Here is a 57,134-nt window from a genome sequence, read left to right on the forward strand (position 1 = left end):
AGGTGACGTCCACGTCCATCCGGGGCTGCAACCGTGACATGGACCGGCTCAGGAACTGCGCCGCGTCCGCGTTCCCGGTGGGCAGCTCGCGCGGTGGGAACCTGGCGCCGGTCGGGAAGGGCTCGCTGACCCGGTCGACCCGGAACGTACGCCAGTCGTCGCGCTCCAGGTCGTACGCCACGAGATACCAGCGACTGCCGGTCGAGACGAGGCGGTACGGCTCGACCTGCCGCCTCGTCTCCGTACCGTCGCCGGAGCGGTAGCCGAAGCGCAGCCGCTCCGTGCCCGCGACGGCGCCGGCCATGACCGTGAGGGTGTGGGGATCGATGGTCGCGCCGTCCCCGCGGGTGAGCGGCGTCGTCGCCGTCTGGAGGGTGGAGACGCGGTGCCTGAGCCGGGACGGCAGCACCTGCTCCAGCTTGGCCAGGGCGCGTACGGACGCCTCGTCGATGCCCTCGACGGCGTGGCCCGCCCCGGCCCGCAGCCCGACGGCGATGGCCACGGCCTCCTCGTCGTCCAGGAGCAGCGGGGGCATGGCCGTACCGGCGACCAGCCGGTAGCCCCCGATCGCCCCCATCGTGGCCTCCACGGGGTATCCGAGGGCGCGCAGCCGGTCGATGTCGCGGCGGATGGTGCGCGCGCTGACGTCGAGCCGCTGGGCCAGCTCACTGCCCGGCCACTCGCGCGGGGTCTGGAGGAGGGAGAGCAGCCTCAGGAGCCGTGCCGGGGTGTCGGTCATGCGTCCATGGTGCGCGGCATCTAGGACATGGGCGGACCTAGATGCTCCCTAGCTTGTGCCCCATGAGCTCACCCACCACCTCTTCGGCAGCCCCGTCCCCGGCCACTGCCCCAGGCGTCCCCGGTGTCCCCGGTGTCCCTGGTGTCCCCGAAACGTCCTCGGGGCGGGGCCCGGAGGACGGCGACCGCCGCCGCTGGCTGGCCCTGGCCGTGGTCATGACGGCCGCCTTCATGGACCTGGTCGATGTCACCATCGTCAACATCGCGATCCCGAGCATCGAACGGGACCTCGGCGCCACCTTCGGGGCCATCCAGTGGATCACCGCCGGATACGCGCTCGCCTTCGCGGCCGGACTGATCACCGGCGGCCGTCTCGGTGACATATACGGCCGCAAGCGGCTCTTCCTGATCGGTATCAGCGGCTTCACGGTCGCCTCCGCGCTCTGCGGCTTCGCCACCGGCCCCGAGATGCTGGTCGGTTCGCGGCTGCTCCAGGGCGCGATGGCCGCGATGATGGTGCCCCAGGTGCTGTCGATCATCCATGTCACCTTCCCCGCCCACGAACGCGGCAAGGTCTTCGGACTGTTCGGCGCGATCGTCGGCCTCGGAGCCGTGTCGGGCCCGCTGCTCGGCGCGCTGCTCACCCAGTGGAACCTCTTCGGCCTCGAATGGCGCCCGATCTTCCTCATCAACCTGCCGGTCGGCGTGGCGGGGGTGCTGCTCGGCCGCAGGTTCATCGTCGAGTCCAAGGCGCCCAAGGCGCTCCGGCTCGACCTGGTGGGTGTGGTGCTGGTGACGGGAGCGCTGCTGATGCTGGTCTACCCCCTCACCCGCGGGCGCGAACTGGGCTGGCCGCTGTGGGGCCACATCTGCATGGCCGGCAGCCTCGTCGTCCTGGCGGTGCTGGTGGCGTACGAGCGGAGGAAGGCGCGCAAGGACGGCTCACCGCTGATCGAGCTGTCGCTGTTCCGGGTCAAGAGTTTCGCCGCGGGCGTCGCCCTCCAGCTCACCTTCGGTGTCGCGATGGGCATCTTCTTCCTGGTCTGGACGCTGTACATGCAGATCGGCCTCGGCTGGAGCCCGTTGCGCGCGGGGCTCACGGGGGTGCCGTTCTCGCTCGCCGTATCGGTCGCGGCCGGCCTCTCCGTACAGAAACTGGTCCCGCGCTTCGGCCGCAAGGTCCTCCAGACGGGCGCGCTGACGATGATCGCCGGGCTGCTGCTCTACATCGGCGCGGCCGGGCGGTACGGCCTGGAGATCACCTCCTGGCAGATGGCGCCGCCCCTGCTGGTCATGGGCGCGGGCATGGGCCTGATCGTGGCCCCGCTGACGGACGCGGTGCTCTCGGGCGTCCCCCGCGAACACTCGGGCTCGGCGTCGGGCCTGATCAACACCACGCAGCAGATGGGCAACGCGCTGGGGCTCGGACTGGTGTCGGTGGTCTTCTTCGGAGTGGTCGACGACCGGCCGGCGAACGCGATGCGCGTGGCCTTCGCCGACGGCTTCCAGCACGCCCTGTGGTGGGTTGCGGCCGTGCTCGCGGCCATCTTCACCATGATGTTCGCGCTCCCGGCCAAGGCGAGGGCCGAAGAGGGATGACTGAAGTGGATGACCGATCGTGTCCGCAGTTCGCCCGAATCTGTTTACTTTCTGGAAATGCGGGCGTAGCGTGTCGCCGAAACCACAGGTTCGGGCACGGAACGGACGTAAACCCACATGTACGCACCGGAGCGTCAGCAGGAGATCCTGCGCCTGGCCCGTGAGGGCGGACGTGTCGATGTGCTGTCGCTCGCCGAGCAGTTCCAGGTCACCGCGGAGACCGTACGGCGTGATCTGAAGGCCCTCGACCGGGCCGGCCTCGTCCGCCGCGTGCACGGCGGGGCCATACCGGCCGGGCGGATGGACTTCGAGCCCGACCTGGCCGAGCGTGAGTCCACCGCCGCCGACGAGAAGGACCGCATCGCGCACGCGGCGCTCGCGGAGCTGCCGCGGGACGGCAGCGTGATCCTGGACGCCGGTTCGACCGTCGCGCGGCTCGTGGCGGAGCTGCCGCTGGAGTGCGGGCTCACCGTCGTGACCCACTCCCTGCCCGTCGCCGCCCGCCTCGCCGACCACCCGGGGATCGACCTCCACCTGGTCGGCGGGCGGGTCCGCAACCGTACGCGTGCCGCCGTCGACGCCTGGGCGCTGCGGGCGTACGGGGAGATCCGCGCCGATGTCGTCTTCCTCGGCACCAACGGTTTCTCCCCCGAAGGCGGGCTCACCACCCCCGACCTCGCCGAAGCCGCGGTGAAGCGCGCTCTCGTCGGCGCGGCGCGGCGCGTGGTGCTGCTCGCCGACTCGGCGAAGCACGGCCAGGAGCACTTCGCGCGCTTCGGCACGCTCGCCGATGTCGATCTGCTCATCACCGACAGCGGGCTCAGCCCTTCGGATGTCGCGGCGGTCGAGGCCGCGGGCACCGAAGTGCTGTGTGTTTAGGAGCGCCGCATGATTCTCACCGTCACCCCCAACCCGAGCCTGGACCGTACGTACGAGGTCCCGTCCCTCGACCGAGGCGAGGTGCTGCGGGCCACGGCCGAACGCATGGACCCCGGCGGCAAGGGCGTCAACGTCTCCCGCGCCGTCGCTGCGGCCGGCCGCCGCACGGTCGCCGTGCTGCCTCTCGGGGGCGCCCCGGGGGCGCTGGTCGCCGAGCTGCTGGCCGGGCAGGGGATAGAGGTCGCGCCGGTGCCGGTCGCGGGGGCGACCCGGTCCAACATCGCGCTCGCGGAGCCAGACGGCACCCTGACCAAGATCAACGCGCCGGGCCCGGAGCTGACCGCGGCCGAGTCGGAGTCGCTGCTCGCCGTGGTGCGCACACAGATCCGCACCCACTCCGCCTCCTCCGCCTGGATCGCCTGCTGCGGCAGCCTCCCGCGCGGACTGGCCCCCGAGTGGTACGCCGAACTCGTCGCCGGCGCCCACCACGCCGGGGCGAGGATCGCCCTCGACACCTCGGGCCCCTCGCTGCTGGCCGCCCTGCGCGAGCGGCCGGACGTCGTCAAGCCGAACGCCGAGGAACTGGCCCAGGCCGTCGGCCGCCCCCTCACGACCGTCGGAGACGCCGTCAAGGCGGCGGAGGAGCTGCGCACGTACGGTGCGGCCTCCGTCCTCGCCAGCCTCGGCGCGGACGGCCAGCTCCTGGTCGCGGAGACGGGGACGTACTTCGGCTCCGCCACGGTCACCACGGTCCGCAGTAACGTCGGTGCGGGCGACGCCTCGCTCGCCGGGTTCCTGGCGGCGGGCGGCGAGGGCCCGGAGGCGCTCGCGTCGGCCGTCGCGCACGGCGCGGCGGCGGTGCAGCTCCCGGGCAGCGTGATGCCGGCGCCCGGGGACCTGGACCCGGCGGCGGTCACGGTGACCGCCGACATCCCGCTGGACCGCCTGCTCAGGGAGCCCGCCTCATGACCTCCTTGTTCTTCCCCGTCCTCCTTCCCGTTCCCCTTCCTCTTCTGGACCCGAACCGCGCGATAAGCGAGCAAAGGAGCCCGCGATGAGCGACATGATCACCGCGGACCTGGTCGACCTCGACCTGGCCGCCGAGACAAAGGAAGCAGCGGCCCGCTCGCTGGCCGAGCGAATGGTGGCCCTGGGCCGGGTCACCGACCTGGACGGCTTCCTGGCCGACGTGGCCGCGCGCGAGGCGCAGATGCCGACCGGGCTCGACGGCGGCATCGGCATCCCGCACTGCCGCAGCGCGCACGTCGGTGAACCGACCCTGGCCTTCGGCCGCTCGGCGCGGGGCATCGACTTCGGCGCCCCCGACGGGCCCGCCGACCTGATCTTCCTGATCGCGGCCCCGGCCGGCGCCGACGACGCGCACCTCACGATCCTCTCCGCCCTGGCCCGCCGCCTGATGAACGAGGACTTCACCACGGCGCTCCGCTCGGCCACGGACGCCTCGGCGACGGCCGCCCTGATCCGCGGCGAGGAGCCCACGACGACGGAACCCACGACGACCGCCCCGGCGGCGGCCGAACCGTCCAAGACCCCGGACGAGCCCGCGGGGAACGCCCAGGAGAAGGCGCCGGCCGAGGTACCGACGGCGAAGGCTCCGAAGGCAGAGACTCCGGCGGCAGTGACTCCGACGGCAGTGACTCCGACGGCGAAGGTTCCGACGGCGGAGGCACCGGCCGCCGGCGCCGCCGAGGATCAGGTCTTCCGGATCGTCGCAGTCACCTCCTGCCCCACCGGCATCGCGCACACCTACATGGCCGCCGAGGCTCTGGAGCAGGCCGGACAGCACGCCGGTGTCGAGCTCGTCGTCGAACCGCAGGGCTCCTCCGGCTTCAGTCGGCTCGACCCGGCCGTCATCGCCGCCGCCGACGGCGTGATCTTCGCGCACGACGTGCCCGTACGGGAGAAGGAACGCTTCGCCGGGAAGCCCACGGTCGACGTCGCCGTGAAGGCCGGCATCAACCGTCCCGCCGAACTGATCGCCGAGGTGCGCGGCAAGGCCGAGCGCGGCGAGGTCACCGGCGCGGGCGCCCACAGCTCGCCCGTGGACGACGCGGGGGAGCCGGGCGAGGGTTACGGCACCAAACTGCGCAAGTGGCTGATGTCCGGCGTCAGCTACATGGTCCCGTTCGTCGCGGCGGGCGGACTCCTCATCGCCCTCGGCTTCGCCATCGGTGGCTACACCGTCGACAAGGCTCCTTCCGTCGCCGAACACTTCGTCTGGACGGAGAGCATGAGCTGGGCCGCTCTGCTCTTCCAGATCGGCGGCCTGGCCTTCGGCTTCCTGGTGCCCGTCCTCGCGGGCTACATCGCGTACGGGATGGCCGACCGCCCCGGTCTCGTACCCGGCTTCGTGGGCGGCTCCATCGCCCTCACCATCAACGCAGGCTTCCTCGGCGGCCTCGCCGCCGGTCTGATCGCCGGTGGCGTGGTGATGGCGATCCAGCGGGTCAAGGTGCCCGCCGCGCTGCGCGGCATCATGCCGGTCGTCGTGATCCCCCTGGTCGCCTCCGCGGTCGTCGGATTCCTGATGTTCCTGGTGGTCGGCAAACCGATCGCCTCGCTCCAGGAGGCCCTGTCCGACTGGCTGTCCGGCCTCTCCGGGGCCAACGCGGTCATCCTGGGCGTCATCCTCGGTCTGATGATGTGCTTCGACCTCGGCGGCCCGCTGAACAAGGTCGCCTACGCCTTCGCCGTCGGCGGTCTCGCCAACCCCAACGAGGGCAGCCTGAAGGTCATGGCCGCCGTGATGGCGGCGGGCATGGTCCCGCCGCTGGCCATGGCGCTCGCCACGACCGTACGAGGCAAGCTGTTCACCCGTACCGAACGCGAGAACGGCAAGGCCGCCTGGGTGCTCGGCGCCTCCTTCATCACCGAGGGCGCGATCCCGTTCGCCGCGGCCGACCCGCTGCGGGTGATCCCGTCCGCGATGGCGGGCGGCGCGGTGACCGGCGCGCTCTCGATGCTCTTCGAGTGCACGCTGCGGGCCCCGCACGGCGGCATCTTCGTGATCCCGCTGATCGGCAACCCGTTCCTCTACCTGATCGCGATCGCGGCGGGTACGGCCGTCACCGCCGGACTGGTCATCCTGCTCAAGGGAGCCAGGAAGACCAGCCGCCCGGACCAGGCCGCCGACGCCGGAGCCACCGGCGCGGGCGGAGCGGACGGAGCCGGAGCGGAAGCCAAGGTGCCGGCGAGCGTCTGAGCCCCGCGCCGACCCACCCCGGTGCCCTCCCGGCAGGTCGTACGGTCCGTCCCACCCCTGGCGGGCCGTACGCCCCTTCCTCCCGGTCCGGTTCCCCTCAGCCCCGGCCGGCCCTCACAGGACCCGCGCGCGAAGCTCCATGGCTTCGCGCGCCGTCTGTTCGGCCTCGTACACCTCACACATGTGCCGACCGTCCGGCGTCGCCGTGTGCTCCACCTCCCACAGGCTCGTCTCGGTGCCGTCGATCAGCAGGAACGCGTGCTCGTAGAGCATGAACCCCGCGTCCTTGCCCTCGACCTGGCACTGCCGGCCGAAGACCTGCGTGATGTGATGCGCGAACGCCGTCTTCAGCAGCAGCTTGGTCTCCTCACCCGGGCAGTCCGCGTTCTCCGCCCGGCGCAGCACCCTGCGGGCGTGGTCCGGGGAGTTGTCGGGCGAGTAGAGCCGGTGCCGCGGCGTGGGCGCCGGAGCGGGCAGCGCACGCAAACCGCGGATCAACGCGAGATGAGCGTCGATCTCGGCCGTGCGCTCCGACTCCAGCTCCGCGAGCAGATCGGTCGCGAGATCGTCCAGGGCCGTCTCGCGATGTCGAGGGTCCTCCTCACGGAGATCGTCGTCCAGGCATCCTCGTTCTTCCCAGTACGCCTCGCCGTCCTGCCGGTCCGGATCGGCCGATGAAAGCCGCGGCGCCTCCGGGCTGCCCGGACGGCACAGGCGTGCCGCCGCGAGCTGGGCCTCGGATTCGTCCCCGTACAGCTCGTGCAGCCGCGCGCCGTCCCGGCCGGTGTTGTGCACCAGCTCCCACAGGCTGAACGCGCTGCCGTCGTTGAGCAGATAGGTGTGCCGGTACGTCTCGCGATGCAGCCCCGCACTGTGGTGCGCGGAACACAGCGAGCTGGCGTGCGCCAGCGCACGGTCGAGTCGATCGACCAGTGCGTCAGGCAGGTCGAAGGAGTTGAGTGCCCGACCCAGGAGTCGCTCGAGGTGCGTCTCGGTTGTCTCGTAGGGATCGTTCAAGATGGGTCTCCAGGCCGTCGCCACATGTCACTTGGTGATTGCATAACGTAGTGCCTAGGGCTGACATCGCGTCCTAAGTTTGGGAAAACGAAGGGGGCGTACGTGAAGTTCCCGCGCGCCTCTTGCCAACTCGTCGGACACTCCCCTCAGTCGAGCCCGTACAGCTCACGGTACGAAGGGAACGTCCCGCCAGGGCTGTCGACCCCCTCCGCCGCACGTACGGCCGAGACGATCGCCCTGGTCACCACATCAGCACCCGCTCCCAGTATCGCGTTGAGAGCGAGCAAATTCCCCTCGGCCAACGGCTGAACTCCCGTCGCCAGCGCGAAAACTGTGTCCCCGTCGTTGAGCAGATGCACGGGGCGGACGGCGCGCGCGATGCCGTCGTGCGCCGTCCCCGCGAGCTTCTGCGCCTGGGCACGGGACAGTTCGGCGTCGGTGGCGACGACCGCCAGGGTGGTGTTGAGCGGAGCGGGGCCGTTCCGCTCGCTCAACTCGGCCAGTCGCCGTTGCGCCGCCTGGTGTACCTCAGACGACGGGTACTCCGTACGACCGCTGAAGTAACGCCCGTACAGCACGCCGGTCAGCGGATCGACCACGGAGCCCGCCGCGTTGGCCACGACCAGCGCGGCGACGGTGATTCCGGAGTCCAGCACGGTACTCGCCGTCCCCACGCCGCCCTTGAGCTGTCCGGCGAGGGCGCCGACCCCCGCGCCCACACAGCCCTCCGCGACCGGCGCCCCGCCCTCCGACGCTGCCGCCGCCTCCACCGCCGCACGCCCCGTCGCCGCGTCGGGCCGGATCCGCCAGTCGCCGCCGCGTCCCAGGTCGAAGATGCCCGCCGCCGGGACGACGGGAACCACCTGACCCGGGTCGGGGCCGACCCGTATGCCGCGCCCGCGCTCCTCCAGCCAGGCCATCACGCCGGACGCCGAGTCGAGCCCGTACGCGCTGCCGCCCGTCAGCACGACGGCCTCCGTGCGCTGGACGATATTGCGTGGGTCGAGTGCGTCGGTCTCCTTCGTGGCCGGCCCGCCGCCCCGTATGTCCACGGCGGTGACCACCCCGCCCTCCGGGGCGAGTACGACGGTGGTGCCGGTGAGCGCGCGATCCCCGGCCACCTGGGCGTGCCCTACCCGGAGGCCCGCCACGTCGGTGAGTGCGTCATTCGATGCCATGAACCCAATGCGTACCACGTGCCTCGGGCAGTGAGGCGCTGGACGCCGGAGAACCGGCGGAGGAGGGCGGAGCGTGGGGCGGCGGAGGCGACGGTGGGGCGGGAGGCGGGCCGCGCGCGCGTCGGCCGATCCCGGGCGCGGGCGCCGTCCACCGTTCGTCCACGCACGTCCCGGCTCCGTACGCGCCCCCGTACCCTGGGGGTATGAGCACCGCCCCCACCCCCGAGCCGGCCCCCGCGGAGCAGCCCTCGGAGCCCCGGCGGCCGACCGGGCCCCCGCGCCCGCCCACCGCGCTGGTCTTCGACGATCCGCTGGACCAGCAGTCCTCGGACGACACCGACGACGGCTGGGGGGAACGCGCCGCCGGAAGCGGCGGCAGCGCCGCCGATCTCGCCCGTTTCCTCGACGAGAAGCCGCCCCACCACATCTGAGCCGAGCGCCCCGGGCGGGGCGCCGCTCCAGCACGGCCCGCCGCTAAGGCGTGCTCTGTCCCGGGCCGTTCTGCCCCGAGCCGCGCTGCGCGACCAGGGTGTCCCTGATCTCCTTGAGCACCTCCAGCTCGCTGACCTCCATGACCTCCTGGACCTCTTCCTTGGCGGCCTGCTGCCTGGCGCGCCGGGCGAGGTACTTGGCCATCGGCAGCACCATCAGGAAGTACACGACGGCTGCCGTGATCAGGAACGTGAGAACCGCGCTCAGCACCGTTCCCCACATGATCGGAATGCCCTTGACGACCTCGCCGGCGTCGTTCGTCTCGCACGGCGACTTGAGGCACGAGCTGTACTTGTTCAGATCCTGCGTGCCGAACGCGCCGACCACCGGGTTGATGACGCCCTTGACGACCGCGGTCACCACGTTGGTGAACGCTGCCCCGATAACCACCGCCACCGCGAGGTCGATCACGTTGCCGCGCATCAGGAAGGCTTTGAAGCCTTCGAGAACGCTCTCCTTCTTCTCGCTCACGAGTGAGCCTTTCTTCACATGTGCTGTAGGGGTGACAATCTGTCCCGCAACCTACGGCAGCGCGTGCCCGCGCTGTCCAATCCGCACACGCGATCAGGCGACGTAGCAGCTCGCCAGTACGAGTCCGCGCAGCGCGGACCAGCTCCGCCCCGGCCCGGAGCAGCCGCCCCGCAACCGGCCGCACCCGCGTCGCGACGCCCCGCACCACCCGACTCCGCACTACCCGACTCCACACCGCACGGATCAGCACAGCGTCACCGCCAGCTGTGAGGTGGCGCTCGCGCCGACCAGCGCCGTGGCGGTGGCGCGCGGCACGGACAGCACGATCAGCGCCCCGCCGTCCGAGGAGATCTCCGGAGCCTTGGGGACATCGGAGACCCGGGCGCCCACAGCCACCACACGCGCCTCGGGCCCGCCCTCCCCGATCCCCGCCGACCCCGGTGGCGGTGCCGCGGACGCGATCACATCGACGCGGTCTCCCCGGCGCAGCAGCCGGACCGTAGCCGCGTCGGCGATACGCACGGGCGCGGACACCATCCTCACCGGCCGAGGCGCCCGTTGCCGCCGGGGCGGCGGCGAGGACGCCAGGGCGCCCGCGGCGGCCTCCGCACGGGCATCGGCGCCCGCGGTCCCGCCGGCCGCGCCACCCGCTCCGGCGGCGGCCAGCGCGGCGGCCGTCACGGCCAGACCGGCCGCCGTCGCCCGCCGCCGTTTCATCAGAGCCCTGCGCAGCCGCTGCCGCGATCCACCCACGCGCAGCGGGGCGAAGGGTGGCACCTCGCGCGGCTCGGGCGCGGCACCGGACGGAAGAAAAGGGGGAAGCGGGGAGAACGACGAGAGCGGGGACGGGGGAGGCGCGGGCGCGCGGGAGGGATCATGCGCGAACGAACGGGACATGGCGAACACCGCCTGACGTGAGAAGTTCTGCGATCGCTCCTCACGATGCACCGCCCGGCGAGATCCTGCTGCGGCCTGTGGATCAGTTCCCGATTGTGGATAACTCCCTCACCCGCAAGGGTGGTTCAGGGCTCCGCCCGGCGAATTTCCCCGCGTCCGCGCATGGTCCGAGCGGGAGCAGGGCAATCCAAGATCAAGGCTCGGCGGGAATCAAGGCACAGCGGGATCAGGGCAGTTGAATCCCGGTGTCCATCCCGTCCAGCGCGTGCGCACACAGACAGTCACGTGTCTCGTTCGACGGCAGTCCGGCCACGGCGTCGAAAAGCACGGTGCGCAGCCGGTCCACATTGGAGGCGAAGACCTTGAGGACCTCTTCGTGGGAGACCCCCTCACCGGCCTCGGCCCCCGCGTCCAGGTCCGTCACGAGCGTCATGGAGGTGTAGCAGAGACCCAGTTCACGAGCGAGTACGGCCTCGGGGTGACCGGTCATCCCGACGACCGACCAACCCATCGCCGCATGCCAGCGCGACTCCGCCCGGGTGGAGAAGCGCGGGCCTTCGATGACGACGAGCGTTCCGCCGTCCACCGGCTCCCAGTCGCGCCCCCGCGCCGCCGCCAGGGTTGTCCTGCGCCCTTCGGGACAGTACGGATCGGCGAGCGAGACATGGACGACTTTGGAGGCGCTGCCGTCCGGCAGCGGCAGCCCGTCGTAGTACGTCTGGGCACGGGCCTTCGTACGGTCCACCAGTTGATCGGGTACGAGCAGTGTGCCCGGGCCGAACTCCGGCCGCAGTCCGCCCACCGCGCACGGCCCCAGGACCTGCCTCACGCCGACGGAGCGCAGGGCCCACAGATTGGCGCGGTAGTTGATGCGGTGAGGAGGGAGGTCGTGCGAGCGCCCGTGCCGGGGCAGGAACGCGACCTTCCGGCCGGCGATCTCGCCGAGGAAGAGAGAGTCGCTGGGCGGTCCGTACGGGGTCTCCACCTGGACTTCGGTCACGTCCTCCAGAAAGGAGTAGAAGCCGGAGCCACCGATCACGCCGATCTCTGCATTCGCCATCCGATCACACTAGCCGGACTCGCCGACCCGCACCTGGTACGGGCCCGTCGGGACCACGGAGGCAGGTCCCGTACGTGCACGGAGGCGGATCCGTACGTGCACGGAGGCGGATCCGTACGCGAAGGACCCCGACCGTACGGAACGGCGGGGCCCTGGCGGTGAAAGGAGGAAAATCAGGCGGCCGACGAGCCGCTGGAACTGCTCGACGAGCCGGAGCTCGAAGAACTGGACCCACCCGAGGAGGATCCGGAGCTCGAAGACGAGGACGAGGCGGACGCCGCGGCCTTGGTGGAGTCCGAGGACGGCTTCGCACCCGAAGCGCCGGACCCGGAGGACCCCGAGGAACTCGCCGCCGCGGGCGCGCTGCTCGACGACGAGCCACGGCTGTCGTTGCGGTAGAACCCGGAGCCCTTGAAGACGATGCCGACCGCGGAGAAGACCTTCTTCAGGCGTCCTTCGCAACTCGGGCACACCGTGAGGGCGTCATCGGTGAACTTCTGCACCGCCTCGAGGCCCTCGCCACACTGGGTGCACTGGTACTGGTAGGTCGGCACTTGCTCCTCCTGGCACTCTCACTCAATGAGTGCTAACGACGCTCCATAGTGACGTATTCCGAGCGATCAGTCCACTGTCACCGGCGTGCGGTGACTCATCCCACGCGCGCTGACCCGTCCCGAGGCCTTCGGGGCGAGCCGCGAACGCAGCGCCACGAGGGTGGCCAGGGCCAGCGCCGTGCCCACGAGCGGGACCAGGAATCCGGCGCTCGCGCCATGGGCGTCGGCCAGTTGTCCGGCGGCGGTGACCGCTGCCGCCTGCCCGAGCGCGACCGCGCCGGTCAGCCAGGTGAAGGCCTCGGTGCGCGCCGAGGCGGGCACCAGCGACTCGACCAGCGTGTAGCTCGTGATCAGCGCGGGTGCGATGCAGAGGCCGACCAGCAGCCCGAGGCCGGCGAGCAGAGGTACCGAGTGCGCCGTCCAGAGCACGGAGGCGGCCAGGGCCAGTGCCGCGTACCCGACCAGCAGCCTGCGCCGCGGCCCTGTCTTCCAGGCCACGGCGCCGCAGACGAGGCCGGCGAGCATGTTGCCCGCCGCGAAGATCCCGTAGAGGAGGCCGTTCACACCGGGGTCGCCGATCTCCTCGGCGAACGCGGTGAGAGAGACCTGCATACCGCCGAAGACCGAACCGATCCCGAGGAGGGCCACAGCCAGTACGCGTACGCCGGGCACGGAGAGCGCGGATACGCGCGGCCCGGGGGAGCCGTCCGCCCCGCCGTGCTGGGCCGACCGGGGTTCCGTGGCGCGCTGGGCCGCGAAGAGCAGCCCGCCCACCAGCGTGAGGGTGGCCTCGGCGATCAGTCCGGCGGCCGGATGGATTCCGGCGCAGAGCGCGGTCGCCAGCACAGGGCCGATGACAAAGGTGAATTCGTCCGTCACGGACTCGAAGGCGGCAGCCGTCGGCAGCAGGGACGAAGAGTCCCGGGCACCCGGGCCCGGGCCTGCGTCCGAACCCGAGCCCGGGCCGGGACCGGGGGCCGGGGCGGAGGGGCCCAGCAGCGCTGCCCAGCGTGCGCGGACCATGGGGCCGATCTGCGGGACGGAGGCGCCGGTCGGGAGGGCCGCGGCGAACAGCGCCCAGAGCGGAGCGCCCCCCAGCGTGAGCGCGACCAGCGCCGCCACGGACGCCGCGTGGATCATCACGCCCGGTACCAGGACGGCACGCTGCCCGTACCGGTCCGCGAGCTTGCCGCTCTGCGGGGCGAAGAGTGCCATGGACACACCGGTGACCGCCGCGACGGCACCAGCAGTGCCGTACGAGCCGGTGGTGTGCTGGACAAGAAGGACGATGCCGATCGTCAGCATCGCGAAGGGCTGTCGTGCGGCGAAGCCGGGGATCAGGAATGTCCAGGCACCGGGGGTGCGCAGCAGCCGTCCGTAGCCCGGGCGGGGCGTCGCGCCCTCCGCCTCGACAGCGCCGGTGTCTGCGCCGGTGTCGACCGTGTTGCGGGACACGGCCCATGCCTTTCTGCCACCTGGTAGCGCGCCCCTGTACGGCCTCCGTCGGTCACGGGGGCGGGCGCAGCCGAGAGCTGTCCTCTTGCGCGGAACTGCGGTAGATACCAGGGCCCACTGAGGGGACAGCCACGGCCGCCATACGGTCGCGCCAGCACTGCGTCAGGCAGAGTTGGTCGATCAGTAGATGCAGATGTTGGATGCAGACGTTCAGATGTAGATGTCAGATGCAGGTGTGCAGTGTCAGATGTCGCAACAGTTGATCACCTGCGCCTTCATCGTACAGGCACCTGTTCCTGTGTGCCTGAGAAAGCCCGATCACAGCGAGTGCAGGCCTGTGATTGCCCAGCGCTCATCGTGCACCCTGCGCCCCGCGCCCGTCTCACGCCCACCGGGCGGTCACGGGAGCTTGCCGCCCGCGCCCGCTCCCGTACCCACACCGTTGCCGGCGCCGTTGCCCGTGCCCAGCCAGCCGGCCAGCTTTCCGCCCTGTCCGACTGCCCGAAGTCGCCGCTCCGCCGCGTCCCGTACCGGATCGGTCGCCACCACGAGCAGTTCGTCGCCGCGGCGCAGCACGGTCGCGGGGAGCGGTACGAAGCTCTTCTCGTCCCGTACGACCAGGGTCACCGCGGACCCCGGTGGCAGTCGCAGTTCCGCCACCTCCACGCCGTGCATCTTCGACCCCGCGGGGATCGCCACGGAGAGGAGGTGGCCGCGCAGCCGTTCCAGCGGTGCCGACTCGATGCCCAGGTCGGAAGCCTCGGAGGAGCGCCCGAGCCGCAGTGCCTTCGCCAGCCACGGCAGCGTCGGCCCCTGCACCAGCGTGTACACGACGACCAGGATGAAGACGATGTTGAAGATCCGCAGACTGCCCTGCACCTGCGAGACCATCGGGATGGTCGCCAGGATGATGGGCACCGCGCCGCGCAGTCCCGCCCACGACATCAGGGCCTGCTCCTGCCAGGGGATCCGGAAGGGCAGCAGGCTGATCAGGACGGACAGCGGCCGGGCCACCACCGTCAGGACCAGGCCGACGATCAGGGCGGGCAGGAAGTCGTCGCCCAGTTCGTGCGGTGTCACCAGCAGGCCGAGCAGGACGAACATGCCGATCTGCGCGATCCAGCCCAGCCCCTCCGCGAAGCCGCGGTTCGCCGGGGCGTGCGGCAGTTTGGAGTTTCCGAGGATCATGGAGGCGATGTAGACGGCGAGGAAGCCGCTGCCGTGCGCCGTGGCGCCGACCGCGTACGCCGACACCGCGATGGCCATCACAGCGATCGGGTAGAGCCCGGAGGCGGGCAGTGCCACGCGCTTCAGCCCGAAGGCGCCCGCCCAGCCGACCGCGAGCCCGATGACCGCGCCGATCGCCAGTTCCAGGACGATCTCGCCGACGAGGAGGTACCAGTGCTCGACCGGCCCCGCCGCCGAGAGCGCGACCACCATGATCACCACGGGGGCGTCGTTGAACCCGGACTCGGCCTCCAGCACCCCGGTGACCCGGGACGGCAGCGGCACCCTGCGCAGCACGGAGAAGACCGCCGCCGCGTCCGTCGAGGAGACGACGGCCCCGATGATCAGCGCCTGCCGCCAGTCCAGGCCGATCAGATAGTGGGCGGCGGACGCGGTGACGCCGACGCTCACCGCGACCCCCACCGTCGACAGGGCGGCGGCGACGGGCAGCGCCGGTTTCACTTCCTTCCACTTGGTGCCCAGGCCCCCCTCGGCCAGGATCACCACCAGTGCGGCGTAGCCGATCACCTGGGTCAGTTCGACGTTGTCGAACTTCACGTGGAAGAGGCCGTCCTGCCCTATGACGACACCGATCCCCAGGTACAGCAGCAGGCTGGGGAGGCCGCTCCGGGACGAGATCCGGACGGCGGCGACCGCGATCAGCAGCACGAGCGAGCTGATGAGCAGCAGTTCATTGAGATGGTGAACAGACAGCGGCCGATCCTTCCCCTCGCGCACGCCGGATCGTTCCTCCGGGAGCCGGTACTTCGTTACCTTACCTAATCTTTAACGTTTTCTTGACGCTTTCGATCGCCAGTACGAGCGTTGATGTGATTTCCATCGCGGTCGAGGGGTGCGCCAGGCGTACGGGGCGGTACGACAGGGGCGAAGCGTGGTGAATTCGTCGAGGAATCCATGTGTCAATCTCTGTGTGATCATTTTGTGATCGTCGGATCAGTCGCACTACATGACACCGCGTCGGGGGCGCGGAACCCCTGCGCCTATGGTTGCTCCAGCATTCCAGGACCACCCTGCCCCTCGAAGGACAGCGATGCCCGCCAACACAGCCCCCCCTTCCGTCAAAAAGAAGGGGCGACGCGCCCGTCTGATCGTGATCGTCCTGGTGCTGGCGCTTGTCGCGGGTGTCGGTTACGGCGCGTTCTGGGGCGTCAGTACGGTCCGAGCCTCATTCCCCCAGACCGCGGGGACCGTCACGCTCAAGGGCCTGTCAGGCCCCGTGGACGTCCGGCGCGACAGTTACGGCGTCCCCCAGATCTACGCGAACAGCGACACCGACCTGTTCCGCGCGCAGGGATACGTCCAGGCGCAGGACCGCTTCTGGGAGATGGACGTACGGCGGCACATGACCGCCGGCCGGCTCTCCGAGATGTTCGGGAAGGGGCAGGTCAAGACCGATACCTTCCTGCGCACCCTGGACTGGCGCGGAGTCGCGCAGCGCGAGTACGACACCGAGCTGTCGGCGGAGACCAAGAAGAACCTCCAGGCGTACGCGGACGGGGTCAACGAGTACCTCAAGGGCCGCGACGGCAAGGACATCTCGGTCGAGTACGCGGCCCTGAGCTTCACCAACGACTACACGCCGCAGAAGTGGACCCCGGTCGACTCGGTGGCCTGGCTCAAGGCGATGGCCTGGGACCTGCGCGGCAACATGCAGGACGAGATCGACCGTTCGCTGCTGACCAGCCGCCTGAGCGAGCAGCAGATCAAGGACCTGTACCCGTCGTACCCGTACGACCGGAACAAGCCCATCGTCAGCGAGGGCGGGATCGACCCGGTGACGGGCACGTACGACCCCGAGGCCGAGCCCACCGGCGACAGCACCGGCACCGGCGCCGGTACGGGCACAGGACTCGGCAGCGGTACCGGTACCGGCACCGGCTCGACCATCGACGGCACAGGCACAGGCACAGGCACAGGCACAGGCACAGGAACGGCCACGGGCTCCAACGTCTCCCTGCGGTCCTCCAGCGCCGCCGGCGCCGCGCAGGGCCTCGAAGCGCAGCTCGGCGCCCTCTCCAGCACCCTGGACGAGATCCCCGCCCTGCTCGGCCCGAACGGCAGCGGCATCGGCTCCAACTCCTGGGTCGTCTCGGGCGAGTACACGACGACTGGCAAGCCGCTCCTCGCCAACGACCCGCACCTCGCGCCGCAGCTCCCCTCGCTCTGGTACCAGATGGGACTGCACTGCCGCAGCGTCTCGCCGACCTGCAAGTACGACGTCGCCGGCTACACCTTCGCGGGGGTGCCCGGAGCGATCATCGGCCACAACCAGAACATCGCCTGGGGCTTCACCAACCTCGGTGCGGACGTGACCGACCTGTACCTGGAGAAGGTCAGCGGCGACACGTACCAGTACGGGTCGCAGAAGAAGAAGTTCAAGACCCGTCAGGAGACCATCAAGGTCGCCGGTGGCACGAGCAGGAAGATCACGGTCCGTTCGACGGACCACGGTCCTGTGGTCTCCGACCGCGACGGCGAGCTGGAGAAGGTCGGTGAGAAGGCCCCGGTCGGCGATGTCGCCCCGGACCGCGGCACCGGCTACGCGGTCTCCCTGGAGTGGACCGCGCTCCAGCCCGGCAAGTCCATGGACGCCGTTTTCGAGCTCAACAGGGCCGAGGACTTCACCGGCTTCCGCAAGGCTGCCGAGCACTTCGAGGTTCCCTCGCAGAACCTCATCTACGCGGACACCAAGGGCAACATCGGCTACCAGGCACCCGGCCGGATCCCGATACGCGCCGAGGGCGACGGCACGATGCCGGCGCCGGGCTGGGACCCGAAGTACAAGTGGAAGGGGTACATCCCCTTCGACGAGCTGCCGTACGAGTACAACCCCGAGCGCGGCTACATCGTCACCGCCAACCAGGCCGTCGTGAACGCGGAGAAGTACCCGTACCTGCTCACCGAGGACTGGGGCTACGGCGCCCGCAGCCAGCGGATCAACGACCTGATCGAGTCGAAGACCAAGGACGGCGGGAAGATCTCGACCGACGACATGCAGACCATGCAGATGGACAACAGCAGCGAGATCGCCAAGGTGCTGATGCCCTACCTGCTCAAGATCGATGTCTCGGACCCGTCCATCCGCGAGGCGCAGAAGCTCCTCGAAGGCTGGGACTACACCCAGGAGCCCGACTCGGGTGCCGCCGCCTACTTCAACGCGGTCTGGCGCAACGTCCTCAAGCTGGCCTTCGGGAACAAGCTTCCCAAGGAGGTGCGCGTCAAGGACGAGTGCCTCAACGTGCGCCCCGCCGACTCGACCGGCCCGGCGGACGGCCTCGACCAGCTCGTACGGGAGTGCGGCCGGCGCGACCCCGACCAGGCGCAGCCGGACGGCGGCGACCGCTGGTACGAGGTGGTGCGCAGCATCGTCAAGGACGAGGACAACGAGTGGTGGAGCTCTCCGAAGAGCCGCAAGGACACCGCCACGACGACGCGTGACGGGCTCCTGGAGCGCGCTATGAAGGACGCGCGCTGGGAGTTGACGGCCAAGCTCGGCAAGGACGTCTCCAGTTGGAGCTGGGGCCGTCTGCACCAGCTCCAGTTGGAGAACCAGACCCTCGGCACCCAAGGGCCCGGTTTCCTCAAGGAGATACTCAACCGCGGCCCGTGGAATCTCGGCGGCGGCGAGGCGTCGGTCAACGCCACCGGCTGGAACGCGGCGGGCGGCTACGAGGTCGTCTGGGTGCCGTCCATGCGGATGGTCGTCAACGTCGGTGACTGGGACAAGTCCCGCTGGATCAACCTGACGGGCGCCTCGGGGCACGCGTACAGCGCGCACTACACCGACCAGACGGAGAAGTGGGCCAAGGGCGAACTGCTGGACTGGTCCTTCACCCCCAACGCGGTGCAGAGCAGCACGAAGGACACGCTGACGCTGGAGCCGTAGCGGGGCAGGCGCCTCCGGCCCGCCTCACGAGCCGGTCCGGCCGGCGGCGGTGCCGAAGCGTCTGACGCCCTCCGGTGTCACCACGGCCTGTACGGGGTGGTCGTGCGGTTCCTCCGGGACCCGCGCGACCACCTCGTTCGCGTACAGGAGCACCACCAGCGCCGGCGCGGCGCCCGCCCGCGCCAGCCGGCTCAGGACCCGGTCGTACGAGCCGCCGCCCCGGCCCAGCCGCATCCCGCGCCCGTCCACCGCGAGACCGGGCAGCAGGACCGTCTCCGCCGCCAGGACGGCCTCCGGGCCCTGTCGGGTCCCGTCGGGCTCCAGCAGTCCCCGTCCGGCCCGTACAAGCCGTTCTGCGCCCTCGTAGGGGGCCCAGTCGAGATCGTTGTCGGCCATCAGCACCGGCAGCAGGACCCGGACGCCCCGTGCGCGCAGCGCGTCGAGCAACGCGCGCGTGCCCGGCTCGCGTCCGACCGACACGTAGGCGGCGACGGTGCGGGCGCGGGTGAGTTCCGGCAGATCCAGTGCCCTCCGTGAGAGAACCTGCGCGGCCTTTCGTACGTCTTCACTGGAGAGAAGGCGGCGCGCGGCGAGGAGTTCACTTCGCAGAACGCTCTTTCCCGGCGTGTCGGGCAGGTCGGCGCTCACGGGGCATCACAAACCTCTCGTACCTCGCCTATGGGCTTGTATGAGGCGAAAGTTAACCGGAGCATCATCTTCCGCCCATAAGCACCGGATAGGCTCCCGGCATGACTCATTCGCCCTCCAGGATCACCAAGGCTGTCATCCCCGCCGCAGGCCTCGGCACCCGGTTCCTCCCCGCCACCAAGGCCACGCCCAAGGAGATGCTGCCGGTCGTCGACAAGCCGGCGATCCAGTACGTGGTCGAGGAGGCGGTGGCCGCGGGGCTTTCCGACGTCCTCATGGTCACCGGTCGCAACAAGCGCCCTCTTGAGGACCACTTCGACCGGAACTACGAACTGGAGCAGGCGCTGACCCGCAAGGGCGACGCCGGGCGCCTCGCGAAGGTCCAGGAGTCCAGCGACCTCGCCACCATGCACTACGTGCGCCAGGGCGACCCCAGGGGCCTCGGACACGCCGTCCTGTGCGCCGCCCCGCACGTCGGGGACCAGCCCTTCGCGGTCCTGCTGGGCGACGACCTGATCGATCCGCGCGACCCGCTGCTCGCGCGCATGGTCGAGGTCCAGGAGCGGGAGGGCGGCAGCGTCATCGCCCTCATGGAGGTCGATCCGGCACAGATCCACCTGTACGGCTGCGCCGCCGTGGAGGCCACGGGCGATTCCGACGTGGTCAAGGTGCACGATCTGGTCGAGAAGCCCGACGCCGCCGACGCCCCCAGCAATTACGCCATCATCGGCCGCTACGTGCTGGACCCCGCCGTCTTCGACATACTGCGCACGACCGAGCCGGGCCGCGGGGGTGAGATCCAGCTCACCGACGCCCTCCAGCAGCTCTCCGCGGACGAGAAGGTCGGCGGACCGGTCCACGGCGTCGTCTTCCAGGGCCGCCGCTACGACACCGGTGACCGGGGCGACTATCTCCGTGCCATTGTCAGACTCGCGTGCGAACGTGAAGACCTGGGCCCGGACTTCCGGGCCTGGCTCCGCAGTTACGTCAGCGAGGAGATGTAGCACTTGAGCAGCACGGCAGACGCCCCGGACCCGGCCCCGTCCGAGGACCGGCCCGAGGTCCGGCCCGAGGGGCGGGCGCCGGACCGGGCGCCTGACGGGGCGCAGGACCGGGCCCCGGGGAGCGAGGCCCTGCCCCGGGCCGAGGGCCCCGGGCGGGACCGGACCTGGTCCGTGGAGGACCATCTCGCGGACATCCTGGCCGGGGTCCGTCCGCTCGACCCCATCGAGCTGCAACTCCTCGACGCCCAGGGCTGTGTCCTCGTCGAGGACGTCACGGTTCCGGTCGCGCTGCCGCCGTTCGACAACAGCTCCATGGACGGGTACGCCGTCCGTACGGCCGATGTGACGGGCGCCACGGAGGAGTTCCCCGCCGTGCTGACCGTCGTCGGGGACGTGGCCGCGGGCAGCGGCACGCTCCCCGAGGTCGGCCCCGGCCAGGCCGCCCGGATCATGACCGGAGCCCCGCTGCCGCCAGGCGCCGAGGCCGTCGTCCCGGTCGAGTGGACCGACGGCGGTACGGGCGCCGGCCCGGCCACCTCGATGCGCCCGGCCGGCCAGGGCGGGGCCGGCGCGAGCGGCGAGGTACGGGTCCACCGCCCGGCCGAGGCCCGCGCCCATGTCCGCGCCCGCGGCAGCGACGTACGCGCCGGTGACCTCGCCCTGAAGGCCGGTACGATCCTCGGCCCGCCGCAGATCGGCCTGTTGGCGGCCATCGGCCGGGGCAGGGTCCGGGTCCGCCCGCGCCCCCGGGTGGTCGTCCTCTCCACCGGCAGCGAGCTGATCCAGCCGGGCGAGTCGCTCGGCGAGGGCCAGATCTACGACTCCAACAGCTTCGCCCTCACGGCCGCGGCCAGGGACGCGGGCGCCCTCGCCTACCGGGTCGGCGCCGTCACCGACGACGCGGACACCCTGCGCGCCACGATCGAGGACCAGCTCATCCGCGCCGACATGGTCATCACCACGGGAGGCGTGAGCGTCGGCGCGTACGACGTCGTCAAGGAGGCGCTCTCCTCCGTGGGGGACGAGGACGAGGCGGGCAGCGGGATCGACTTCCGCCGCGTCGCGATGCAGCCGGGCAAGCCCCAGGGGTTCGGTTCGATCGGCCCTGAGCACACCCCGCTGCTCGCGTTCCCCGGCAACCCGGTGTCGTGCTACGTCTCCTTCGAGCTGTTCGCCCGCCCGGCGATCCGCGCCCTCATGGGGCTGGAGGACCTGCACCGCCCGACCGTCAGAGCGCCCCTCAAGGCGGACGGGGCGCTCTCGTCCCCGGCGGGCCGCCGCCAGTTCCTGCGCGGTACGTACGACGCCGAGGCCGGCGCCGTCACCCCGGTCGGCGGCGCGGGCTCCCACCTCGTGGCGGCCCTGGCCCACGCCGACGCGCTGATCGTGATCCCCGAGGAGACCGTCTCCGTCGAGCCCGGCACGGAGGTCGAGGTGGTTCTGATCGGCTGACGCCCCGCTGTGGCGGTACCGTGTCTGCCCACACAGGCCCTGTCGGGCCCGGACCGGGAGCGCCACAGCGAATGACCGTGTTTTCCCGGGGGGAGACCCCCGGACACCCTCAGCAGGCCGACGAGAGCGGTTCGAGCGATCAGGACGGCCTGACCGAGACGGGACAGGACGGCCTGACCCACATCGACGCGTCGGGCGCCGCCAGGATGGTCGACGTCTCCGCCAAGGAGGTCACGGCGCGCACCGCGCGCGCCAGTGGCCGGGTGCTGGTCTCGCCGCGCGTCGTCGAACTGCTCAGGGGCGGGGGGGTGCCCAAGGGGGACGCCCTCGCCACGGCCCGTATCGCGGGCATCATGGGCGCCAAGCGGACCCCGGACCTGATCCCGCTCTGCCACCCGCTGGCCGTGTCGGGCGTCACGCTCGACCTCACGGTCGCGGACGACGCGGTCGAGATCCTGGCCACGGTGAAGACCACGGACCGCACCGGCGTCGAGATGGAGGCCCTGACCGCCGTCTCGGTGGCCGCGCTGACCGTGGTCGACATGGTCAAGGCCGTCGACAAGGGTGCGGTCATCACGGACGTACGGGTCGAGGAGAAGACCGGCGGCAGGTCCGGGACCTGGAGCCGCCCGGAGGCGGCCGGTGACGGAGCCGCCGGGGGTACGGCATGAGCACGCCGCCACCCGGCCGCCCGGAAACGTCGGGCGGGTCGCCGTACCGCGCCCTGGTCGTCACGGCATCCAACCGGGCCGCCGCGGGCGTCTACGCCGACAAGGGCGGCCCGCTCCTCGCCGACGGCCTCGGCGCGCTCGGCTTCGCCGTCGACGGCCCGCGGGTCGTCCCCGACGGCGACCCGGTCGAACAGGCCCTGCGCGAGGGCGTGGCCGCCGGGTACGACGTGATCCTCACCACCGGCGGTACGGGCATCTCGCCCACCGACCGCACTCCGGACGCCACGCGCCGCGTCCTCGACCACGAGATCCCCGGCATCCCGGAGGCGATCCGCGCGGAGGGCGCCGCGAAGGTCCCCACCGCCGCGCTCTCCCGGGGCCTGGCGGGTGTCGCGGGGCGGACCCTCATCGTGAACCTGCCCGGCTCGACCGGTGGCGTACGCGACGGGCTCGCCGTACTCGACCGGCTGCTCGTCCACGCGGTGGACCAGATCCGCGGCGGCGATCACCCCCGCGTCTCCGGATGAACCCGGCCTGGCCCACGATGCTGGTGGACGGTGAGGTGACCCTCCGCCCCATAAGGCTGCGCGACCAGCGTGCCTGGCGGGAGGTGAACCGGCGTAACCGCGACTGGCTGCGCCCCTGGGAGGCGACGATTCCGCCGCCGCCCCCCGGCGGCCCGGTCGCCCAGCGCCCCACGTACCGCCAGATGGTCCGCCATCTCCGCGCCGAGGCGAACGCCGGCCGGATGCTGCCGTTCGTCATCGAGTACCAGGGGCGGCTGGTCGGCCAGCTCACGGTCGCCGGGATCACCTGGGGCTCGATGTGTTCCGGCCATGTCGGCTACTGGGTGGACCGCGAGGTGGCGGGGCGCGGAGTGATGCCGACGGCCGTCGCGCTCGCCGTGGACCACTGCTTCCGGATGGTGGGGCTGCACCGCGTCGAGATCTGCATCCGCCCCGAGAACGGGCCCAGCCGCCGCGTCGTCGACAAGCTCGGCTTCCGCGAGGAGGGGCTGCGGCCCCGTTACCTCCACATCGACGGAGCCTGGCGGGACCATCTCGTCTATGTGCTCACGGCGGAGGAGGTGCCCGAGGGGCTGATCCACCGCTGGCACAGAGCACGCCCGGGAACGACCAGAAAATAAAACAAGTATTCGATATTACGTTCCATACGACCATAAACCGATACGAACAATCACAAAAAAAGTCCGTGATATCAGCCGGATCGTGCGACACACCGGCCCAATTGGCCGATGCCCTCGTGCGAACCCCTCTACGGTGTGAACCGTGAGCAGCAGCGGCCTCATCTACGCAGTCATCGTCGGGGCCTGGGCCGCCTATTTGGTGCCGATGTGGCTCCGCAGGCAGGACGAGCTGAACGAGGCACGTCCGACGGAACGCTTCAGCACCGCCATCCGGCTGCTGTCCGGACGGGCGGCCATGGAGCGCCGTTACGCCAAGGAGCTTCAGGGACGGGCCGCCGAAGAGGCGGGGACCGACGCGGAACCGGAGAGCCGTACGGAGTCGATGAGCTCCGTCGACGTCCGGGCCTTCGCCGCGCCTCCGGACCACACCGAAGTCCGGCTGAGCGCCCACGCGGACATCCCCGCACCGGCCAGGTCGGCGCAGCCCAGACCGGCGGCGCCCGACCCCGGACCCCACCCCGCGCCCCGTCCCGCCCCCGAGCGCCCCGCGTACGGACGGCGCGGGCGCCCCGCGGGCACACCGGCGGAACGCGCCCGGCGCGCCCAGCGCTCCCAGGTCCTCGCCCGCCGCCGGCGCACCACCATGCTCCTCTTCCTCGCCTTCACCCTCGGCGCGGTCGTCGCGGCGGTCGGCGGTCTGGGCTTCCTCTGGGCGCCCGCGGTCCCGGCCATACTCCTCAGCACGTACATCGTTCATCTGCGCGGCCAGGAGCGGCGTCGCTTCGCGTTCACCATGGACCGGCGCCGGGCCGAGGCCGCCGCCCAGCGGCTGCGCGAGAACCGTTCCCCGCGCCGGCAGCCCTCCGCACCCGGGGCCGACGAGCCCGAACAGGAGCCTGAACCCTGCCCCGAGCCAGAGCCGGCCGCCACGGTCTCCCCCCAGGAGGCGGGCCGCCGCGCCCTGGTCGAGCAGACCGACCACGCGGAGTGGGTGGACCAGCAGCGCGAAAACGGCCCGGCCCGCGGCGAGAGCTGGGAGCCGGTCCCGGTGCCCCTGCCCACGTACGTCACGGCCCCGGTCGCCCCCCGCGCCTCCAGCGGCGTGGAGGTCTCCGACCCGGAGACCTGGAGCGCGGCCCGCTCCTCCACGGCCGAACCGGCGACGGACCCGGCACCCTCCCCCCGCACCCCACCCCCGCGCCGCACCCGCGACCACGGCAGGACCCCGCTCTTCGACCAGTACGACGAAGAGGACGACCGCCCCCGCGCGGCCAACGAGTAACCGGACCCGCGACGGCCCCCGGCCGTCGTGGGTCCGCGCGCCCGTGACCAGCCGCTGACGGATTTCCGACCACGGCCGGGAGAGTGCTAAAGTTTCACTCGTTGCAAGGGCCTGTGGCGCAGACTGGTAGCGCACCTCGTTCGCATCGAGGGGGTCAGGGGTTCAAATCCCCTCAGGTCCACCGCAGAGGCTGTTCGCGAGTTAGCTCGTAAGCGGTTCACGAGATCCCGTCCGATCATTTCGATCGGACGGGATCTCGTCGTTTCTGGGCTCGTTGGGAGGTCTGGGTGCGCAGGTCGTGGCGTCGTGGTCGGCGTCGCGGGGTTGTGGCAGGTGCACGGGTATGGCTGTGCGCGCCGGCCTGGGCGGTCGGCTCGCGGTGGTCGGCTGTGGTTGTCGTGCGGGCCGGACGTCAGGTCATGCGCGGGGGCGGGTGCCGTCCGGTGAGGTCTGCCGACGGGGCGATAGCCGGGACGGTGTTCGGGGGCAGGGCCAGGGGCAGGGGGTCTGCGGCCTCGAAGTCGGCTTCGGCGTCGGTGAGTTCGTCGGGGCCGGCGCGTTCGGTGAGCCAGGTCTCCAGGACGAAAACGCCGGCGTCAGGATGTAGGCGTCGCATTCAGCTGCAGCATCCGGGTGGCCTCGTCGACCGAGGCGGTCGGCAGGTCGAGGGCCCGCGCGAGATCGACGGTGCGGCGAACCAGGGGAGTGTTGCCGGGGCTGAGTTCCCCCTTGCGCAGGAACAGTGTGTCTTCGAGGCCGGCACGAGCGTTACCACCCATTGCCAGGCCCATGGCGGTCAGCTGCAGGTTCGCCTTGCCGATCGCGATGATCTGCCACACCGCGTTCTCCGGGAGGCGTTCGACCAGGGTCAGCAGGTTCGCGGGTGTGGCAGCAGCGCCACCTCGAACTCCGAGGACGATGCTGAACTGAGGATTGCCGGAAATGAGCCCCTCGTCGATGAGGCGAAGGCAGGCGTCGAGGTGCCCGGTGTCGTAGATCTCCATTTCTGGTTTGACACCCAGTTCCTGCATCCGAGCCGCGAGCCGGCGCACGTCTGCAGGAGGATTGCGGAACTCGCCGGCGCCGAAGGTCATGGTGCACGGATTGAGAGTCGCCATTTGCGGGCGCAGCTCGATGAGACGTTCGCGCTCCGCGAACTCCACTCCCAGCCCCACTCCTGTCGAGATCTGGACGAGAATGGGGCACGCATCCCTGATCAGGCCGACGGTGCGCTCTGCGACAGCCAGATCGGCGGTCGGACGGCCCGCAGCGTCGCGGAAGTGAAGGTGGGCTACGGCGGCGCCTTCGGTATAGGCGTCAGCGACGGCAGCTGCGATTTCTTCGGGGCTGGTCGGGAGGCTGGGGTTGTCGGCCTTCGTGGCAATCGGCCCTGTCGTTGCCACGGTGATGATCACGGACATGGTGAACCTCCGGCATGGTGATTTCGGGGAATGCGAACTGCTCTGCTGCGGTGGGGCGTGGCTCGGCGGGATCAAGCGCGTGATTCCTGCTTCTCACGCGCAGACCGGGAGCTTCCGGGCCCCAAACGTGCGCCGCCCGCGGACAACTCGCTGCGACAGGTTCGCCCACGTCTGGCGAACCGGAGTCGTCATGCGATCATCCGCAACTGGTGACGCGCACCGGATCCCCCCCCCACGTCAATCGGAGGCGCCGGGCTCCAGCCCCCAAACGGGCTCCCAGGCCCTGCGCATCGCCCTGGCATCGATCCTGGTGAAACGTTCGTCGATGCCGTCTCGCGCCTTCTGGACGCGCCGTTCCACCGAGGCCCAGGAATCACCCTGAAGCTGTCCGGCGCGCTTGCGGGCGACGCCGTCGATCCACACGTACTCGACGTCATGAGGGTTGGCGTAGAAGACCAGAGCGGCGACCGGGTCGCGCAGGGCGGCGGTGTTCACGGCGTCGAGGCGGGTCAGGACGACGTCGGCTTTCTTGCCCACGGTGAGGCTGCCGATCTCGTTTTCGAGGCCCATGCAGGTCGCCCCGCCGAGCGTTGCGTACTCCAGCATCTTCGCAGCGGGAAACCGGGCGCTGCTGGGCAGCCCACCCGGGGTGGTCAGCTCGTTGTCCCGGAAGCGGATCGCCTGCAGCAACAGGCGCATCTGGGTGAACATGTCACCGTTGAAGGCCGAGACGATGTCGACGCCCAGGGAGGGCATCCGCCCGGACTTCACCACACGTTCCAGAACCGGGAACGTGCCGGACATCTGCAGCTCGGTGTCCGGCGTCGTCGAGAGCCACCCCCCTTCCCGCGCGATCAGGGCCAGGTCGTCGTCAGTGAGGCAGTTTCCGTGGGACAGCAGCAGGTCGTCGCCGAGCGCGTCGGCAGCCGCCAGGCTCTCGATGATGTTGCCGTCGTCGTTGAGGCCGATGGCCGCGTGGAAGGTGATCCGTGCGGGCTCCAGCTTCCGGCTCCACACGAGCTCCTCAAGGATCGGCTCCATGCTCGGGAACGTGAAGAACTCGCTGCTGGCGATGCCGAAGCGCAGCAGCCCGTCGTTGCTCGGAAAGTGCTCCTCCCGCACACGCGCCGCGTTCTCGCGGTGGAACGCCTCGATGGGCCCGGCGATCTCGGCGATGATCGCGGATGGGTCAATGGCCTCTCCCGGCGTGTAGCGAGGGTTGCGGTAGACGCCGTAGCCGAAGATGCCGCGGATCCCCGCGTCCTTGAGCCCCCGGACCAGGGCGTCCGAGTGCTCCGCGGAGACCTGGAGGTGGGAGTGGTCGACGAGGGTGGTGACGCCCGCGTTGATCGCCTCCAGTGCGCCGTAGTGATTGCCCAGGTAGGCGTCATCCACCTGGTAGCAGACGGGGTACATGGTCCTCATCTCGACCATGTACTCGAAGAGGCTCCAGTTCACCGCGACGCCGCGCAGCAGCGACTGCCACACGTGGCGGTGGGTGTCGACGAAACCGGGGCTCGCGATCATCCCGGTCGCGTCGATGACCTCCGCGTCGTCGGACTCGATCCCGGTCCCGATGCGCTCGATGCGGTCGTCGACGATGAGGAGGTCGCCCACGGCGAGATCGCGGGTCGAGGGATCCATTGTCGCCAGCATGGCGTTCTTCAGAAGTGTCTTCTTCACCGCGCTTCGCCTTTCGTTGTTGTGACGTTCTGTAGTGGCGTGGACGCGTGGCGCCAACTGATAGCGGATTCGATGGTCGGAGCAGCGGACCCGGCGTCGCGACTGCTCTCGGAGCGTTGTGCGGGCCGCGAACCCACCCCGGCGAGACAGCCCTCGCCTGTTCCGTCCTGTGCTTCCCGTCCGCGTCGGGCTCGATCCGAGCCGATGGGCGTGGCACAGGCATCCTGGTCTCCGGGATTTGACTGCGAGCACCCCGCTGCTCGGCGCCGGTGGCGAGGCGTCACGAACCCGAGACTTCGGTCCAAGGCCGCGGACGCCGATTCTTCGCCGTTCGCGCCCGTGGCAACTTCACCGGCGTCGCCCCGGGCACGACCTGGTTCGAGACCGTCCCGATGCCCTCCGCCACGAGTGTCACCACGTCCCCGGGACGCAGCGGTGGCGGGTCCTCGCTGCCGGTCCAGGCCCAGTACTCCAGTAGGGATCCGCCCCCGCATGTTCCTGCCGCCAGCACGTCGCCCGGCAACAGTTCGGCACCCCGTGAGGCGAAGGCGACGATCTCCTCGAACGACCACGACATGTTGGCCGAGTTGTCACCCCCGCCGGGCAGGGGGACACCGTTGACCTCCGCGTGCATCTCAAGCGCCAGGCGGTCGCCGCGGCGATACGGCGCGAGCTCGTCCGCGGTCACGATCCACGGCCCGAGGGTGTTGGCGAAGTCCTTGCCCTTCACAGGCCCGAGACCGAGAGGTATCACCGGCGTCATCAGGTCACGGGCAGACCAGTCGTTGTACAAGGTGTAGCCCGCGATGTGTTCGGATGCCTGCTCGGGCGTCAGGTCCTTCCCGGGCTTCCCGACGACGGCTGCAAGCTCAAGTTCGAAGTCCAGCCTGTGGCATCCGGGGGGTACCTCCACCGGATGGTCGGGGCCGATGACGGCGTTGGTGTTGGAGAAGTAGAAGACCGGCTGTTCGTACCACGCGGGATGGGGGGTCATCCCGAGTCCCTTCAGGCTCCCTTCGAGGTGCTCTTCGAACGTGATGTAGTCCCTCAGGGTCCTGGGTTGTACGGGAGACAGCAGCATCACCGAGGACAGGTCGACCTGCTTCCCCTCCGCTAGGCGTCCTACCAGGTCCGCCCGCTCATCCGGCGTGGCCATCAGAAGTTCGTCGAGGTCGGCCGTGACCGTCAGGGGCTGTACGTTGTCCCCCTCGACGATGCCGATGGTGGTGGCCCCGTCGAGCTTGATGCGGGCGATTTTCATGCGCCTTCTCCGATCGTCCCGTGCGAGTTCAGGCCGGCTGCGCGATGAAAGTCGGCCATGTGCGCGAACTGCTCAAGCCGGTCGGCGCGTGGGCGTGTGGGATCGAGTTCCTGGTAGCGGTTGAGCACGTTCGCGGCAATGCGCTCATGCTCTGCCATGTCGGCAAAGGCGCCGAGGTCGATCGACGCAATTGCTTCCTCCATGCTGAGCCCCGCTTCGAAGCGCTTGGTGGCCTCCGCTTCGACATAGGCGAGGTAGTCGCGGACCCGCTGGACTCCAGCCTTGTCGGTGACCGGACCATGACCCGGCACGATGGCGACGAGTTCGAGGTCGAGGATCTCGTCGCAGGCGGCGATGCAGCGTGACAAAGGGCCCTCCCATACCAATGGAGCAGCCCCGATGAAGAGGATGTCCCCTGTGAAGACCACCTTCGCGTCCGGTACGTAGACGAGGACGTCGCCTGGAGTGTGCGCAGGCCCAACCTCCGTGAGCCGCACCTGCCGCCCACCGATGTTCAATTCCAACGACCCGCTGAACGTATGTGTCGGTGGAGTGGCGGTGATCCCGGACGGGGCAAAGCCGCCGGCTACGGAACGGACGAAATCCCCCACCTGGTCCTCGCGATGCCACAGTTTCGCCAGCTCCATCGCACCGGTGGGCGTCATCAGTTCCGCCGCCGCAGCGGAAGCAATGATGTCCACGCCCGGACCGGCGACGAGCTGGTTTCCGAACCAGTGATCACCATCGGAGTGGGTGTTGACCACCGTTCGGATCGGATGGCCCGCTGTCAGCGGGCTGAAGGCGGCGAGCATCTGCGTGGTGTGGGCGAGGTCCAGGTGGGTGTCCACCAGAAGGGACTCCCCATCACCCCGGATCAGGCCGGTGTTGCTCTCCCCCCAGTGCCCGTCGGGCAGCAGCCATGCATGACAATCACCGCCGAGGTCGTGGGGTCCGTTCGAGTAGCTGGGTATCACGTCACGATCTCCTCGGTGGCAACGGCGAGTTGCTGGAAGTCGGGTTTGTGTCCACGCGGCACACGACGGCTGGGTACGCCCCTTGCTCCGGTCCCTTCGTGAGTTCACAGCCTGCGACGGGTCAACCAATGCCGTCGGCCGCGGATCCATGTTCGTTTTGCACCGCAGTGCAGACACCTATTTTGCACCGTGGTGCAGAATGTGTCGACGGTTGCGACGTCAAGGGGCCCGATCGGTGGAACAGCCGCCGCATCGCCACTCTGATCGCCGTGATCTGCCTGGCCCTGCGGGTCTTCTGCCCGATCGAGCGCCAGGTCCGCCAGGCCCTGGGCAGCCGGTGCAGCATGCGCGGCCTCCAGTCGGGCAGCAACCAGTCCCTACGGCCCACCGCCGAACTGATCCTCGCCGCCCTGTCCGACCTGCGAATGCGCAGCGGCACCGCCACCGGCCCACCGGCCCACGGGTCGTCCTGGTCGGCGAACGCATCCAAGCCCAGTTCCTCGACGTACTCGACGTCGATCCGATCCGACCCGACCCGCCGGCTCGGCACGTCGAGGAACTTCTTGAAGTCCTCGGTCGCGTGTCGGGCGGAGACCTTGCCCATCACCTTGCCGGCGGCGATGTTGAGCGCGACGAACCGGTTGCGCCACCGCCCGGCCGTCCCCCGGGTGATCCCCAACCCGGCGCCCACCGACCTGTTCGCCATCCCGTCTGCGCGCATCAGCACGATGTGCGCCCGCTGGTACGAGCCTTGCGCGGTACTGCGCCGACTCGCCCACCCCTCAAGCGTCCGCCACTCGGCCACTGTGAGCACCGGCGGAAGTCTCGGCCTACCTGACATGACTCCATGAGGCCGCAGGACTCAAGGGCCGGGACCCCGGCCCGAGGCGTATGCAGGACCGCGCCTGCTCATCGCCGGAGTCGGCCGGCGCCGGCTCGAACGCTTCGCGCTCCACTCGCCCGTTCAACACCATGGGGGCAGTCAGGAGGCGTCATCGATCCTCAGGACGATCTTGCCTCTTGCTTCGCCCGCATCGATGGCGCGATGCCCCTCCGCCACGGAGGACAACGGCAACTCGCGGGTTATCCGCGGACGAACGCGACGGCTCGCAACGTGTTCGTTGAGCCGCTGCATACGGCTAGGGGTCGCCTCGAAGAACCTGTACTCGAAGGACTGGTGACGCGCGACGAATTCCGGGGTCTCGGCTGCGTGAACGCACGACGCCACCCGCCCGCCATGACGAACCATGTCGGACAGCTGTGCCTGTGCTGCGCCACCCACCGTGTCCACCGCGGCATCGACACCCTTGGGAGCCAACTTGGCGACGGCGGCGGATACGTCCTCGGTGCGGTAGTCGACCACGTGGGCAGCCCCCAACCCGCGGACGAACTCGTGATTCGACGATCGTGCCACGCCGATGACCTCCGCCCCCGATGCGACTGCTACCTGGACGGCGAAGTGGCCCACGCCACCGGCCGCGCCCAGGACCACGACAGTGTCTCCGGGTCCGACCTGCAAAAGCTCCTCCACCAGCACCATTGCCGTGCCGCCGGCGCATGCGACCGCGGCTGCCTCCCGCATGGGGATCCCCGGAGGGACCGGAACCAGTTGGGTCGATCGCGTCGGCGCCAACTCGGCGTAGGTCCCGTCCCCCACATAATCGTGCAGGAAGAAGCCGTACACCGCTTGGCCGAGCTCGAAGGGCGAGCCCGAGAGGCCGATCTCCTCCACGAACCCGGCCCCTTCGAGCCCGAGCACCATCGGGAAGTGGTGCCGCGCCCGTGGGACGAATTGCCCCTGCCGGATCCGGGCGTCGCCGGGATTGACGCCTGCGTGCGTCAGCCTGACCAGCACGCTGTTGGGGCCGATGGGGGGCCGGTCCATCTCGCGCTCGCGGAACTGCTCCGGTCCACCGAACTCGTCGCACACCATCGCACGCATCACTCGCTCCACCAAACGCCTGGAGACCGGCCACCGGCCGGTCGAATTGTCGTCATGGTCATCATCGAATCCTCCTTGCGCCACCTCATTCTGCACTCAAGTGCAATCGTGGGCAACCAAGGCTTCCCCGGATTTGGGCACCGTGGCGTCCGCGGGTGGCCCTTCAACCGAAGCTCAGCGACGCGGAGTTGGTCATCCCGGCAGTGAGGCAGGCACTGCTGGGCTTCGTCTCCGACGCCCGGTGGCTGCGCTGTGCCCACGCCCACCTGCACGGGCTGTTCCCGTACCTGCCCCGTCAGGAGCGCGGACGCACCGCGGCGAGGATCAGCTCGACCCCCTCGTCGACCATGTCCTGGAGCAGGCGGTCGCGCTCGCGAACCCAGCGGAGGGTCGCGCCCATGAGCGTGTCACTGAGGGTGCGGGCAGCCACGTCGACGTCGACGCCGGGGTCCACCTGGCCGTGCGCCTGGCCCTCGCGCAGCAGCGGGGCGAGGTCGGTCAGCAGCTGGGACTCATAGCGGATCGGCCCGACGGCCGCGGTCCAGCCCAGCATCATCTGCCGCGAGAGCTCCGGCTCGGCCTGCACCATCTCGCTGATCAGGTGCAGGTAGGCACGGATCCGCTCAGGCACTTCGTCGGAGGCGTCGGTGGCCTCGGCCACGGCGGTGTCTGCCAACTTGCGGGTCCACAGCATCGGAATGTCGTTCTTGCTGGGGAAATGGTTAAAGGCGGTGCGGCGTGATGTGCCGGCCCGTTCGGCAATGTCGGCCATCGTGGTGGCCTCGTAGCCGCGCTCCACGAACAGCGCCGCCGCCGCTTCGTAGAGCCGGTCGCGAGTCGTGGTGCCGCGGCGCGGCACGCTGCCCTGCTCGGTCTTCGTCACCCGCGCCACATTACTTCGACGCCACCGGCACCGATCGGCGCGGCCCTTGGGGATTTCGTCGCCTTTGCGCCCCTCGGAGCACTGGTCCCACTGCTGGTCGGCAGGGTCCTGGATGGTGACTGTATCGCGCTGGGGTTCATCCTTGCGGCCGGCGGCCTCGGCGAGGTCCTGGCGTCCGTTCTGCTTGGACACCGGGGCCCTGAGGGGTCTCGCGTTTTCCGGACAGGCTTCTGACCGTTTATTTCACGCGGCGATTCGCAGCTTCTCGTACTCGGCGTGAACTTCACGCGGGCGGTAACCCACCGCCGAGTGGAGGCGTTTGCGACTGTACCAGAATTCGATGTAACGAGTGATGTCCTGCCGGGCGGCCTCGCGGGTCAGGTAAGTCACGCGCGATACGCGCTCGTTCTTCAGGGCGCCGAAGAATGACTCGGCCATAGCGTTGTCGAAACAGATTCCGGTACGTCCGGAGGATTTGCGAAGCCCAAGCCGATCGAGCACCTTCCCGAACTCGGCTGACATGTAGTTACTTCCGCGATCGGAGTGGAATATTGCGCCCTTGGTGAGCTTCCTGTTCCGTGCAGCGTTACGTATGGCCCTGGATATCAACGGAGTTTGGCAGTGGTCGTCCATCGCGTAACCGATGACTTCCTTCGTGGAGCAGTCGATGACCGTCGCGAGGTACAGCCAGCCCTCCCCGGTCGCGATGTAGGTGATGTCACCGACGGGCTTTTCGCCGGGCGCAGCGGCGGTGAAGTCACGTTCCACCAGGTCCGGCACCTGGCCGGCCGCGGCCTGGGTGAGGCCGAACCTCTTTGGCCGTGGCTGGCAGGGCGCCAGGCGGGTTTGGTCCTGCTCGGCCCGTGCCACGGTGGTGAGGACCAGGTCCTCACCATCTCTGCGGTGCAACAGCAGCCGTGGTGAGTCCTTAAGCCGGGCGAGCGTCTGCTTGTTCTTGTTCACCAGCTCGGAGAAGTTCACGGCAGCGTTCTCGATACTCGTGACTTTGAAAGTACTTCGAAATTCATGACGCCGCCATCACCCGCAAGAGGGGCATTGCCCGGAAACAACCGTACGGAACTCCTCGCCGGTGGTGGTCCGCAAGTCCGAATCGGTTCCGATACCCGACGTCCGGGACCGCGGCGTCTCTTCAGAGATGGGGGAGGCTACTCCCCAGCAACTGGAACATGACGGTTCGCGATTCCCGCTGGCCGTCGGCGGACAGACGGCACGGGAACGCCTACAGGGGCTTCACCGATGCCGGTGGGGTAGGGGAGCGGTCGGCTTCCTGGCCGCTTGCGGGTTCGGTCGTTGGGGGTGTGGCCAGGCTTTGGAAGCATGGGCGGAGCAGGTCGACGATCTGCTCGGGTGAGGCGTCCGCGAGGTGCGTGAGGCGCAGCAGGTACCGCTCGGCGATCACGCCGTGGACGATCGCGCTGAGCAGGCTCGCGCGCAGGTCGGCGTCGGGCGTCGGTATCGCCTCGGTGAGTTGGTTGAGCTGGGGCTCCCCGGCGGCCCGGTAACGATCGGCGGCGTCGGCGTTCGTGAGTATCGAGCGCAGAACCGCCAGGGAGGCCGTCGGCTCGCCGGTCAGGCGCCTGCCCAGCGACGTGAGCAGCGCCTCGGCCACCTCGTCCGAGGTGCCGCCGGGCAACTCGTCGGCGGGAACCTCGGTGGCGCGGGCGAAGAGCAGGTCCTTGCTGCCGAAGTAGTGCATGACCAGACCGGCGTCGACACCGGCGGCCGTCGCCACGGCGCGGATCGTGGTCCGGTCGTAGCCGAGCTCGGCGAAGATCTGGCGGGCCGCGGCGAGAATGCGCTCCTCGCTCTGGCGGCGCTGCTGCGCTCTGGTAGGGCGGGTGCTCGGTTCGGTCACGTGTTCATTCTACGACTGTTGACCGGAGGCCCATTTCGTTCTACGTTCGTTCAATCAACGAGCGTTCAATGAAAGGGGTGACCGTGACTGCCACGTCACGCGAAGTCGTCGAGCAGGTCCTGCGCGCGGGCCGCGAGATGGACACCGAAAAGTTCGTAAGCCTGATCGCTCCGGACGGCTACGTCGAATGGCCGTACCGACCGGCAGGTATGCCTGACCGCCTGGAGGGCCGCGAACAGATCCGCGCGTTCCTGACCGCCCAGGCCAAGGGCCTCGTCAGGTTCGACGAGTACCGCAACACGGTGATCCACGAGACCACTGACCCAGAGGTGGTGATCGTCGAGTACGACGCCCACGGCACCGTGATCCCCACAGGTGCACCCTTGCACCAAACCATCATCGCCGTACTCCGGATCAGGGACGGCCTGGTCGTCTCGTACCGCGACTACCTCAACCCACTGGTACTGGCTGAAACCCTGGCAAGCGTCGGCAACGCCTAATACGGCAGCCGCCGTTCGGGATCTTGGCCGAGGCTGGTGGCCGCTGTCACCGCGTAGACGTTGCCAGTCGGCGGCGGGTCTCGGACCAGGTGCTCGGCGCGTTCATGGGCCGGTTCGGCAGGGTCGAGCCGCGTCGCGCCGACAAGCACACCCGTGAGCCCGGGCCCTGTCGACCGCTCCCGCCCCGACCGCCGGGAAACGCTCTCCAACAAAACGGGAAGCGATCTTCCAAGGGGCATCATCACCCCACGCCAGACGTACTCGTCAACACCCCACTGCACGGCTGTTCCTGAGTCAGCTCGGGGATGGTGACGGGATCCCGTCCGATCGGAAGATCGGGCGGGATCTTCGCGTTCCCGGGAGTGTGTGAGCCGGTTCGGGGTGTCCGTCGTAGGCTGCCCCCATGCGGCCCGAAGGCAGCCCTGCCAGCAGTGTCAAGCACTGGCGGGAGTGCTCCGATGTGTACGACTTCCTGGAGCAGATCCGTCTGCGGCCCGGCATGTGGCTGCCGGGAGGTTCGCTCCAGCATCTGCGGTCCGTCCTCACCGGCTACCGTGTGGCGCTCGCCGTGCACTCCTGCCATGAGCCCTTCGCCTTCTGGCCCGAGGAGGACTTCCTCAACTGGCTCCACGGGCGGTACGGGGTGTCCAGTTCCCTCACCTGGGTCGCGGAGATCGAGCGTCGTACACCGGCCGGCTCCACGCCGCTCGACGAGTTCTTCCGGCTCCTGGACGACTTCAGGCGTGACACGCCCCAGGAGCCTGCTCCGTAGGAGGAGAGGGCGTGGGGGTGGCATCGCTCTGCTTCCGGTCCTCGTGTACGAAGCCGGCGCGCAGCTCTCCCTACCTGTGGTGTCGTCGCACTGTGTGGCGAAGGTTGCCGGTGTGGCGGAGTGCGGCACATGTGGCTGATTAGGCGTCAGTTCTTGTCCGAACAGGCCTAGTTGAGAGTTAAAGCGCGCACACTACAGTCGGACGGAAGACCGCGAGGGGCGCCGGCCCCGCCGGCCAGTGGACCGCAAGGCGTTCGAAATACCGGACCCCCATCCGTCGCTCGAAACAGCCAGGAGGTCTCCCCTCCCATGCATCTGGACCACCTCACCCCGCGGGATCGCGAGCTCTTCCGGCGGTTCGGGCACGGGCCCGCCGTGCGTGTTCCCCATCTCCTCGTCCACCGCGCCTTCGAACAGCAGGCGCTCGCCGTTCCCGACGCCGTGGCGGCCGAACACGGCGGCAGCACCGTCACGTACGGGGAGCTGAACCGTCGCGCGGACCGGCTCGCGGCCTGGCTCCGGCGTGCCGGGGTGCGGCCGGGCGACCGTGTCGGGCTCTTCGTGCGGCGCTCGATCCCGATGCTCGTGGGGCTGCTCGGCACGCTCAAGGCCGGTGCGGCGTACGTACCGCAGGACATCGGCCTCGCGCCCGCCGCCCAGCTCCGCCATGTCATCCGTACGGCCGCCACCCGGATCGTCCTCACCCAGCGGGAGTACGCGCACCGCGTGCCCTTACCGGCCGGGGTGTGTCATCTCGTCGAGCTGGATGACGTGGGTGATGTGGATGACGTAGGTGACGTAGGTGACGTGGGTGACGTGGGTGAACTCGATCGTCTTTACGGGCACGGCACGGCGGCGCCCGACGACGGCTGCTACGTCCTCTTCACCTCCGGCACCACAGGCCCGCCCAACGGGGTCACCGTCACCCACCGGAACGTGGCCAACATCCTGCTCACCGAGCCCGGCAGCCTCGGTATCCGACCCGGAACGCGGGTCGCCCAGCTTCTCAACATCGCCTTCGACATGGCGGCCTGGGAGATCCTCGGCTGCCTCAGCCACGGCGGCACCCTCGTCATCCGCGGCAAGGACATCGCAGAGGCGGCGCGCACCGCGGACGTCCTGGTCGCGACCCCCACCGTTCTCGCCTCCATCGACCCGGCCGCCTGCCCCCGGGTGCGGGCGGTCGCGGTGGCGGGGGAGCCCTGCCCGCGGCCCCTCGCCGATCTGTGGGCGCGGCGCTGCGCCTTTCACAACGCCTGCGGCCCGACGGAGACCACGATCGTCAACACGATGCAGCGCCATCACCCGGACGCGGAGCTGCTGACGATCGGCCGGCCGACCCCCAACAACGCGGTGTACGTCCTCGACGAGCGGCGCCGCCCCGTCCCCATCGGCGAGGTGGGCGAGATGTGGGCGGGCGGCGACTGCGTGTCGGCGGGCTATCTCGGCGACGACGCCCTGACCGCGCAGCGGTACGCGCCCGATCCGTATCTCGGCGGGGGACGCCGCATGTTCCGTACGAGGGACCTCGGCCGCTGGACCCCCGACGGTGAGCTGGAACACCTCGGCAGGACGGACGACCAGGTCAAGATCCGCGGCTTCCGCGTCGAGCCGGACTCCGTCTCCGCCGTGCTGGAGTCCCTGCCGGGGTGCGTCCGCGCGGTCACGCTCAAGCGCGACGCCCAGCATCTCGTCTCGTTCGTCTGTCCTCAGGACGTCGACCCGGAGGCGGCGCGCGGGGCGGTGGCGGCGGCGCTCCCGTACTACTGCGTGCCGTCCGCCGTGCTGCCGCTCGCCGCCCTACCGGAGACCGACCGGGGAAAGATCGACAAGGCGGCGCTGCTGCGGCTCGCCACCGGGGACACCAACGGGGACATCGCGGGGGACACCGGCCGGGACGCGCGTGTGGGGGTGGTGGGGGCGTGACCTTCTCCGTTGATGAGGAGAGCGTCCGTCGGTCGGCGGGTCAGCCATCGGCCCGGTCGTCGGCTCGGCCTCGGTCCGTGCCTGCGGCTCCGTCCGCGCCTGCGTCCGCGCCTGCGGCTCCGCCCGTCGCCGTCGGCGACGTTTCGCTTCCGCCGCTCACCTCCTGGCCCAGGCGCCTCTTCAAACACCCCCGCCTGATGCACTACAACCGCCTCGCCGCCCTCGTCCTCCTCGCCAACCTCGGCTTCCTCGCGGCGGGCCCGTACAGCCCCCGTACCCTCGGCCTCGCCGCCCTGGCGAACCTGGCGCTCGCCGTCGTCGTGCGCCAGCAGTACGTCATCAACCTGCTGTTCCGGCTGGCCACCTGGCCGTCCACACGCAGGCCGCTCAGGCTCCGCTGGACGCTCGCGAAGGTGTACCACTTCGGCGGGCTCCATGTGGGCGGGGCGGTGGCGGGGGCGTTGTGGTTCCTGGGCCAGACCGCCGCCCTGACCGGCGCGGGGGTCACGGGAAGCGGCGCGGGTGTCGCGCTGCTCGTCGTCGCGTACACGCTGATCGCCCTGTTCGCCGGCATCATCGCCACCGCGCTGCCGCCCTTCCGCTCCCGCTTCCACGACCGCTTCGAGAAGATCCACCGTTACGGCGGCTGGGCGGCGCTCGCGCTCTTCTGGGCGCATACGGTGCTCTCCGCGCTCCCCCCGCTCTCCGCCGGCGGACCGGTCGTCGCGGAGCCCGGCCTCTGGGTGCTCGCCCTCGTCACCTTCTCGGTCGCGCTGCCCTGGCTGCGGCTGCGCAAGGTCGACGTACGGATCGAACGGCCCTCGTCCCATGTGGCGCTGGCCCACTTCGACCACGGGGTCACCCCGTTCGCCGGTTCGTCCACCGCGATCAGCCGCAGCCCGCTCCAGGAGTGGCACTCGTTCGCCAACGTGCCCGCCCCCGGCCGCTCCGGCTTCCGGCTCACCATCTCCCGCGCGGGCGACTGGACCGGATCCTTCATCGACGACGCGCCCGCGCGGGTGTGGGTCAAGGGCATCACCACGGCGGGCGTCGCGAACATCGAGACCCTGTTCAGCAAGGTGATCTACGTGGCCACCGGCAGCGGCATCGGCCCCTGCCTGCCCCATCTCCTCGCCGCCGAGGTGCCCGCACGGCTGGTGTGGGCGACCCGCGATCCGCGGGTGACGTACGGGGACGGGCTCGTCGACGAGATCCTCGCCGTCCAGCCGGACGCGCTCATCTGGGACACCTCGCGCCACGGCAAACCCGACATGGTGCGGCTCGCGTACGCCACGTACCGCGACTTCGGCGCCGAGGCCGTCATCTGCATCTCCAACAAGAAGCTCACCTGGCAGGTCGTGCACGGTCTCGAACGCCGTGGCATCCCCGCGTACGGCGCCATCTGGGACTCATGACGTCCCGCCGGACCCCTATCGGAGGCACTTCCGTGGATCTGAACCTCAAGACCGAGCGGCACGGCCCGGACGGCCGGGTCGTGACCGTACGGCTCCACCGGCCCCATGTGCTCAACGCCCTCAGCAGCGCCCTCATGCGCGAACTCCTCGACATCCTGGGCCCGTTGGACCGCGACCCCGGCGTCGGCTGCTTCGTCGTCACCGGGTCGGAGAAGGTCTTCGCGGCCGGCGCCGACATCAGGGAGATGTCGGGGAAGACGGCCGTCGAGATGGCGGACGAGGACTACTTCGGGCAGTGGGAGGAGTTCGCCGCCTTCCGTACGCCGAAGATCGCCGCCGTCAACGGCTATGCCCTCGGCGGTGGTTGTGAGCTGGCGATGATGTGCGACATCGTGATCGCGGGGGAGTCCGCCGTCTTCGGACAGCCGGAGATCAAGCTCGGTGTGATCCCCGGTATCGGCGGCACCCAGCGCCTCACCCGGCTGGTGGGACGCGCCAAGGCCATGGATCTCGTCCTCACCGGCCGCACGATGGACGCGGCCGAGGCCGAGCGGTCCGGGCTGGTGTCCCGGGTGGTGCCCGACGACCGGGTACTGGAGGAGGCGACGCGCGCCGCCACCGCCGTCGCCTCGTACGGCAGGCCGGCGGTGACGGCGGCACGCGAGGCGGTCGACCGGGCCCTGGAGACCGGGCTGCGCGACGGGGTCCTCTTCGAACGACGGCTGTTCCACGCGCTGTTCGCGACCGAGGACCAGAGCGAGGGCATGCGCGCGTTCCTGGAGAAGCGCGAGCCCCGCTTCACCGGTCGCTGAGCCGGGTCTGGATCAGCGCGTGGGTGCCGCTGGTCCGCCAGGAACTCCCCTTCTCCGTACGGGTGTTCAATGACGTGAGGGTGGTGTCGCTGAGGCCGACGATCACATCGGACTTCAGGGTGCGCAGCGCGGTCACCGGGCCCGGGAAGTACGCGGTGCGCTCGGCGAAGGGCAGGGTGGCGGGCCAGGCGCGGTCGCCGACCAGGCGGCGGTAGTTCAGGTCTCCCTTGACCAAGGTCACTGCGGCCTCGCCGAGTTGGGCGCGAAGATCGGCGGGCATCGCGTCGAAGGGCAGCGGCGCGCGGAAGAAGTCGTGCGCGCGTACGTCGAGGCGTCCCGTCGCCATCGCCGCCCACAGACGCCCGCCGATCTCCGCGGCGTACCCGGGCGCCCGGCCGAGCCGGCGCAGCGCGTCGATGACATCGGCGAGGGTCGCGTCGGACACGTAGTACGGGCACGGCTTGACGTGCAGGACGGCGCCGGCGGCGCGGCCGGTACGGAGGAGATGGTCGAGGAGGACGAGATCGGGGATCAGCTCGCGGCCCGAGTTGTCCGCGATCAGATGGACGGGCCGGGCGGGCGCCCCGCCGGGGAGCAGGGACCAGAGCAGGGCGCTGTCGTCCGCGACGAGCGGCGAGTCCGTACCGGAGCTGCCACTGTCCCCCGGGGAAGGGGACGAGATACGGAACCCCAGGTCGGCCCGGTTGCCCCAGAGTGAGGCCAGCAGGAGCGCGTACGCCTGGTCGTCGTCGCGCCGCCCGGGACCGTCCGCCAGGGTGGCGAGGCCGTCCAGGGCGGTGAGTTCGTCGTCGACCGCGCCGGTCCGCAGCTCGGCCTGTTTGAACGGGGCGAAGGGGTCGACGCCCTGCCAGGGGCCGGGGGTGAAGTACCCCACGGCCCCCAGCAGCCTGCGGTAGAAGTAGCTCTCGCTCCACAGGAACGGCGCGTCGAACCACGACCGGCCCACATGCTCGTCGTACCCCCAGCTCCGCCACCGGCCCAGGTCGTGGGCGTCCGCGGGGAGCGGCTCCATGACCCCGTCGGTGATCTCCCGGAGGAGCGCGTCGAGGGCCGCGTGCTGCGCGGGCCCGTAGGGGAACGCGTCACGGACCTGCTGGATGAGCGCCGGATGGCGGGTGGCCAGGACGCTCCGGGCGAACGAGCCGGGCTCGTTGCCCAGGATCACGGGCGTGTCATCTGCTGGGGTTGCTGGGGGAACCGCGGGCATGGCTTTCACGTACTCCTTCTACTCCGACTGCCTCGTACCGCTGATGACGCTAACGGGTCAGGGCGCGACCGGCGGGTACGGAATGCCGGCCAGGAGCGGCAGCAGCGACTCCTCCTCGTAGTCCAGGTGGGCCGACAACTCGGTTGACATGCGGTCGAGTTCGGTACGGAAACGGCCCGGATCCGCGGTGGCGACCTCCGTCAGCAGTGTGTGCAGCTCGCCCTGGATACGGGCGACCGTGCGGTGTTCCTCGGCGAGTCGGGCGAACACACCGGACAGATGGGGGTGGCTGCTCGCGAGCGCCGGGAACAGATGCGCGTCCTCCCCGGTGTGGTGGAACGTCAGCGAGTCGCAGAACGCCAGGCAGTGCTGGCGCAGTTGGAGGCCGAGTCCGGGCGCGGGAGGCGCTCCGGGGCCCTGGTGCGCCGCCCGCGCGGCGAAGTGTGCGTCGGCCTCGACGCGTACGTGCGCCAACTGTGAGCGCAGCCAGGTGTGGACCTCGATCAGCTTCTCGGCGAGATCGGCCGGGCCCGTCCCGGGAGCGGCGTCGGGCTCGGAGCGCTCCAGCACCACGACCGGCAGGATCCGGTCGGTGCCGGCCTGGTAGTCGGCGTACCCGGGCGCCACGCGCACGACGCGCTCGAAGAGCAGGTCACGCCGCTCGCCCTCGGCGGGGACGGCGATCGCCCCGTACGCCCGCGTACCGATCTCCACGCGCACCATGGGGTGGGCGAGCAGGTTGTGGTACCAGTCGGGATGACGGTGGCTGCCGCCGGCCGAGCCGACGATCAGCAGCAGGTCGCCGTCGCGTACGAAGCCGAGCGGAGTGGTGTGTTCCGTTCCGGACCGTGCGCCCGTGGTGGTCAGCAGGAGAAGGTCGGCGCCCTCGAAAGGGCCGCCCACCTTTCCCTCGTTGGCCCGGAACTCCTCGATGACGGACTGGGTGAAGGACAGGGGCATACGGGTGTGACTCTCCTGGGGAAGAGGGAAAAGGGTGGGTGACGTGCAAAGGAATGGGTGACGTGCAAGGGGGGGGGAGAAAGACAGCGGGCTGTCAGGAAGCCAAGGGGACGGCGCGGGGAAACGCAGTACGTCAGTGCACCGGGGAATGGCGGTTACGCCGAGTACGGCAGGTGCATCGGGTACGGCGGTGACGCCGGGTACCTCGGAAGTGTCAGACGCGGGGTGCGGAGTATGAACTCATGGCATCGTCCCTCGATAAAGGTGTCCGCTCGAACGCCGGCCTGCCCACAGCTCTATGGCCGGTGTCGCGCTACACGCCGACCATTACAGCCATCCCGCGGTGCCCTGTCAATCCGGACGTGTTCGCCCCTCTCGCACGGGGAGACGATTGGCGGGCGTCGGGACTTGGCCGTAACTGCCCCTCGCAATAACCCACTTGGGTGACACGGGCTCACGGATATTCTCCGCGGGCCACTACTGTGCCCAGACATGACCTCTACCAATACCGCGGCGAACAATGCCCAGTACGCGGCCCTCCTGGGTACCCTCTCGGTGATTCCCTGGACGAGCGATCCCGCCGCCGGTGAGCGCAACGCGCCTTTCCTGCTGGCCTATTCACTCGGCGACGGCCGGGACGGTCCCGAGGCCGGTGAGGAGGCGATGCGTACGGTCCTCGCGGACATCGGGCTGAAGCCCGGCGGCGAACTGATCGATGTCGCGCAGTCGCACAACATCCCGATCAAGCTGATCGTCGAGGCGGGCCGGGCCGTGCTGACCATGCCGTACCTCAACGCGCAGTGCCCCGTACCGCCGGAGTGGCAGCAGGACGCGCGCGACACCGGGCAGGTCTACTTCCTGGTCGCGACCCGGCCGTGGGCCGAGGGCACCCCGGGGCGGCCGGTCGGCGAGGAGCAGTTGCGCGCCTTCGCGGGCGACGAGCAGATGCTCCTGAGCGCCGCGCACTGCCTGGTGCCGGTACGCGGTCTGCGCGGCTGAGCCGGGAAAGCGGGAGCGGAGAGATGGCAGCGGCATCGACCGGGTACAGGTCCGCCAGGGAAGCGGCGGACGGCATCGACGGCATCGACGACGCCGAGGGGGAGAAGCCCGGCGTACAGGGCGCGAGCCGGGCCTTCGCGCTGCTGCTGGTGGTCACGGGGGCGGCGGGGCTGCTGGCCGCGTGGGTGATCACGATCGACAAGTTCAAGCTGCTGGAGGACCCGGATTTCACGCCGGGGTGCAGTCTGAATCCGGTGGTGTCCTGCGGCAACATCATGAAGAGCGCGCAGGCGTCGGTGTTCGGGTTTCCCAATCCGATGCTGGGTCTCGCGGCCTATTCCGTGGTCGTCGCCATCGGGGTGGGGCTGCTGGCCGGGGCCCGTTACCGGGGCTGGTTCTGGCTGGGGCTGAACGCGGGGACGCTCTTCGGCGTCGGGTTCTGCACCTGGCTCCAGTACCAGTCGCTGTACAGCATCAACTCGCTCTGCCTCTGGTGCTCCCTGGCGTGGGTCGCGACCATCCTGATGTTCTGGTACGTCACCGCCCACACCGTCCGTACCGGGGTGCTGCCCGCGCCGGCCGCGCTGCGTGGCTTCCTCGCCGAGTTCACCTGGGTCCTGCCCGTGCTGCACATCGGGATCATCGGGATGCTGATCCTGGCCCGCTGGTGGGACTTCTGGACGAGCTGACCGCCATGCGGATCTGACCGTAACGCCGAACCGGCCGCTGGAACGATCGGCCCCGCCCGCCCCTCAAGGCAGAGCGCCATGAGGGGCGGTGGCGGGACGGCGACGACGGTGGGACTTACTTGCCGAGCGGGAGTCCGCCGAGCAGCTTGTTGCCCTGCTGGGGCTTGTTCAGGCTGTCGGTGACGCCCTTGACCGCGTTGAGCGCGGAGCCGTCGTTCTCGGTGTCCAGGGCGTTGGTGTGGAGCGGCTTGGCGTCGCGCAGGCCCTCGCTCGCCACGGTGTCCAGCGCCCCGTTCAGGCTGAACGAGGGGGACTTCGCCTCGGCGGCGAACGCCGGGGCGGCGGCACCCAGGACCACCATGGAACCGGCGACGACGGCAGCGACCTTCATGGGCTTCATTCTGATTCCTTCTCCGTGTGATGTCCGGTGCGCTTCGATACGAGTCAACTCTCGCCGCGCACAGGTCCTTTGGGAGGTTTTCCTCCCCTGGTCCCGTCTTCTCTAACGATTCCCCCGCGTGCCGGAAACTCCGTGCGGAAGGAATTCTGGGCGGGCCACCCGAATGAAGGGGAACTCTTCCTATTCTCCTATCAGCCCACTGGTGGAGTGGCGGGAACGGAACCCTGGCCGCGACGGGCGCACACGGGAAAGCCGCCCTCCCCCGGAGGGGAAGAGCGGCTCCGCGATGGGAACGGCGTCAGTTGTTGACGCAGACGTTGCCGAACGCCGGGTTCAGCAGACCGATGACGTCGACGGTGTTGCCGCAGATGTTGATCGGCACGTGGAGCGGGACCTGGACGATGTTGCCGGACAGGACGCCGGGGGAACCGATGGCCGCGGCCGAGGCGCCACTGTCGGCAAAGGCGGCGCCGGAGGCACCGGCGACAGCGGCGGCGGCCGCGGTGGAGAGAACAACAGCCTTGGCGATACGCGACATGGGGAAGGGCTCCTCGGTCGTATGGGGAGGGCATGGGCCGCCGGGCGCGATTGCCCGACTTATGGATCAACGCCGAGGACATCCAGAGGTTGCGGGCCGAACGAGTGAAGCTGGGCCGGGCGCGCGACTCCGGTGGCCGTGACCGGAGGGCCTTTCCCCGGTCGGCTGTACGTTCAGGGCGTTTCGGCGCGTCTGGCTGATTTTCAGCCCGCGCTCTGTAATGGTCCCATCTTGCCTGTTTCGAACGTCGAGGCGGAGAGCCAGTATGCGGAATTCTGCGGTTCTTTCTGTCGGGTGCGGCCTGCTGTGCGGCCCGGCTCTTCTCGCCCTGTCCGCGGTGAACTCCCGCGCCTGATTTCCCTGTATCCACGAGTGGAAAGAGTTGCGCGTGCAGCCACAACGGCACCGGCCCGGGACCGGCTTCACCGCGCTCCATCTCGTCCAGCCCGTCGACGGCGGTGTGGCCCAGGTGGTGCTGGATCTCGTCGCCGCGCAGGTGGCCGCCGGGTTCCGGGTCGTCGTCGGCTGTCCCCCGGAGGGACCGCTCGCCGGGGCGGCGGCGCGGCGCGGCGCCGAGATCCACGCGTGGCACGCCACCCGCGCGCCGGGGCCCGGACTCCTGCGTGAGGTACGGCAGGCCGCCCGGCTGGTCCGCCGGGTACGCCCCGATCTGCTCCACGCCCACAGCGCCAAGGCCGGACTCGCCGGCCGACTGGCCGTCAGGGGCCGTGTCCCGACCGTCTTCCAGCCGCACGCCTGGTCCTTCGAAGCGGTCGACGGGGTGACCGGACGGCTCGCCAGGCGCTGGGAACGGTGGGCGGTCCGCTGGACCGACCGGGTCGTCTGCGTCAGCGAGGCGGAGCGGCGCACCGGTGAACGCGCGGGCATCGACGCCACCTGGTCCGTCGTCCGCAACGGCGTGGACACCGGCCGTTTCACCCCCGGGGACCACACGGTGAACCGGGCCGGACCCGGACCCGGACCCGAGCCCGGACCCGAGACCCAGGCCGGTACCGGTACCGGCGCCGCGCGGGCCGCCCTGCCGCTGCTCGCCGGAGTGCCGGCCACCGCCCCCGTCGTCGTGTGCGTCGGCCGCCTCTGCCGCCAGAAGGGCCAGGACATCCTGCTCCGGGCCTGGCAGCCAGTCGTACGCCGGATTCCGCAGGCCAGGCTGGTGCTCGTCGGTGACGGGCCCGATGCCGACGCGCTGCGCGCAGCCGCCCCGCCGTCCGTGCTCTTCGCGGGCGCCGTACCGGACACCGCGCCCTGGTACCGGGCGGCCGACCTGGTGGTTCTGCCGTCCCGCTGGGAAGGCATGGCCGTGGCGCCGCTGGAGGCCATGGCGAGCGGCAGGACCGTCGTCCTCAGCGATGTGGACGGCGCGCGCGAGAGCCTGCCACCGGGGCGCGAGCGGTTCTGTCTCACCCCACCCGAGGACCCGCCCGCTCTGGCGGCGGCCGTCAGCGCCCTGCTCCACGACGGGCCGCTGCGCGAGGCCATCGGCCGCCAGGGCCATCAGCACGTACTCAGCACCTACGACGTGCGGCAGACCGCGCTGGCCATCGCAGACGTGTACCGCGAAGTCGCCGCCGTGCCGCGCCCCGAGCGCAGGGAGCCGATTCCCCAGTGACCACGGAAAGCACCAGTGTTCCGCCGCCGCCCGGCCGGGCGCGCACCGCACCGCAGCACGGGGAGCGGAACCAGGGACAGCCGACGACGCGGCTCTCCCTGGCCAAGTCGACCCTGCCCGGCCTGGGCCAGCAGGCCCTGGGCCAGCAGGCCCTCGGCGGGCGGGTCCCCCTCGCCCCGCCCCGGGACGCCACCGACCGCGTCGCGGTGCCGCCCCGCCGTACCCCGGTCCACGACGCGCTCCGCTTCGGCCTGCCGCTCCTCGCGGTGGACGGGCTCGCGGCGCTGCTCTCCACCGCCGTACTGGGCGACGAGCAGCGCACCACCCTCCTGGTGGTCCAGCTCCTCGTCTGCGTGACCGGGCTCAACGCGCTCGCCGGGCTCTACCGTCCCGGAACCGTCGTCTCCGGGCTCGACCAGCTTCCCGCGTTGGCCGCCAGGATCGCGGTCGCCTGGTGCGGCGCCGCGGCGGTACTCGCCGCGCTCCTGCCCGCCCACGCCCTGGGCTTCGCGGCCCTGGCCGGTGGCGTCGCCGTCCAGCTCGCCGTGTGCGGTACGGGCCGCTCGCTGCTGCACACGTACCGCCGCGCGCTCGCCCGCGGCCGGCTGCGGTCCGCCCTCGTCGTCGGTTCGGGGACGGCCGCGCGCCGGCTGGCCTCGCTGCTCGCCCAGCACCCGGAGTACGGACTGCGCCCCGTCGGGATCGCGGCCCCCGCCCCCGCCCGGGGGGACGGCCACCAGGACGGGCCTCCCCACGCCAGTGGTACGGATGTCCCCGCCCTGCCCGTGCTGACCACCACCGAGGAGATCCACCGCGCCGTTATCCAGAACGGCGTCCAGGAAGCCCTGTTCATCGACGCGGGGGGCGGCCACGGCGACCCCGGCGGGTGGACCGGCCGCGCCGGGCTCGTCCCGCTCTTCCACGAGTACGGCTGCGCCACCTCCTTCGTCGGCGCCGGCCCCTGGGGCGCGGCAGCCCCGCCCGCCCTCATGGAGCATCACCTCTGGGGCTTCGGCCGCCGCCGCGTCGAGCCGCCCACCGCGCACGCGCACCGGAGCGGCGCCCTGGCCAAACGGCTGCTGGACCTGCTGATCGCGGTACCCGCCCTGCTGGCGCTCTCCCCGGTACTGGCGGTCTGCGCGCTCGCGATCCGGGTCTGCGACGGCCGCGGTGCGCTGTTCCGGCAGGAGCGCGTCGGCCAGTACGGCCGCACCTTCACCCTGCTGAAGTTCCGTACCCTGCGCCCCTCCGACGACCACGAGTCCGCCACCCGCTGGAACATCGCGGGCGACCTGCGCATGAGCCCCGTCGGCAGTGTGCTGCGCCGTACGTCGATGGACGAGCTGCCCCAGCTCTGGAACGTGCTCCGCGGTGACATGAGCCTGGTCGGCCCCCGTCCCGAACGCCCCTTCTTCGTCGCCGACTTCAGCAAGATCCACCCCGGTTACGCGGGCCGCCACCGGATGCCCGTCGGTATCACCGGTCTCGCCCAGGTCCACGGGCTGCGCGGGGACACCTCCATCGAGGAGCGCTCCCGCTTCGACAACCACTACATCGACCACTGGTCGCTCTGGCAGGACGTGTGCATCCTGGTGCGCACCGCCCTCTCCCTCCTCCGCCCGGCGGGAAGCTGATGGCCACCGGCGCCGTCGAAGCACCCCGCGTACGGCCCCATCCGCCCGCATGGTCCGACGCGCTGCGCCGGGCGGCGCCGCTGCTGCCCGCCGTGGCCGTCGTCGCGCTGCTCGCCGTGCCCGCGCCGCCGGCCGGTGACGGCTCCGCCGGGTCGGGGAGCGTGGCCGACGCCGCCTCCGCCGTGCTCGTCCTGCACTGTCTGCTGCGCGTACTGCGATCCCGGGCCCGCCCGTTGACCTGTACCGCCGCACTCGTCCTGGGACTCCCGGTGCTCGGCGTGAGCGTCGCCTCGCTCACCGCCGACGACCCCGCGGCCACCCTGCCGGGCCTGGCGCGCTACCTCCAGATCTTCGTGCTCGTACCGGCGGCCCTGCTGCTCCTCATCCGCGACCGCCGCGACTTCCGGCTGGTCGCCGGGTCGGTGGTCGTCCTCGCGCTGGCGCAGGGGGCGATCGGGGTCACGCAGTTCCTGACCGGCACCGGCGCCTCGTACCAGGGCGCGGACATCCGCGCGGTCGGCACCTTCGGGGCCACCGATGTGATGGGGATGGCCACCGTCGTCGCGTACGGGCTGATCATCTCCGTCGGCTACGCCCTGGGCGGCGGCGCGGGGGCGCCGCCCGGACAGCGGGCGCTCGCGCTCTGCTGCGCCGGACTGCTCTGCGTACCGCTGCTGCTCTCCTTCAGCCGTGGCGCCTGGATCGCCACCGCCGTGGCGCTCGCGCTGCAACTCGCGCTCTCGGGCGTCCGCAGGGCGCTCGTCGTGGCACTCACCGCAGGGGCGCTCGGGGTCGTCCTCGTCGGCGGGCTTGGCATCGGCTCGCAGATGATCACCGAGAGGGTCGACTCGATCGCCCGGGTCGCCGACGCGCCCGACCAGTCCGTCACCGACCGGTACACCATGTGGGCGGCGGCCACCGACATGTGGCGCGAGCGGCCCGTCACCGGCGTGGGGCTGAAGGGCTTCCCCGCCTACCGCGACCACCACGCCTCCCTCGCGCTCTCCGCGGCCAGCGACACCTCGGGCGCGGGGGCGGGGTTCCAGCGCCAGCCGCTGCTGTCGCCGCACAACATGTACCTCCTCGTCCTGAGCGAACAGGGGCTGCTCGGCATCGTCGCCTTCACGGCCAGTTGGGCGGGGCTCCTGGTGTGCGCGGTGCGCGGACTGCGCGGGGCGCGCCGCTCCGGTACGGGGACGGAGTGCGGGCTCGTCGTCACGGGGCTGCTGGTCTGGCAGTTGGTGGACTTCGGTTACGCGGACATCGGCGGCCCGTCGACCGTCCTGACGGCGGTGATGCTCGGCCTGGCGGCCTGGTGGGCGCTGGGCCGGCGGCACGCGACGGCGTACGGCGGGGCGGCGGGATACGAGGCCCCGGCGTACGAGGCCAGGGCGTACGGCGGGGTCGCGGCCGGCAGAGGGGCCGGCCCGGCGTGAGCGATACGACGCACTCCCTCCCGGCCGTCCCGCCGCCCTCCGTGCCCCCGGTCGCGGAGGCGGGACCCGGCGTCCCGGCCCCCGGCACGGCCGGTCCGGGCGCGGCCGGTCCGGGCGCGGACCGTCCTGGCACCACCGGCACCGTCACCCCCGACCCCTCGGCCGTCACCCCCGACTCCGCGGAGGAGTCCGGCGGGCGCGCCTCCGCCTCCGGGCGGTTCCTGGCGCGGGCCGCGTTCGTGACCGCCGCGCTGACCGCCGCCGGATCGCTCCTCGGCCTGCTCCGCGACCAGACCATCGCCCACCTCTACGGCGCGGGCCCCGACACCGACGCCTTCCTCGTCGCCTGGACCGTGCCCGAGGTCGCCGCCACGCTCCTCATCGAGGACGCCATGGCGCTGATCCTCGTCCCCGCGTTCAGCCTCGCGCTCGCCCGCCGGGCCGCCCGGCCGCCGCAGGACCGGGCGCGCGACTGTGCCTCGGACCTCGACCCCGTACGGCAGCTCACCCGCGCCACCCTGCCCCGGCTCTTCCTCGCCCTCAGCGCGTGCGCGGCCCTGCTGGTCGCCCTCGCGCCCTGGGCGGTCGCCGTCCTCGCGCCCGGTCTGCCCGAACCCCGGCTGGCCGTCGACTGCACCCGGCTGACCGCCACCTCGATCTTCACCTACGGGGTGGCGGGCTACTGCAGCGCGGCGCTGCGCGCGCACGGCAGCTTCGTGGCGCCCGCCGCGATCTACGTCGCCTCCAACGTCGGCATCATCTCGACGATGCTGCTGGCCGGCGCGGAGACGGGGGTGCGCGCGGCCGGGGCCGGGGTCGCCGTCGGCGGTGTGTTCATGGTGCTGATCCAGCTCCCGGCCCTGTGGAACAGGCTGACGGAGCGGCGGCCCACGAGCGGTCACGAGCCCCCGCCCGCCACCGAGACGCCCCCCACCGTCCTCACCGGCCCGCCTGTCCCCGTACCCGTACCCGCGACTGCCACGGCGACGACGGCGACGGTCACGGCGACCGCGCCGCTCACCTCGCCCGTCGTCCTCGGACTGCTCGTCCCCGTCATCGCGTTCGCGCTCAGCCGCCAGTCGCAGGTCCTCGTCGAGAGGTTCCTCGCCGCGCCGCTGCCCGCCGGGGCCATCTCGCACCTCAACTACGCGCAGAAGGTCGCGCAGATCCCGATGACCCTCTCCCTGATGCTCTGCACCGTCACCTTCCCGGTGGTCGCCCGCGCCATGGCGGCGGGCGAGACCGACCGGGCCAGGCGGCGCGTCGAACGGGATCTCGCGCTCGCCGGGATCATCGTGCTGATCGGGGCCGCCACCGTCATCTCCTGCGCCCCGCAGATCATCGAAGTGCTCTTCCAGCGCGGCGAGTTCCACGCGGCGGACACCGCGGCGACCGCCGCCGTGATGCGGGTGTACGCGCTCGGCCTGCTCGGCCACACCCTCGTCGGGGCGCTCGTACGCTGCTACTTCTCCGCCGCGCGCCCGCTCTGGTTCCCCGCGCTCGCCATGACCGCGGGGCTCGCGCTCACCGGCGGCGCGGGCGCCCTGCTGGTCGGCGTCTGGGGCGTGCGCGGCATCGCCGCCGCCAACGCCCTCGGCATCACCCTCACCGCCGTCCTCATGCTGGGCGCCCTCCGCCGCCACAGCGTGCCCGTCAGGACCCGCCACATGACCGGCGGTCTGGCCAAGCTCGGCGCCGCCGCCGCGGCGGCCACCGGCTCCGGCTGGCTCTGTGCCGCGCTCGTGCCCTCCCCGGCCCTCGCCACCCTCGCCGCCGGGCTGGTGGTGACCGTGGTGTTCCTCGTCGTCGCGCGCGCCCTGAAGGCGCCCGAGACCGACTCCGTCCTCCGCTCCCTCGCCCGTCCCTTCTCACGAAAGCTCGCCGATGCCCGCTGACAAGGCCGACCTGACCGACGTGGCCGACCCGAGGTCCGGCGGCCCCCTGTGGGCCGTCATGTACCACTCGGTCGCCGACCCCACCGACGACCCCTACCAGGTGACGGTCTCCCCCGGCCGGCTCGAACAACAGCTCCGCTGGCTGCGCCGCCGTGGCCTGACCGGTGTCTCCATGGCCGAACTGCTGCGCGCCCGCGCCGAGGGGCGCGGCGCCGGGCTCGTCGGGCTCACCTTCGACGACGGCTACACCGACTTCGTGGCGAACGCCGTCCCGCTGCTCCGGAAGTACGGGTGCACCGCGACCGTCTTCGTCCTGCCGGGGCGCCCCGGCGGCACCAACGAGTGGGACAGCCCCGGCCCCCGCAAGCCGCTGCTCACCGAGGACGGCGTACGGGAGGCCGCCGCGGCCGGGATGGAGATCGGCTCCCACGGGCTGCTCCACGTCGACCTCGACACGGTCGACGACGCCACGCTCGCCGCCGAGACCGGCCGCAGCAGGGAGTTGCTGCGCGAGCTCACCGGCACCGAGGTCGGCGGCTTCTGCTACCCGTACGGCACGGTCGGCATCCGTGCCATCGCCGCCGTGCGCGCCGCCGGGTACGGGTACGCCTGCGCCATCGACCCGGGGCCGCTGACCGGGCTGTTCGCGCTGCCCCGTATCCATGTGGGGGAGCGGGACACCGGCCTCAGGCTGCGCCTCAAGTGGCGGCTGCACCACCGCAGGCGCGAACCCGTGCCGTCCGCCGCCTTCGCGGAGTACGCCCGCTCCGCCGCGTGCCGCGCCACCCCGGCGGCCACCTCAGCGGCTGTCCCGGCAGCCACCTCAGCGGCTGTCCCGGCGGCCACCCCGTGAAAGTCCTGCATGTCATCACCGGCCTCGGTATCGGCGGTGCCGAGCAGCAACTGCGGCTGATGCTGCGTCAGTTGCCCACCCACAACGAGGTCGTCACCCTCACGGACCCGGGCCCGGTCGCCGAGGGCATCGTCGCCGACGGCGTACGCGTCGCCCACCTCGACATGGCCGGGAACCGCGATCTCGCCGCCCTGCCCCGGCTGACACGCCTCGTCAAGCGGGGCGGGTACGACCTCGTCCACACCCACCTCTACCGCGCCTGCCTGTACGGCAGGATCGCGGCCCGCATGGCCGGGGTACGGACCATCCTCGCCACCGAACACTCCCTCGGCGCCGTCCAGATCGAGGGCCGGCCGCTGACCCCCGGCGCCCGCGCCCTCTATCTCACCGGGGAGCGGCTCGGCACCGCGACCGTGGCCGTCTCCACCACCGTCGCGCGCCGGCTGGAGCGCTGGGGGGTGCGCCGCGACCGTATCCACGTCGTCCCCAACGGCATCGAGTCCGGGCGCTTCGCCTTCGACGAGAAGGCGCGCCGCGCCGCCCGCGAGGGGCTGGGCCTGGCCGAGGACGCGTTCGTGGTGGGCGGCGTCGGGCGGCTCGCCCCCGGCAAGCGGTACGACCGCCTGGTGCGCGCCGTCGGTGAACTGTCCGGAGCCCGGCTCCTGTTGGTCGGCGAGGGCCCGGAGCGTGCCCGGCTGCTGCGGCTCGCCCAGGAGCGCAGGATGGCCGACCGGGTGCTGCTGCCCGGCGCCTGCGAGGACCCGCCGCCCGTCCCGCATCCGGGGGACCTGCCCTCGCTGCTCGCCGCCATGGACGTCTTCGTCTCCACCTCCCACGACGAGGCGTTCGGGCTCGCCGTGGTGGAGGCACTCGCCGCCGGGCTGCCGGTGCTCCACGTGACCTGCCCGGCGCTCCAGGACCTGCCGCCGGAGGCCGCGCCGGGCGCGCGCCGGGTCAGCGGCTCCGTCCCCGGTCTCGCCGAGGAGCTGCGCCGGCTGCGTGCCCTGGGCCCGCACCGGCGGCCCGTACCGCCCGCCGTGCACCACTACGACATCGCCCGCAGCGCCGAGCAGTTGATGGCCGTCTACGAGGGCGCCCTCCGCCGCCAGCCCCCCACCCGAGAAGCGAGCAGCTCATGACCCAGCAGGCGCCCCAGCAACCGAACCGGCGTCCCCTGCGCTGCGGTACTTCGCGCGGCCGGCGCCCGGAGCCCGAGCGCCGCACCACGCCCCCGGCGTGGCGGACGCTGCCGTCCCGGCTGGCCCGGCGGATGCGCCCGAGGGCGCTGCCGGTCCGCTGGATCGTGCCGGCCGCCGTGCTGGCCGGGGCGGTGGCGGGCGGTGCGTACGGGGCGCTCCGTACCCCCGAGTACGCGGCGACCAGCTATGTCGTCGTCGTACCGACCGAGAGGTCCGACCCGGCCGCCGCGCTCGGCTTCGCGACGGCGTACGGGCGGGTCGCCTCGCAGGTCGCGGTGGTCGGGGACGCGGCGGTCTGGGCCGGGGTGCCCGCCCGGACCCTCAAGAAGGACGTCCAGACGGCGACCTCGCCCGACGCGCCGATGATCTCGGTGACGGCGACCTCGTCCAGCGCGGCGACCGCCGTGAACATGGCGGACGGCGTCGCGCGCTCACTCGTCGTCAACGGCTCGCAGATGCAGTCCAGTACGCACGTACGCGTCCTCCCGTTCTCCCGGGCCGTACGGCCCACGAGCCCGGTCACGCCCACCGCTCCGCTGGCCGCGCTGGTCGGCGGCTGCGCGGGCGGGCTGCTCGGCGGCCTCGCCCTGCTGGTCCGGCCGAAGCGCCGGCAGGAGGGCCCCGCGCACACCGCCGGGGCGTCCGTGCCAGGACCCGCGACCGGCTCGGCGGCCGGCTCCCCGCAGCAGCCGGAAACGGTCTGATGGCCCCCGGCCCCGGCACGCGGACCGCCGCCTCCTACGTCCCCGTATCGGCGCTGCTCAACGCCTCCCGGTCCGGGGCGGTGTTCACCACGGAGGTGTGCCGGGACGCCGGCCGCTTCGCCGAAATCGCCCCGGAGTGGCGCGCCCTGTACGACCGCTGCCGTACGGCCACCCCCTTCCAGAGCCATGCGTGGCTGCACTCCTGGTGGCTGTCGTACGGTCAGGGCTGCGGCCCGGGCGGCGCACGTGGCGGGCGGGGCGGTCGTGGCCGGTTGCGTGTCGTCCTCGTACGCCGGGACGGGGAGCCGGTCGCGGCGGTCGCGCTGATGCTCGCGCACCGCCCGCTGCCCGTCCTCGTCCACCTCGGTGGCTCCATCACCGATTTCTCCGACGTCCTGCTCGACGACGAGCACGCCGACACCGCCGCGCCCGCGCTCGCCAAGGCCCTCGCGGACCTGGCCCGCACGGCGGTGATCGACCTGCGCGAGGTACGGCCGGGGGCCGCGGCCGACCGCCTCTACGACTGCTGGCGCGGGCCGCGCCGCCGGCTGGCGGACTCCGTCTGCCTCGAACTGCCTGCCGTCCCCATGGACGGACTGCTCACCAGACTGCCCGCCGCGCGCGCCCAGCGCGCCCGCGCCAAACTGCGCAGGCTGGACGCGCTCGGCATCGACGAGCGGGTGGTGGAGCGCGCGGAGATCCCGGCCGCCGTCGAACGGCTGCTGGCGCTGCACCGCCTCCAGTGGCAGGGCCGCGGCGTCACTGCCGAACACCTCAGCGGGCGCTTCGCGGAACACCTCACCCGGGCCGTGCGCGCCATGGCCGAGTCGGGCGACGCGCGGGTCACCGAGTTCACGCTCGCGGGCGCGGTGGTGGCCGTCGACGTCACCCTGATGTCGGGTCACCTCGCGGGCGGCTATCTGTACGGCGCCGACCCCGCGCTGCGCGCCAGGAAGGCGGACGTCGCCACGATGCTGCTGCGCGGCGGCGCGGGGTGGATCAGCGCCAGCGGCCGGACCACGCTGAGCATGCTGCGCGGCGACGAGCCGTACAAGCACCACTGGCGCCCCGAGACCGTCACCAACCAGCGGCTGCTGCTGGCGAGGTCCGCGCTGGCGCCGTCCCTGCACCTCGCGGTCGCGCGGGCGGCGGGGCGCGGCCGGGCGGCCGAGCTGGTGAAGCGGGCGCGCCCGCGGCTGCGGGCACGGCGAGGCGGCGACCAGGGATGACCTCGCCGCCGCCGTCCGTGCCGGGGAATCGACCTCAGGTGCGCCGGCTCCCCCACCAGTCGAGACGGATACAGATCTTGCCGCCCAGCCAGCTCTCCAGCCAGGTACCGAGGTTCAGCGGGCGGCAGCTCCGCGGAGGCTCCGGGGTCGGGCGCGGGACGGGCGGGGGCTCCACGGGCGCGGTGATCGGGGGCTCCGGTGCCGGAACCGTGGGCGGAGTGGGTGCAGCGGGCGGTGCGGGGGGAGCGGGCGGCGTCGGGGTCGGTACGGGCTGCGGGTCGTGTCCGTACAGCATCGAACGGAACACCCTCGACGACCTGGGATTCCGGTTGCACTGCCAGACACCGTGGGGGCAGTAATCCGTGATGGTGTTGTACAGCGGCTTGTACGTGTCGATCCACTGGAGCATGCGCCGCATGTACACAGGGTTGTCCCCATTGCGGAAGAGGCCCCACTCCGGATAGGAGACAACCTTTCCATGCGCGGCGGCGAAGTCCACATGCTGCTGGAGTCCGTAAGGCTCACTGACCTGTTCGTCGAACGTCCGCCCCGGCGGCTGGTCGTACGAATCCATGCCGACGATGTCCACGGTGGCGTCGCCCGGATAACACTCCGTCCAGGGAATGGCGTCCCGTCCCCGGTTCGGGGCGAAATCGAAACGGAATTTCTGTCCTGGCACCTCGCGCATCGCGGTGACGATACGGTTCCAGTAAGCCTTCCACGCCTCCGGGTCAGGACCGCAACGATGGGTGTACGTGGTTCCGTTCATCTCCCAGCCGAGCACGACCACCGTGTCGGGCACCCCGAGGGCGACGAGCCGCCGCGCCAGCGCCCTGAAATGGCCGTCGTACTGGCCCGCGGCGCCTCTGCGCAGCTCACGGCGGACCAGGCTGTCCGGCACGTGGTCCTCGTTCCGCTCCAGCATGGGCACATTGAGGACGAAGAGCCGGTCGTCGCGCGCCTTGCGCCACTCGGCCCAGCTCTCCAGGAAATCCGGGCTGCCCTCGATGTTGGACCACATGTCGCCGGGGAGATAGGTGTGGCCCACGCGCAATTCCCGGCCGCCGAGCCATTTCTCCATGGCCGCGATGCGCCGTACCCCGTCCGGCCCGTAGTCGAGATACGCGCCCAGCGCGGGCGACGGGGCCGCGGGCGGCTTCTGTCTTTCCGCGTCACCGGAATCCGAGGAGATTCTCGGAACGGGCAGCACGGCACCGGAGGCGAGAAGTCCGGCCGAGACCACACCCAGGCATGTGGTCGTCATCCTTCGACGTCGTCGACGGGTCATGTCCGCTCCTTGTGATCGCACGCGCTTCCGTGTCCGCGGGCCGTGGTCACGTTGATCACAAAGTATTTCTAATAAGCCGGTCGGGA

Annotated in this window: 52 protein-coding genes and 1 tRNA gene (1 of these 53 running past the window's edge); 28 read left to right on the forward strand and 25 right to left on the reverse strand. The window is 71.0% G+C overall.

The window, feature by feature from the left end; all coding sequences use genetic code 11:
- Positions 1-739: the 5' portion of a helix-turn-helix transcriptional regulator gene (locus tag ACIBJC_RS13700; protein WP_399291732.1), read on the reverse strand. 236 nt of this gene lie to the left of the window's left edge; only the first 739 of its 975 coding nucleotides appear in the window; it begins with the start codon at positions 737-739; the stop codon falls past the left edge of the window.
- A 62-nt stretch (positions 740-801) separates the two neighbouring features.
- Between ACIBJC_RS13700 and ACIBJC_RS13705 the strand changes: the two genes are divergently transcribed.
- The 4 genes from ACIBJC_RS13705 to ACIBJC_RS13720 all read left to right on the forward strand — a co-directional run bounded on the left by ACIBJC_RS13705 (position 802) and on the right by ACIBJC_RS13720 (position 6,439).
- A complete protein-coding gene (locus ACIBJC_RS13705) occupies positions 802-2,337 on the forward strand; it encodes an MFS transporter (RefSeq protein ID WP_399291734.1) in 1,536 nt (511 codons plus the stop codon).
- Between the two features lie 117 nt (positions 2,338-2,454).
- Positions 2,455-3,216, forward strand: a complete 762-nt coding sequence (locus tag ACIBJC_RS13710) for a DeoR/GlpR family DNA-binding transcription regulator (protein WP_399291736.1) — start codon at positions 2,455-2,457, stop codon at positions 3,214-3,216.
- Between the two features lie 9 nt (positions 3,217-3,225).
- Positions 3,226-4,185 (forward strand): 1-phosphofructokinase, encoded by a 960-nt coding sequence (gene pfkB, locus ACIBJC_RS13715; protein WP_399291738.1) that lies wholly within the window; start codon positions 3,226-3,228, stop codon positions 4,183-4,185.
- Between the two features lie 85 nt (positions 4,186-4,270).
- On the forward strand, positions 4,271-6,439 hold the full coding sequence (locus tag ACIBJC_RS13720) for a fructose-specific PTS transporter subunit EIIC (protein ID WP_399291740.1): 2,169 nt from the start codon (positions 4,271-4,273) through the stop codon (positions 6,437-6,439).
- A gap of 114 nt (positions 6,440-6,553) precedes the next feature.
- Here ACIBJC_RS13720 and ACIBJC_RS13725 read toward each other — a convergent pair whose 3' ends face one another.
- Both ACIBJC_RS13725 and ACIBJC_RS13730 read right to left on the reverse strand, forming a co-directional pair.
- Positions 6,554-7,411, reverse strand: coding sequence for a DUF6227 family protein (locus ACIBJC_RS13725; RefSeq protein ID WP_399292326.1), 858 nt, complete (start codon positions 7,409-7,411; stop codon positions 6,554-6,556).
- A 191-nt stretch (positions 7,412-7,602) separates the two neighbouring features.
- Entirely contained in the window at positions 7,603-8,634 is a 1,032-nt protein-coding gene (locus tag ACIBJC_RS13730) for a P1 family peptidase (protein ID WP_399291742.1), read from the reverse strand.
- A 203-nt stretch (positions 8,635-8,837) separates the two neighbouring features.
- Here ACIBJC_RS13730 and ACIBJC_RS13735 point away from each other — a divergent pair, with 203 nt between their 5' ends.
- On the forward strand, positions 8,838-9,065 hold the full coding sequence (locus ACIBJC_RS13735; protein WP_399291744.1) for a hypothetical protein: 228 nt from the start codon (positions 8,838-8,840) through the stop codon (positions 9,063-9,065).
- Between the two features lie 43 nt (positions 9,066-9,108).
- Here the strand turns inward: ACIBJC_RS13735 and ACIBJC_RS13740 are convergent, their stop codons facing one another.
- The 6 genes from ACIBJC_RS13740 to ACIBJC_RS13765 form a co-directional block, all read right to left on the reverse strand.
- Positions 9,109-9,549, reverse strand: coding sequence for an MscL family protein (locus tag ACIBJC_RS13740; protein ID WP_399292327.1), 441 nt, complete (start codon positions 9,547-9,549; stop codon positions 9,109-9,111).
- Positions 9,550-9,840: 291 nt separating this feature from the next.
- Complete coding sequence (locus ACIBJC_RS13745) at positions 9,841-10,350, reverse strand: hypothetical protein (protein ID WP_399291746.1); 510 nt, start codon at positions 10,348-10,350, stop codon at positions 9,841-9,843.
- A 370-nt stretch (positions 10,351-10,720) separates the two neighbouring features.
- Positions 10,721-11,554: an S-methyl-5'-thioadenosine phosphorylase gene (locus ACIBJC_RS13750; RefSeq protein ID WP_399291748.1), complete on the reverse strand. Its 834-nt coding sequence runs from the start codon at positions 11,552-11,554 to the stop codon at positions 10,721-10,723.
- A gap of 173 nt (positions 11,555-11,727) precedes the next feature.
- Positions 11,728-12,108 (reverse strand): FmdB family zinc ribbon protein, encoded by a 381-nt coding sequence (locus ACIBJC_RS13755; RefSeq protein ID WP_399291750.1) that lies wholly within the window; start codon positions 12,106-12,108, stop codon positions 11,728-11,730.
- Positions 12,109-12,174: 66 nt separating this feature from the next.
- Positions 12,175-13,479 (reverse strand): MFS transporter, encoded by a 1,305-nt coding sequence (locus ACIBJC_RS13760; protein ID WP_399292329.1) that lies wholly within the window; start codon positions 13,477-13,479, stop codon positions 12,175-12,177.
- Positions 13,480-13,962: 483 nt separating this feature from the next.
- The gene (locus ACIBJC_RS13765; protein ID WP_399291752.1) at positions 13,963-15,528 is read right to left on the reverse strand and encodes a potassium/proton antiporter; all 1,566 of its coding nucleotides are present in this window, start codon (positions 15,526-15,528) and stop codon (positions 13,963-13,965) included.
- Positions 15,529-15,841: 313 nt separating this feature from the next.
- On the opposite strand from ACIBJC_RS13765, the gene ACIBJC_RS13770 reads away from it, so the two are divergent.
- The gene (locus ACIBJC_RS13770) at positions 15,842-18,697 is read left to right on the forward strand and encodes a penicillin acylase family protein (RefSeq protein ID WP_399291754.1); all 2,856 of its coding nucleotides are present in this window, start codon (positions 15,842-15,844) and stop codon (positions 18,695-18,697) included.
- Between the two features lie 24 nt (positions 18,698-18,721).
- Here ACIBJC_RS13770 and ACIBJC_RS13775 read toward each other — a convergent pair whose 3' ends face one another.
- Positions 18,722-19,345: a 5-formyltetrahydrofolate cyclo-ligase gene (locus ACIBJC_RS13775; protein ID WP_399291756.1), complete on the reverse strand. Its 624-nt coding sequence runs from the start codon at positions 19,343-19,345 to the stop codon at positions 18,722-18,724.
- Between the two features lie 101 nt (positions 19,346-19,446).
- On the opposite strand from ACIBJC_RS13775, the gene galU reads away from it, so the two are divergent.
- The 7 genes from galU (at position 19,447) to ACIBJC_RS13810 (ending at position 25,082) form a co-directional block, all read left to right on the forward strand.
- A complete protein-coding gene (gene galU, locus ACIBJC_RS13780) occupies positions 19,447-20,349 on the forward strand; it encodes a UTP--glucose-1-phosphate uridylyltransferase GalU (RefSeq protein ID WP_399291758.1) in 903 nt (300 codons plus the stop codon).
- A gap of 129 nt (positions 20,350-20,478) precedes the next feature.
- Positions 20,479-21,801, forward strand: coding sequence for a gephyrin-like molybdotransferase Glp (gene glp / locus ACIBJC_RS13785; RefSeq protein ID WP_399292330.1), 1,323 nt, complete (start codon positions 20,479-20,481; stop codon positions 21,799-21,801).
- A gap of 71 nt (positions 21,802-21,872) precedes the next feature.
- Positions 21,873-22,472, forward strand: coding sequence for a cyclic pyranopterin monophosphate synthase MoaC (moaC, locus tag ACIBJC_RS13790; RefSeq protein ID WP_399291760.1), 600 nt, complete (start codon positions 21,873-21,875; stop codon positions 22,470-22,472).
- Entirely contained in the window at positions 22,469-22,999 is a 531-nt protein-coding gene (locus ACIBJC_RS13795; protein WP_399291762.1) for a molybdenum cofactor biosynthesis protein B, read from the forward strand. The genes moaC and ACIBJC_RS13795 overlap by 4 nt, the downstream gene beginning before the upstream one ends.
- Positions 22,996-23,619 (forward strand): GNAT family N-acetyltransferase, encoded by a 624-nt coding sequence (locus ACIBJC_RS13800; RefSeq protein WP_399291764.1) that lies wholly within the window; start codon positions 22,996-22,998, stop codon positions 23,617-23,619. Before ACIBJC_RS13795 ends, ACIBJC_RS13800 begins: the two co-directional genes overlap by 4 nt.
- Positions 23,620-23,761: 142 nt before the next feature.
- Positions 23,762-24,901, forward strand: a complete 1,140-nt coding sequence (gene glpR / locus ACIBJC_RS13805) for a gephyrin-like molybdotransferase receptor GlpR (protein WP_399291766.1) — start codon at positions 23,762-23,764, stop codon at positions 24,899-24,901.
- A 107-nt stretch (positions 24,902-25,008) separates the two neighbouring features.
- A tRNA-Ala gene (locus ACIBJC_RS13810) sits at positions 25,009-25,082 on the forward strand.
- Positions 25,083-25,313: 231 nt separating this feature from the next.
- Here ACIBJC_RS13810 and ACIBJC_RS13815 read toward each other — a convergent pair.
- The 10 genes from ACIBJC_RS13815 to ACIBJC_RS13860 all read right to left on the reverse strand — a co-directional run bounded on the left by ACIBJC_RS13815 (position 25,314) and on the right by ACIBJC_RS13860 (position 34,941).
- Positions 25,314-25,517, reverse strand: coding sequence for a hypothetical protein (locus ACIBJC_RS13815; RefSeq protein ID WP_399291767.1), 204 nt, complete (start codon positions 25,515-25,517; stop codon positions 25,314-25,316).
- The gene (locus ACIBJC_RS13820; RefSeq protein WP_326611835.1) at positions 25,498-26,322 is read right to left on the reverse strand and encodes a 3-keto-5-aminohexanoate cleavage protein; all 825 of its coding nucleotides are present in this window, start codon (positions 26,320-26,322) and stop codon (positions 25,498-25,500) included. The genes ACIBJC_RS13815 and ACIBJC_RS13820 overlap by 20 nt, the downstream gene beginning before the upstream one ends.
- 237 nt (positions 26,323-26,559) lie before the next feature.
- Positions 26,560-28,005, reverse strand: a complete 1,446-nt coding sequence (locus tag ACIBJC_RS13825) for an amidohydrolase family protein (protein WP_326611836.1) — start codon at positions 28,003-28,005, stop codon at positions 26,560-26,562.
- 280 nt (positions 28,006-28,285) lie between these two features.
- Positions 28,286-29,266 carry a fumarylacetoacetate hydrolase family protein gene (locus ACIBJC_RS13830; RefSeq protein ID WP_399291769.1) on the reverse strand — a complete coding sequence of 327 codons (981 nt, stop codon included), beginning with the start codon at positions 29,264-29,266 and terminating at the stop codon, positions 28,286-28,288.
- A complete protein-coding gene (locus ACIBJC_RS13835; RefSeq protein WP_399291771.1) occupies positions 29,263-30,240 on the reverse strand; it encodes an MBL fold metallo-hydrolase in 978 nt (325 codons plus the stop codon). The genes ACIBJC_RS13830 and ACIBJC_RS13835 overlap by 4 nt, the downstream gene beginning before the upstream one ends.
- Positions 30,241-30,361: 121 nt before the next feature.
- Complete coding sequence (locus tag ACIBJC_RS13840; RefSeq protein ID WP_399291773.1) at positions 30,362-31,054, reverse strand: helix-turn-helix domain-containing protein; 693 nt, start codon at positions 31,052-31,054, stop codon at positions 30,362-30,364.
- Between the two features lie 168 nt (positions 31,055-31,222).
- Positions 31,223-32,278: a zinc-binding alcohol dehydrogenase family protein gene (locus tag ACIBJC_RS13845; protein ID WP_399291775.1), complete on the reverse strand. Its 1,056-nt coding sequence runs from the start codon at positions 32,276-32,278 to the stop codon at positions 31,223-31,225.
- A gap of 199 nt (positions 32,279-32,477) precedes the next feature.
- Positions 32,478-33,257 carry a TetR/AcrR family transcriptional regulator gene (locus ACIBJC_RS13850; RefSeq protein WP_399291776.1) on the reverse strand — a complete coding sequence of 260 codons (780 nt, stop codon included), beginning with the start codon at positions 33,255-33,257 and terminating at the stop codon, positions 32,478-32,480.
- Between the two features lie 51 nt (positions 33,258-33,308).
- A complete protein-coding gene (locus ACIBJC_RS13855; protein WP_399291778.1) occupies positions 33,309-34,046 on the reverse strand; it encodes an IS3 family transposase in 738 nt (245 codons plus the stop codon).
- A 259-nt stretch (positions 34,047-34,305) separates the two neighbouring features.
- On the reverse strand, positions 34,306-34,941 hold the full coding sequence (locus ACIBJC_RS13860; RefSeq protein WP_399291780.1) for a TetR/AcrR family transcriptional regulator: 636 nt from the start codon (positions 34,939-34,941) through the stop codon (positions 34,306-34,308).
- 77 nt (positions 34,942-35,018) lie between these two features.
- Here ACIBJC_RS13860 and ACIBJC_RS13865 point away from each other — a divergent pair, with 77 nt between their 5' ends.
- The 5 genes from ACIBJC_RS13865 (at position 35,019) to ACIBJC_RS13885 (ending at position 40,366) form a co-directional block, all read left to right on the forward strand.
- Positions 35,019-35,441, forward strand: coding sequence for a nuclear transport factor 2 family protein (locus tag ACIBJC_RS13865; protein WP_399291782.1), 423 nt, complete (start codon positions 35,019-35,021; stop codon positions 35,439-35,441).
- Between the two features lie 403 nt (positions 35,442-35,844).
- A complete protein-coding gene (locus ACIBJC_RS13870; RefSeq protein ID WP_399291784.1) occupies positions 35,845-36,213 on the forward strand; it encodes a hypothetical protein in 369 nt (122 codons plus the stop codon).
- A 309-nt stretch (positions 36,214-36,522) separates the two neighbouring features.
- Positions 36,523-38,139, forward strand: a complete 1,617-nt coding sequence (locus tag ACIBJC_RS13875) for an amino acid adenylation domain-containing protein (protein ID WP_399291786.1) — start codon at positions 36,523-36,525, stop codon at positions 38,137-38,139.
- A gap of 197 nt (positions 38,140-38,336) precedes the next feature.
- The gene (locus ACIBJC_RS13880) at positions 38,337-39,554 is read left to right on the forward strand and encodes a hypothetical protein (RefSeq protein ID WP_399291787.1); all 1,218 of its coding nucleotides are present in this window, start codon (positions 38,337-38,339) and stop codon (positions 39,552-39,554) included.
- Between the two features lie 32 nt (positions 39,555-39,586).
- On the forward strand, positions 39,587-40,366 hold the full coding sequence (locus ACIBJC_RS13885; protein ID WP_399291789.1) for an enoyl-CoA hydratase-related protein: 780 nt from the start codon (positions 39,587-39,589) through the stop codon (positions 40,364-40,366).
- Here the strand turns inward: ACIBJC_RS13885 and ACIBJC_RS13890 are convergent.
- Positions 40,353-41,594: a damage-control phosphatase ARMT1 family protein gene (locus ACIBJC_RS13890; protein ID WP_399291791.1), complete on the reverse strand. Its 1,242-nt coding sequence runs from the start codon at positions 41,592-41,594 to the stop codon at positions 40,353-40,355. The genes ACIBJC_RS13885 and ACIBJC_RS13890 overlap by 14 nt on opposite strands.
- Before the next feature lie 57 nt (positions 41,595-41,651).
- Complete coding sequence (locus ACIBJC_RS13895) at positions 41,652-42,554, reverse strand: nitroreductase/quinone reductase family protein (protein ID WP_399291793.1); 903 nt, start codon at positions 42,552-42,554, stop codon at positions 41,652-41,654.
- A gap of 492 nt (positions 42,555-43,046) precedes the next feature.
- On the opposite strand from ACIBJC_RS13895, the gene ACIBJC_RS13900 reads away from it, so the two are divergent.
- Together ACIBJC_RS13900 and ACIBJC_RS13905 are read left to right on the forward strand one after the other, a co-directional pair.
- Entirely contained in the window at positions 43,047-43,553 is a 507-nt protein-coding gene (locus ACIBJC_RS13900; RefSeq protein WP_399291795.1) for a DUF5949 family protein, read from the forward strand.
- 23 nt (positions 43,554-43,576) lie between these two features.
- Positions 43,577-44,242, forward strand: a complete 666-nt coding sequence (locus ACIBJC_RS13905; RefSeq protein ID WP_399291797.1) for a vitamin K epoxide reductase family protein — start codon at positions 43,577-43,579, stop codon at positions 44,240-44,242.
- A gap of 115 nt (positions 44,243-44,357) precedes the next feature.
- Here ACIBJC_RS13905 and ACIBJC_RS13910 read toward each other — a convergent pair whose 3' ends face one another.
- Both ACIBJC_RS13910 and ACIBJC_RS13915 read right to left on the reverse strand, forming a co-directional pair.
- Entirely contained in the window at positions 44,358-44,642 is a 285-nt protein-coding gene (locus ACIBJC_RS13910; protein WP_399291799.1) for a hypothetical protein, read from the reverse strand.
- Between the two features lie 298 nt (positions 44,643-44,940).
- Positions 44,941-45,180 carry a chaplin gene (locus ACIBJC_RS13915; protein WP_329821352.1) on the reverse strand — a complete coding sequence of 80 codons (240 nt, stop codon included), beginning with the start codon at positions 45,178-45,180 and terminating at the stop codon, positions 44,941-44,943.
- 388 nt (positions 45,181-45,568) lie between these two features.
- Between ACIBJC_RS13915 and ACIBJC_RS13920 the strand changes: the two genes are divergently transcribed.
- The 8 genes from ACIBJC_RS13920 to ACIBJC_RS13955 all read left to right on the forward strand — a co-directional run bounded on the left by ACIBJC_RS13920 (position 45,569) and on the right by ACIBJC_RS13955 (position 55,760).
- Positions 45,569-46,810 (forward strand): glycosyltransferase, encoded by a 1,242-nt coding sequence (locus ACIBJC_RS13920; RefSeq protein WP_399291801.1) that lies wholly within the window; start codon positions 45,569-45,571, stop codon positions 46,808-46,810.
- Entirely contained in the window at positions 46,807-48,444 is a 1,638-nt protein-coding gene (locus ACIBJC_RS13925; RefSeq protein WP_399291803.1) for a sugar transferase, read from the forward strand. The genes ACIBJC_RS13920 and ACIBJC_RS13925 overlap by 4 nt, the downstream gene beginning before the upstream one ends.
- Positions 48,444-49,880 (forward strand): O-antigen ligase family protein, encoded by a 1,437-nt coding sequence (locus ACIBJC_RS13930; RefSeq protein WP_399291805.1) that lies wholly within the window; start codon positions 48,444-48,446, stop codon positions 49,878-49,880. The genes ACIBJC_RS13925 and ACIBJC_RS13930 overlap by 1 nt, the downstream gene beginning before the upstream one ends.
- The gene (locus ACIBJC_RS13935; protein ID WP_399291806.1) at positions 49,877-51,775 is read left to right on the forward strand and encodes a lipid II flippase MurJ; all 1,899 of its coding nucleotides are present in this window, start codon (positions 49,877-49,879) and stop codon (positions 51,773-51,775) included. Before ACIBJC_RS13930 ends, ACIBJC_RS13935 begins: the two co-directional genes overlap by 4 nt.
- Positions 51,765-52,628, forward strand: coding sequence for a polysaccharide deacetylase family protein (locus tag ACIBJC_RS13940; protein WP_399291808.1), 864 nt, complete (start codon positions 51,765-51,767; stop codon positions 52,626-52,628). The genes ACIBJC_RS13935 and ACIBJC_RS13940 overlap by 11 nt, the downstream gene beginning before the upstream one ends.
- The gene (locus ACIBJC_RS13945; RefSeq protein WP_399291809.1) at positions 52,625-53,767 is read left to right on the forward strand and encodes a glycosyltransferase; all 1,143 of its coding nucleotides are present in this window, start codon (positions 52,625-52,627) and stop codon (positions 53,765-53,767) included. Before ACIBJC_RS13940 ends, ACIBJC_RS13945 begins: the two co-directional genes overlap by 4 nt.
- A gap of 131 nt (positions 53,768-53,898) precedes the next feature.
- Complete coding sequence (locus ACIBJC_RS13950) at positions 53,899-54,531, forward strand: lipopolysaccharide biosynthesis protein (protein WP_399292331.1); 633 nt, start codon at positions 53,899-53,901, stop codon at positions 54,529-54,531.
- A complete protein-coding gene (locus tag ACIBJC_RS13955) occupies positions 54,531-55,760 on the forward strand; it encodes a GNAT family N-acetyltransferase (RefSeq protein ID WP_399291811.1) in 1,230 nt (409 codons plus the stop codon). Before ACIBJC_RS13950 ends, ACIBJC_RS13955 begins: the two co-directional genes overlap by 1 nt.
- A 34-nt stretch (positions 55,761-55,794) precedes the next feature.
- Here ACIBJC_RS13955 and ACIBJC_RS13960 read toward each other — a convergent pair whose 3' ends face one another.
- Entirely contained in the window at positions 55,795-57,024 is a 1,230-nt protein-coding gene (locus ACIBJC_RS13960) for a glycoside hydrolase family 26 protein (protein WP_399291813.1), read from the reverse strand.
- Positions 57,025-57,134: the final 110 nt, after the last annotated feature.

The sequence above is a fragment of the Streptomyces sp. NPDC050509 genome (genome assembly GCF_044457965.1).
GTDB lineage: Bacteria > Actinomycetota > Actinomycetes > Streptomycetales > Streptomycetaceae > Streptomyces.

Coding starts and splice junctions, on each gene's coding strand:
- ACIBJC_RS13705 (WP_399291734.1), top strand. CDS start 802: ATGAGCTCACCCACCACCTCTTCGGCAGCCCCGTCCCCGGCCACTGCC.
- ACIBJC_RS13710 (WP_399291736.1), top strand. CDS start 2,455: ATGTACGCACCGGAGCGTCAGCAGGAGATCCTGCGCCTGGCCCGTGAG.
- pfkB (WP_399291738.1), top strand. CDS start 3,226: ATGATTCTCACCGTCACCCCCAACCCGAGCCTGGACCGTACGTACGAG.
- ACIBJC_RS13720 (WP_399291740.1), top strand. CDS start 4,271: ATGAGCGACATGATCACCGCGGACCTGGTCGACCTCGACCTGGCCGCC.
- ACIBJC_RS13730 (WP_399291742.1), bottom strand. CDS start 8,634: ATGGCATCGAATGACGCACTCACCGACGTGGCGGGCCTCCGGGTAGGG.
- ACIBJC_RS13735 (WP_399291744.1), top strand. CDS start 8,838: ATGAGCACCGCCCCCACCCCCGAGCCGGCCCCCGCGGAGCAGCCCTCG.
- ACIBJC_RS13740 (WP_399292327.1), bottom strand. CDS start 9,549: ATGCGCGGCAACGTGATCGACCTCGCGGTGGCGGTGGTTATCGGGGCA.
- ACIBJC_RS13750 (WP_399291748.1), bottom strand. CDS start 11,554: ATGGCGAATGCAGAGATCGGCGTGATCGGTGGCTCCGGCTTCTACTCC.
- ACIBJC_RS13770 (WP_399291754.1), top strand. CDS start 15,842: ATGCCCGCCAACACAGCCCCCCCTTCCGTCAAAAAGAAGGGGCGACGC.
- galU (WP_399291758.1), top strand. CDS start 19,447: ATGACTCATTCGCCCTCCAGGATCACCAAGGCTGTCATCCCCGCCGCA.
- moaC (WP_399291760.1), top strand. CDS start 21,873: ATGACCGTGTTTTCCCGGGGGGAGACCCCCGGACACCCTCAGCAGGCC.
- ACIBJC_RS13795 (WP_399291762.1), top strand. CDS start 22,469: ATGAGCACGCCGCCACCCGGCCGCCCGGAAACGTCGGGCGGGTCGCCG.
- ACIBJC_RS13800 (WP_399291764.1), top strand. CDS start 22,996: ATGAACCCGGCCTGGCCCACGATGCTGGTGGACGGTGAGGTGACCCTC.
- ACIBJC_RS13815 (WP_399291767.1), bottom strand. CDS start 25,517: ATGCGACGCCTACATCCTGACGCCGGCGTTTTCGTCCTGGAGACCTGG.
- ACIBJC_RS13820 (WP_326611835.1), bottom strand. CDS start 26,322: ATGTCCGTGATCATCACCGTGGCAACGACAGGGCCGATTGCCACGAAG.
- ACIBJC_RS13830 (WP_399291769.1), bottom strand. CDS start 29,266: ATGAAAATCGCCCGCATCAAGCTCGACGGGGCCACCACCATCGGCATC.
- ACIBJC_RS13870 (WP_399291784.1), top strand. CDS start 35,845: ATGCGGCCCGAAGGCAGCCCTGCCAGCAGTGTCAAGCACTGGCGGGAG.
- ACIBJC_RS13875 (WP_399291786.1), top strand. CDS start 36,523: ATGCATCTGGACCACCTCACCCCGCGGGATCGCGAGCTCTTCCGGCGG.
- ACIBJC_RS13880 (WP_399291787.1), top strand. CDS start 38,337: ATGCACTACAACCGCCTCGCCGCCCTCGTCCTCCTCGCCAACCTCGGC.
- ACIBJC_RS13890 (WP_399291791.1), bottom strand. CDS start 41,594: ATGCCCGCGGTTCCCCCAGCAACCCCAGCAGATGACACGCCCGTGATC.
- ACIBJC_RS13895 (WP_399291793.1), bottom strand. CDS start 42,554: ATGCCCCTGTCCTTCACCCAGTCCGTCATCGAGGAGTTCCGGGCCAAC.
- ACIBJC_RS13900 (WP_399291795.1), top strand. CDS start 43,047: ATGACCTCTACCAATACCGCGGCGAACAATGCCCAGTACGCGGCCCTC.
- ACIBJC_RS13905 (WP_399291797.1), top strand. CDS start 43,577: ATGGCAGCGGCATCGACCGGGTACAGGTCCGCCAGGGAAGCGGCGGAC.
- ACIBJC_RS13910 (WP_399291799.1), bottom strand. CDS start 44,642: ATGAAGCCCATGAAGGTCGCTGCCGTCGTCGCCGGTTCCATGGTGGTC.
- ACIBJC_RS13915 (WP_329821352.1), bottom strand. CDS start 45,180: ATGTCGCGTATCGCCAAGGCTGTTGTTCTCTCCACCGCGGCCGCCGCC.
- ACIBJC_RS13930 (WP_399291805.1), top strand. CDS start 48,444: ATGGCCACCGGCGCCGTCGAAGCACCCCGCGTACGGCCCCATCCGCCC.
- ACIBJC_RS13940 (WP_399291808.1), top strand. CDS start 51,765: ATGCCCGCTGACAAGGCCGACCTGACCGACGTGGCCGACCCGAGGTCC.
- ACIBJC_RS13950 (WP_399292331.1), top strand. CDS start 53,899: ATGCGCCCGAGGGCGCTGCCGGTCCGCTGGATCGTGCCGGCCGCCGTG.
- ACIBJC_RS13955 (WP_399291811.1), top strand. CDS start 54,531: ATGGCCCCCGGCCCCGGCACGCGGACCGCCGCCTCCTACGTCCCCGTA.
- ACIBJC_RS13960 (WP_399291813.1), bottom strand. CDS start 57,024: ATGACGACCACATGCCTGGGTGTGGTCTCGGCCGGACTTCTCGCCTCC.